Source organism: Microbacterium sp. CBA3102, assembly GCF_007954505.1.
Lineage (GTDB): Bacteria > Actinomycetota > Actinomycetes > Actinomycetales > Microbacteriaceae > Microbacterium > Microbacterium aurugineum.
The window spans coordinates 2042946-2099664 of sequence record NZ_CP042412.1 but is presented as its reverse complement, the minus strand read 5'-3'; the positions used below and the strand labels follow the sequence as shown (position 1 = coordinate 2099664).

Below are 56719 nucleotides of genomic sequence, written 5' to 3'. Positions count from 1 at the left end.
CGCGACCCGGAGCGAGGTCGAGCGCGGGTCGATGCCCTGCGCGACCATCGCGTCCGCGATCGTCAGGAGATAGCTCGGCGTGCAGAGGATCGCGTCCGGCTCGAAGTCGCGGATGAGCTGCACCTGTCGCGCGGTCTGGCCGCCGGACATCGGGATGACCGTGGCTCCGAGCGCTTCGATTCCTGCGTGCGCACCGAGCCCACCGGTGAAGAGGCCGTAGCCGTAGGCGTTGTGCACCTTCATCCCCCGGCGGATGCCGCTGGCGCGCAGTGACCGGGCGACCAGCGATCCCCAGCGATCGAGATCGCCGCGGGTGTAGCCCACGACGGTCGGACGCCCCGTGGTGCCACTGGACGCGTGGATGCGAGCGACGTCCTCCATCGGCACGGCGAACATGCCGAACGGGTAGGTCTCGCGCAGATCGTCCTTCGTCGTGAACGGCAGCCGCTCGACATCGGCGAGGGTGCGGATGTCGTCGGGGTGTACTCCGGCGTCATCGAACTTGCGCGTGTACAGGGGCACGTTCGCGTAGGCGTGGCGCACGGTCTGCTGCAGGCGGGTGAGCTGAAGCCGCTCGATCTCCGCTCGGCTCATGCGTTCCTCGGCGTCGAGCTCGTCGGCCGAGGGCGGGTGGATGCGGGTGGACGCGGCGGTCGTCATCGACACGGGAGACTCCATCGGATCGGGGGGGGGTCAGAAGGTCTGGGTGGTGGTGCGCGAACGGCCACGGAACTCCGCGACCGTGTCGCCGAGCTCATCGACCACGGTCACGTCATAGATGCCGGAGCGGCCGGTGCGGGTGCGGCGGACGGCCGTCGCGGTCAGCGTCTGCCCGGCGACCGTGGACTTCAGGAACGAGATATCGGCGCCCGCGGCGACCGTGACCCTGTCGTCCTCGTTGCAGGCGATCGCGAACGCGGTGTCGGCCAAGGCGAACACGAAGCCCCCGTGCGTGATGTGGAACCCGTTCGTCATGTCGTCACGCACGCGCATCGAGACCACGGCGTGACCGGGGTCGTCGCGCTCGACGACGAGTCCGAGTGCGGCCGAGGCCTGATCGCGCTCCATCATCGCGCGGTTCGCCCGCACCGCATCCGTGGTGCGCGTCATCGCTTCCGTCATCGTCGACCTCCTCGTCGCGTGGTGCCGCGGCAGCGGTGCCCCGACGGGCCCATACTAACTGAACGATCGGTTAGTAATGAAGCCCGATGCGAAGATCGGTCTGCGAGAAGGCGTCAGCCGAAGATCAGCGCGTTGCGCAGGGTGGCATCCTCCAGCGTGATCCCGGTGATCACGGCACCGTCGTCGCCGACCGAGTCACGGTCGAGACGGAAGCGCAGCGTCACACCCTCTCGGGTCGACCACTCGTAGAAGTACTCCCCCGAGGAGACGATACGAAGGTCCGTGCCTTCCGGGAATGCGGCGACGGCGACGGAGACGGCATCCCCGACCTTCACGCCGTCTGCGGACGGAAGCGCCGCTCCGTCATCCGACCGATCGCCGACGGTGTTCGCGATCCCCACGGTGAGGGCCGAGACCAACGTCCCGCCTTCCTGCGTTTCGAGCAGCAGCGACGCGGAATCATCCGCGGCGATCAGTCGCGTCGGTCCCCCTTCCCACTCGGGTTCCTGGATGCGGGCTCCGGGCGCCGCCGCGATCGCCTCGTCGAGCTCGACGCCCAGCTGCACCGGCCCGACGCCCACCGGAGTGATCTGCCAGGCGCTCCACGGCGCGGCCGGGTCGGCTGCCGCGGGCGTGTCGACGGGCGCAGGAGGGTTCGCCGTCAGCTCGTCGATCAACATCCGCCGAGCCTCCTCCGCGCGATCGCGCAGCAGCGCTGCGGCGGCCTCGGCGTCGAACGCCGGCTCACCGGTGAACGGCTGCCACACCTCGACGATCACGTTCCCGACCGAGACGTAGCTCTTGTAGAGGCTGTGGCCACCACCGGTCGAGTAGGTGATGATCAGCGAGCCGGCAAGGGCTCGGATGCCGCCGTCGCCTTCTGCTGTCGAAGACGCGAAAGTGGCCGGTCCGCCGAACTCGAATTCGACGCACTGCGCCGCCGCATCGACATACTGATCCATTCGGGCCTTCGCGGCCTCTTCGTCGGCGAACTGGAGCACGTGGAGCCACCCGTCACTCCCGTCCTCCGCCGTCGTCCAGGTGACGGAGCGCGCACCGATCGACCCCAACGAGGTCTCGGCCGCGAGCGCGCTGCAGATCGCGGGAACAGGCTCGGGGCCACCTCCATCGGAGACCTGGATCAGGGAGGAGACCGCCGGGCTGACCTCTCCGACATCGGGGAGCATGGCCGCGATCTCGTCGGCACTCAGGAGGAACCAGTCCAGCTCGTCTCCGACGAAGGCGATCGGCCCCGCATAGGGATCGGGCGTCGGAGCGACCGGAGCGGTGCTGGGCTCCGGCGTCGATTGCGGAGTGGGCGCGCAGCCGGCGAGCGCCACCAGGACACCCACCGCCAGAGCACCGATCACGCTCTTTCGTACCGACAGCTTCTGCGACATGTGTCCCTCCGACTCCTCTTCGGCGTCCGATCCGACACCCGTTTCCGACGAGCCTAGGGCGAGGCTGCCGACCGGCGACGAGCGCCCAGGATGTCGATATCGGAATGAGACGGTGAACATTCCCCGCCGGGCATGAATCCGGGGTCAGAGAAACTCGGCGTGGGCCTCCCCCGTCCTCGCCACCGCCCTCGCCTCGTCGACGGTGCGTGCGCCGAGCACCGCTTCGGCAGCCCGGCGGCAGTCCTCCTCGCTCACCACGGAGAGGGCCTCGGCGACGCGGCCGAGCGACCGCGGAGTCATCGACAGCGAGGTCGCACCCAGGCCCACGAGAACCGGGGCGAGTGCGGGATCGCTCGCGGCTTCCCCGCACACTCCGACGGACTTCCCGGCCGCCCTCCCCGCCTCGCCGACGATGCCGATCAGGCGCAGGACGGCCGGCTGCCACGGGTCGTTCAAGTCGCCGAGATCACTCAGGAGGCGGTCGGCCGCGAGCGTGTACTGGGCCAGGTCGTTCGTTCCCAGACTCACGAAGTCGACCACCTCGAACAGCTCCGCGGCGAGCAACGCGGCCGAGGGAGTCTCGATCATGATGCCCGCGCGTTCGATCCCCGCAGCACGAGCCCGCTCGGCGAACTCCCGCGCTTCTTCGACCGTCGCGACCATCGGAGCCATCACCTCGACCTGCGCCGACTCCGCTTCTGCGGCCCGGGCGAGCGCCCGCAACTGATCGTCGAGGAGCTGCGGACGACGACGCGCGATCCTCAGACCGCGGACCCCCAGGGCCGGGTTGTCCTCGTGATCCGCATTCGCGAACGGGAGAGGCTTGTCACTTCCGGCATCCAGCGTCCGAACGACCACCTTGCGGCCGGGGAAGGCAGCGAGCACGCCGCGGTATGCGGCGGTCTGTTCCTCGACCGACGGGGCGTCCGCCCTGTCCAGGAAGCAGAACTCCGTCCGGAACAGCCCCACGCCCTCCGCGCGCGCTGCCGCCGCGTTCACGGCGTCCGCGGCCCCTCCGACGTTCGCGAGCAGCGCCACGCGGTGTCCGTCTGCGAGACGCCCGGTCCCGTCGAACTCCACCGCGGTCGCCGCTGCCGCCGCTTCCGCGACCCGTGACTCCGGCGGGTCGACCTCGACCGTGCCGCGGCCGCCGTCGACGAGAAGCGTCGCCCCGACAGGAATGCCGACGGCGCCGGCCACACCGACCACCGCGGGAAGCCCGAGCGAGCGAGCGATGATCGCCGTATGGGAGGTCGGACCTCCCTGCTCTGTCACGAGGCCGACGCACCGCCCCTCGCCGAGCGTCGCCGTGTCGGCAGGCGACAGGTCGGTCGCGACGAGCACGAACGGTTCCTCACGCTCCGGCACCCCCGGCATGTCGACTTGGAGGATCTCGGCGATGATCCTGTCGCGCACGTCACGGATGTCCGCCGCGCGCTCCGCCATGCGACCGCCCAGTGCGGTGAGGCCCTTCTCGTGCGCCAGGCCGGTCTCCCACACGGCACGGGCGGCACTGCGCCCCTTCGCACGGACCAGCGCGGTCGCCTCGGAGACCAGCTCGGGATCGGAGGCGAGCAGCCGCGACGCATCGAGGATCGCCCGCGCCTCCCCCGTGGCCTGGGCAGTGCGCGTCCGCAGCTGGTCCGCCACCGCCACGGCCGCCCATTCGATCGCCGACACTTCGGCATCGCGTTCCTCCACCGCGATGACGGTGTCCGCATCGGGTTCAGCAACGGCCGGCGCGAGGTGCACGACGGGGGCCGCGACCCGACCGGGGCTCACCCCGCGCCCGCGCAGCACAGCGCCGGACGCGATCGTGACCGGGGCGCCCTCGACAGCGGCGGGGCCTTCGGTGGGGGCAGCCGGGGCGGGGGCGGGCACTGCCGCGTCGGTTCCCTCACCGAACCCGTCGTCGAACAGCACGGACAGCCGCTCCGACACGGTGGCGGCCTGCGCCCCTCTCACCGTCAGTTCGATCTCATCGCCCTGCCGCGCACCGAGGACGAGGAGACGCGAGAGGCTCGCCGCCGACGCATCGGGTCCGTCGGGAAGTCGTCGCAGCCGCACCTCCGCCCCTGCGGACGCCTCGGCGATCAGGGCGGCGGGGCGTGCGTGGAGCCCTTGCGGATTGCGCACCCGCACACGACGCACGAGCGCCTCGCCTGCGTCTTCGACCGCGGAGGACGACGCAGCATCCGATGAATCCGCCGCTGAATCGGGTGCGGGCGTGGCGTCGTCCGGGACCCCGAGCTGCCCGGTCTTCGCCCCGAGCGCGGAGGTCGCCTCGGACGCCACCGCATCCAGGTCGCTCCCCGCCGCGGCCGAGACGACGGCGGCGAGCAGCCCCTCCACGAACGGCGCGGGAGCGAGCCGGACCGGCACGTCGCTCGCGCGCAGTTCGAGCGCGAGTTCCGCACTCAGCACCGCCGACCCGAGGTCCATCAGGACCAGGACTCCCTCGCAGTCCGCAGCCAGCTCATCGATCGCCGCGGCCACCGCCACGGCGTCCGTTCCGAGGACCGGCACGCCGTCGCCGTCCACGCCAGCGCCCGCGGCCACCCGCACGCGCACAGCGGGCCCCTGGACCATCTGCAGGGCAAGCTCCAGTGCCGCCTCCCCGAGCCGTGCGCTGTGGGAGACGGCGACGATACCGATCATCAGGCGCTGCCCGCGACCGCCGCGGCGAGCGTGTCGAAGAGGATCGCCGTGGACGCCGCCCCGGGGTCGAGGTGACCGGCGCTGCGCTCGCCGAGATAGCTCGCCCGTCCCTTGCGTGCGACCAGCGGCAACGTGGCGTCTCGGCCCTTCTCGGCGGCATCGGCCGCGGCGGTGACGGCATCCGCGACGGTCGAGCCCTCAGCGAGCGCGGCGTCCATCGCGTCGACGGCCGGTGCCATCGCATCGAACATCGTCTTGTCCCCCGCTTCGGCCTTGCCCCGCGCGACGATGCCGTCGAGCCCCGCACGCAGCGCGGTCGCGAGGGCAGGGCCGTCGAGCTCGGACACCGCGCCCGCAGCCATCCCCATCCGCAGGAAGAAGGTGCCGTAGAGCGGTCCGCTGGCCCCACCGACGGAACTCACCAGGGTCATGCCGACCGTCTTCAGCAGCTCGTCGATCGTTCCGGGTGCGCCCCCTGCGAGCTTCTCGCCGACGGCACTCATCCCTCGGGCCATGTTCGCACCGTGATCGGCGTCGCCGATGGCCGAGTCGAGTTCCGTGAGCCAGTCACGCTTCTCGGTGACGGCCGTGCCGAACCGCGAGACCCAGTCGGCGAGGACGGCGGTGTCGACAGCAGCCATCAGGCGCCCCACCGCAGACCGGGGGTGTTGACCGGCGCGTCCCACAGACGCAGCAGCTCGTCGTCCGCCTTGAGCACGGTGACCGAGCATCCCGCCATGTCGAGCGAGGTGATGTAGTTGCCCACGAGGTTCCTAGCGATCTGGACCCCGGACTTCTCGAGGATCGCCGCCACCTCGCCGTACATCAGGTAGAGCTCGATGAGGGGTGTCGCGCCCATGCCGTTGAGCATCACGATCGAGGGGCCGGTGGCGTCGAGGTCGGCGAGAATCGGCTCGACGAGCTGCCGCGCGATGTCCGCCGCGGGAGCCAGCGGTTCACGGTGACGGCCCGGCTCGCCGTGGATGCCGATGCCGATCTCCATCTGGTCGTCCGGCAGATCGAAGGTGGGCTTCCCTGCCGCGGGCACGGTGCAGCTGGTGAGCGCCATGCCCATCGAGCGGCCCTGCCCGTTGATCTTCTCGGCCAGCGCGACGACGGCGGCGAGATCGCGGCCCTCCTCCGCAGCGGCTCCGACGAGCTTCTCGAGCAGCACGGTCAGACCGACACCGCGACGCCCCGCCGTGTACAGGGAGTCCTGCACCGCGACGTCGTCGTCCACGGTGATGCTGCCGACCTCGATCCCCTCCATCGAGGCGAGCTCGGCGGCCATCTCGAAGTTCAGCACGTCGCCCGTGTAGTTCTTCACGATGTGGAGCACACCGGCCCCGCGATCCACGGCCTTGGTGGCCACCTGCACGCGGTCCGGCGTCGGGGAGGTGAACACCTCTCCGGCGACCGCGGCATCCAGCATCCCGGTTCCGACGAAGCCGCCGTGCAGCGGCTCGTGACCGGAGCCGCCCCCGGAGACGATCGCGACCTTGCCCTGTGCCTTCGGCGTCGCGCGAGTGATCACGTGGTTCTCGAGGTCGACGGAGAGCTCGGGATGAGCGAGCGCGACCCCTCTCAGAGATTCGACGAGAACATCTTGCGGGGCGTTGATGAGCTTCTTCATCATTCGATCTCCTTTGATCCTTCGTGGTCTCTTTCGCAAAATCCGAAAGGAATTCGTTAATGTCGAATATGCTCGGAGCCAGCCGGGTTGTCAAGATCATTCTTGAAGCCCGGCTCCACTGACACCGGCTCGACGACGCACCGGAAGGAGGGCTCCCCGTGATCCAGGCGATCGACCGCGCGGCGAAGATCCTCGAACTGCTCCAAGGAGCACGCCATCTCGGCATCACCGACCTCGCCGCAGCGCTCAGCCTGCCGCCGTCGACCGTGCACGGGATCGTCAAGTCGTTGCGCGCGCACGGGCTCGTCGCGAAGGAACGCGGGGGCCAGCGCTACATGCTCGGGCCGACGCTCCTGCGCCTGAGCAACGTGTACCTCGACACCCTCGATGTGCGCGCGCGGGCGATGCGATGGACGCAGGAACTCGCACGGCGCACGAACCTCTCGGTGCGGCTGGGTGCCCCGCACTTCACCGATGTGCTCGTGATCCACCACAACCTGCGCCCCGACGACAGCCAGCAGATGCTGGAGACCGGGGTCGCGATTCCCGCGCACGCCTCGGCGATGGGCAAGGTCCTGCTCGCCTACGACCAGGGCTTCCAGCAGAGCGTCTTCGAACAACCGCTGCGCAGCCTCACCGGCGACACGATCACCGATGTCGCACGGTTGACCCTGGAGCTGCCGTCGATCGCCGAGCGCGGGACCGCCGGTGAGTTCGACGAAGCCGTGCTCGGGGAATCCTCGCTCGCCGCACCGGTCGCCGATGCCTCGAACGACATCGTCGCGGCCGTCGCCGTGGTGCTGCCCACCTCGCAGACCCCGGCCTCGGACGCGATCCTCAACGCCCTCCGCGAGACGGCCCGCAACATCTCACGCGAACTCGGTGCCACCACCTGGCCGCCGCGCGTCGCACCCGCCGACGACTGACCGCCGCCGACTGACCGCCGCCGACAGGCCCGCGTCATCCGCGCAGCGCCAGCGCGAAGGGCAGAACCTCGGTCGCCCCGGCCTGTCGGAGCACGCGGGCCGCGACCGTCATCGTCCACCGGCTGTCCACCAGATCATCCACGAGCAGCACGGGCCCCGACGGCACCTCGAGGTGCTGAGCGCTCAAGCGATCCCAGAGTCCGGCGAGACGGAAGACGCTGTTCCCGCCCGGTCCGCCGGAGGGACCGCCGCCGAGGGGCTCGAGCGCGCCGAGGTACGGCAGGCGCCCGACCTCGGCGAGACCGCGGGCGAGCGAATCGACCATCACGGGGTGCGAGCGCGACGGCAGAGCGACGACGGCGACCGGCCGCTCGGCCCACTCCCACCCCGCGAGCACGCGGATGCACGCCTGGAGCAGTTGAGGAGTGACCTCGGTGTCGGGGGCGCCCGCGGCGAAGATCTCGCGCAGAGCCCCTCCCCAACCCAGATCGGTGAGGCGCGCCAGCGCCCGCCCCTCGCTCGCCTGCTCGTCGGCGGGGATCCTCCCCTTGACCGGCACCTCGAGCCGGTCGGCGCCGGTCGGCCAGGCACGACGGGGCTCGATCGGGACACCCACCCGGTCGAGGGACTCCGCGGCCTGCGAGCTCGCGGACTCCCCGACCTCCTTCGGGAACCATCCGCCTGCACAGTTGTCGCACCGCCCGCACGGCGCAGCCGTGTCATCGTCCAGCGCCCGCTGCAGGAACTCCATGCGGCACCCGTCGGTCTGCTCGTACTCGATCATGTGCTGCTGCTCGGCGAGACGCTCGGCGGCGATCCGTTCGTAGCGCTCCGCGTCATAGCTCCATGGTTCGCCGGTGGACACCCACCCGCCCTGCACGCGCCGGACCGCTCCGTCGACGTCGAGCACCTTGAGCAGCAGTTCGAGAGGCGTGCGGCGGATGTCGACCATCGCCTCGAGCGCCGGTGTCGAGATCGGGGTGTCACCGAGGGCGCCGATGACCCGCTCCGCGCGCTCACGGTCGGGCATCGAGGCCGTCGCGAAGTAGTGCCAGATGTCGCGGTCTTCGACGCCGGGCAGCAGCAGCACGTCGGCGCTCTCGCTCGCACGACCGGCACGGCCGACCTGCTGGTAGTACGCCACGGGTGACGACGGAGCACCGAGGTGCAGCACGAAACCCAGATCGGGTTTGTCGAACCCCATCCCCAGGGCACTCGTGGCCACCAGCGCTTTGACCTCGTTGCGCTTGAGCAGCCCTTCGGATTCGGCGCGTTCCTCGGTGTCGGTCTGCCCGGTGTAGGCGCGCACGTCGTGACCGTGGTCGCGCAGCAGGCGGGCGGTGTCGACGGCGGCCGCGACGGTCAGCGTGTAGATGATGCCGGAGCCGGGGAGGTCGTCGAGGTGGCTCAGCAGCCAGGCGAGGCGGCTCGTCGAATCGCGCAGGCGAAGCACACCCAACCGCAGCGATGTGCGCGCGAGCGGTCCGCGGATCGTGAGCACAGCTTCGGCGGCCGCTTCGCCCGGGGGCTGGAGGGCGCCGAGCTGCTCGGCGACGTCGGCGACGACGCGGCTGTTCGCCGTGGCGGTGGTCGCGAGCACCGGCACGTCGGCGGGCATCTGCGCGATGAGGTCACGCAGGCGTCGGTAGTCGGGACGGAAGTCGTGCCCCCAGTCGCTGATGCAGTGCGCCTCGTCGACCACGAGCATGCCGATGCGACGCACCAGCGCGGGGAGCTGCTGCTCGCGGAACGCGGGATTGTTGAGCCGCTCGGGTGAGACAAGCAGCACGTCGACCTCGTCGCGGTCGAGCTGCGCGAGCACGTCGGTCCATTCATGGGCGTTCGTGGAGTTGATCGCGACGGCCCGGACGCCGGCCCGTTCGGCGGCGGCGATCTGGTCGCGCATGAGTGCCAGCAGCGGCGAGACGAGCACCGTCGGTCCGGCCCCCTGCCTGCGCAGCAGAAGCGTCGCGACGAAGTACACCGCCGACTTCCCCCACCCCGTGCGCTGGACCACGAGCGCCCGGCGGCGCGCCTCGACCAAGGCCTCGATCGCCTCGTACTGGCCGTCGTGGAAATCGGCGTCGGGGCGGCCGACCAGTTCGCGCAGGGCGGCGAGTGCGGGCTCGCGGGTGTCGGCGGAGACGGAGGAGGTCATGTCCCCACTCTGCCCCACGCCGCCGACACGGTCGGCGGTCCCGTCGTCTAGCGTGGGGAGATGATCACACGCGAGCTCGCCGTCGCCCTGCGAGAGGCCGGGCTCGTCTGGCATCCCGCCGAGGGCGACCGCTTCCAGCTCGATCTGCCGGACGAGGTCGAACTCGAGGCCGAGGCCGACGTCTTCACGGTCAGCGAGATGACGATCGAGGCCCGACAGACGCCGAGTGGCACGGATCTGGCGTTCAACGGCACGACGGAGTGGGCGCTCGATGCGGTCACGCTGGCGGACGCCGTGTGGCTGCCGAGGGAGGACCAGCTGCGCGAGCTGCTGCGTGGCACGTTCCGCGCGCTGGTGCGCCTCGACGACGCTTTCCGCGTCGACATCGAGATCGCCGACGCCGCGCTCTCGTTCGAGCATCCGGATCCGGCCGAGGCGTACGGGCGCGCACTGCTCGCGTTGATCTCGCGCTCGCACTGAGCACCGTCTTGAATCCGATGCTCCTCTGTGTCAGAATTACCTAACGATCGGTCAGTAAAGATGACCGGATGTTGAGGAGTCGACGATGACCAGTCCCGCAGACCTGTCCCTGGTGGGCGACCTCTCGGATGAGGAGCGTCTTTTCGACGACCTCATCGCGAACGAACAGCGCATCGAACCGCGCGACTGGATGCCGGACGCTTACCGCAAGACCCTCGTCCGTCAGATCTCGCAGCACGCGCACTCCGAGATCATCGGCATGCAGCCCGAGGGCAACTGGATCACCCGCGCCCCGAGTCTGAAGCGCAAGGCGATCCTGATGGCGAAGGTCCAGGACGAAGCCGGCCACGGTCTCTACCTGTACTCCGCCGCCCAGACCCTGGGTACCACCCGCGACGAGATGATGGATCAGCTCATCAGCGGCAAGGCCAAGTACTCCTCGATCTTCAACTACCCCACTCCGACCTGGGCCGACATGGGCGCGATCGGCTGGCTGGTCGACGGTGCCGCGATCTGCAACCAGGTGCCGCTGTGCCGCGCATCGTACGGCCCCTACGGCCGTGCGATGGTGCGCGTGTGCAAGGAGGAGTCCTTCCACCAGCGGCAGGGCTTCGAGATCCTGCTCACCCTGATGCAGGGGTCCGAGGAGCAGCGCGAGATGGCCCAGGACGCCGTGAACCGGTGGTACTGGCCGAGTCTCGCGATGTTCGGACCGCCCGACGACCAGTCCCCCAACTCGGCCCAGTCGATGAAGTGGAAGATCAAGCGGTTCTCGAACGACGAGCTGCGCCAGCGCTTCGTCGGAATGCTCGTGCCTCAGGCCGAGATCCTCGGAGTGACCCTGCCCGATCCTGACCTGCGCTTCGACGAGGAGAGCGGCCAGTACGTGATCGGCGAGATCGACTGGGACGAGTTCTTCGAGGTCGTGCGCGGCAACGGCCCGTGCAATGCCGAGCGCCTCGAACGCCGACGCACGGCACACGAAGAGGGCGCATGGGTCCGTGAGGCCGCGGCGGAGTACGCACGCAAGCAGTCCCTGAAGACCAAGGCGGTGGCGTGATGGCGACGCCGGGAGCGGACGAGCGGGAGCCGTGGCCGCTGTGGGAGGTGTTCGTCCGCGCGAACCGCGGGCTGAGCCACGTGCACGTCGGATCGCTCCATGCGCCGGATGCCGAGATGGCGATCCGCAACGCGCGCGACCTGTACACGCGCCGCGGGGAGGGCGTCTCGATCTGGGTCGCACCGGCGGAAGCGATCACCACGAGCGACCCCGACGCCAAGGGCGCCTACTTCGAGAGCCCGGCCGGCAAGAACTACCGGCACGCCGTGTACTACACGGCTTCAGAGGGAGTGCCGCACCTGTGAGCGCCCCGCACCCGGAAACCGCGCACGAGGACATCGACGTCCACGGCGACGTCTCGGTCGACGAGCTCCGCCTCTCGCAGGAGCTCTCGGGCACCGGGGCGATCGCCGCCTCCGCCGACATCGCCGAGTACGCGCTCCGCCTCGGCGACGACGCGCTCATCCTGTCGCAGCAGCTCGGCGCCTGGATCTCCCGGGCACCGGAGCTGGAGGAGGATGTCGCGCTGGGCAACATCGCCCTCGACCTCCTCGGCCACGCGCGGTCTTTCCTCCACTACGCGGGGTCGTACGACGGCCGCAGCGAAGACGAGCTCGCTTTCTTCCGCGATGAGCCCGAGTTCCGCTGTGCGTGGATCGTGCAGCAGCCCAACGGTGACTTCGCCCAGACGATCGCCCGGCAGTTCGTCGTCGCCACCTTCATGTTCGAGCTCTACTCCGCACTGCGCGCCAGCAGTGACGAGACCTTCGCGGCGATCGCCGAGAAGTCCCTCAAAGAGGTCGACTACCATCGCGATCACGCCGTCCAGTGGGTCCTGCGCCTCGCCGGCGGCACCGAGGAGTCGCGCGCCAGGATCATCCGGGCACTCGGGGATGTCTGGCCGTATGTCGACGAGCTGTTCCGCGACGACGACCTGATCGACCGGCTCGGCGCTGCGGCCGTTCGTCCGTCGAGTCTCCGTGCCGGTTTCGACGGCGTGGTCGACACCGTCTTCGCCGAGGCGGAGCTGTCGGTCCCTGCCGTCATGCCGTCCTCGGCCGGCGGGAGGCACGGCGCCCACGCCACCCCTCTCGGTCACATCCTCGCCGAGATGCAGGTGCTCGCGCGACGGCATCCGGGGGCGACATGGTGACGCTCACTCCGACGCAGGCTGCCTGGCGCATCGCTGCCGCCGTCCCCGACCCCGAGGTGCCCGTCCTCACGATCGAGGACCTCGGCGTGCTCCGTGCGGTCGAGGTCGACGGCACGCGGGTCCACGTCGACATCACCCCGACCTACAGCGGGTGCCCTGCGATGGACACGATCCGCGACGACGTGGTGCTCGCCCTCACCGCGGCCGGCTTCGACGAGGTCGAGGTGCGGCTCGTCCTCTCCCCCGCCTGGACGACGGACTGGATGACGGATGCCGGCAAGACCAAGCTCGCGGAATACGGCATCGCGCCGCCCTCCGGCCGCGCCGCCGTGTCGACCGGCCCCATCCGCGTCTCGCTGAGCGTGCGCTGCCCCCGGTGCGGCTCGCTCGATACCCGTGAGGTCTCGCATTTCGGCTCCACCTCGTGCAAGGCGCTGTTCGAGTGCCGTGCCTGCCTCGAGCCCTTCGACCATTTCAAGGTGCACTGACATGTCGCTCTTCACCTCCGCTCCGCCGCCCGTTCCGCGCGCAGCTGCGCCTCGCGCCGCCGCACCGCGAACGCGCGCCCGGTTCCACACGCTCGTCGTCGAAGACGTGCGTCCGCTCACCGACGACTCGGTCGAGGTGACCTTCACCGTGCCGGCGGCCCTCGCCGACGAGTACGACCACCTTCCCGGTCAGTACGTGGCGCTGCGCACGACCCTCGACGGCACCGAGGTGCGGCGCTCCTACTCGCTGTGCCGCGCCCCGGAGCACCGTGACGACGGACAGGACACCCGGCTGAGCGTCGCCGTGAAGCGTGACGAGGGCGGGCTCTTCTCCACCTGGGCCCAGACCGGCCTGCACGCCGGATTCGAGATCGACGTGATGAGCCCCCAGGGCACCTTCACCTCGGCGCTCGACGACCTCGATGACCGTCACGTGGTGGGGATCGCCGCCGGTTCCGGCATCACGCCGCTGATGGCGCTCGCGCACACGGTGCTGAACCGGTCCGACTCGTCGCGGTTCACCCTGCTGTACACGAACCGGGCGACGCTCGACGTGATGTTCTTGGAAGACCTCGCCGACCTCAAGGACCGCTACCCGACCCGGCTCGTGCTGCACCATGTGCTGTCCCGTGAGCAGCGCGCGGCGCCGGTGCTCTCCGGGCGGATCGACGAAGAGAAGCTCCGCACGATCCTCGGTACGCTCATCCCGCCGTCGACCGTCGACGAGTGGTTCCTGTGCGGGCCGCTCGCCCTGGTCGATCTCTGTCGCGAGGTGCTCGCCGACGTCGGAGTCGATCGCTCCCACATCCGGTTCGAACTGTTCACGACCGGTGACGAACCGGCACGTGCGGCCCGGCCGGTGCAGGTGCGTGCGGGCGAGAAGACCGTACGCATCGAAGTCACCCTCGACGGCGTCTCCTCGACGGTGGAGAGTCCGGTGGATGCGCATGAGTCGGTGCTCAACGCGGCGTTGCGCGTGCGCCCCGATGCCCCGTTCGCCTGCGCGGGCGGCGTCTGCGGGACCTGCCGCGCCCGGGTGCTCGAGGGCAGCGTCACCATGACCGAGAACTACGCCTTGGAGCCCGACGAACTCGAGCGCGGATTCGTGCTCACCTGCCAGTCCCATCCGACCAGCGACCGCGTGGTCGTGGACTACGACGTCTGACCCGGAGGCCCCCATGATCGACCTCGCCATCGCCGACGACGTCGCGACGATCGTGCTGAACGCGCCGTCGAAGCTGAATGCGCTCGACGAGCGGGCCCTCGCCGAACTGGAATCCGCATACATCGAGGCGGAAGGCGCAGGGGTGCGGGCGCTCGTGCTCCGCGGAGAGGGGCGCGCCTTCTGCGCCGGCCGTGACATCTCCGGGGTCGACCCCCGGGACGACGATGTGCTCGGTTACCTCGGCGGCCTCGTGACGCCGCTGCTGCAGCGCATGTCCCGGTTCCCCGCCCCGACGTTCGCGGTCGCCCACGGCGCCTGCCTCGGCGTGGGGCTCGGTCTCCTGATCGCAACCGATGTCGTGTACGTGGCCGAGTCGGCGAAGGTCGGTTCCCCGTTCGCGGCGCTCGGTGCGACGCTCGACTCCGGCGGCCACGCACTCTTCCTCGACCGGCTCGGCGCGCACAAGACGCTCGACCTGATCTACACGGGGCGCCTGATGAGCGGGGCCGAGGCCGTGGCGTCCGGCCTCTTCTCGCGCGCCTTCCCCGACGACGAGGTCGTGCAAGCGACGACCGCTGCCGCTGCCGCCGCCGCGCGCGGAGCCACCGCAGCCTTCCTCGCGAGCAAGGAGCTGGTCGCCCGCATCCGAGACGAGCGGCTCACGCTGTGGGATGCGGTCGGCATCGAGAACGCCGCGCAGGCCGCCCTCTGCGACACCTCCGACTACCGCGAAGGGTTCGCCGCCTTCCAGGAGAAGCGGAAGCCGGAGTTCCGCGGGCACTGAGCGCGCCGGTCAGCGCGGACTCGGAACGTCGTGACCGACCGGCACCGATGTCGGACGCCGGTGCGAGAATGCCCAGATGATGCTCGCAGAGCTGGTCACCACAGCCGATCGCGTCGGAGCCACGTCGTCCCGGCTCGCCAAGATCGACGCCCTGGCCGACCTTCTCGCGCGCGCGGAACCATCCGAGCTCCCCGCGTTGATCGGTCTCCTGCTCGCCTCGCCGCGGCAGGGCCGGCTCGGCGTCGGATGGCGCGGACTCACGGCTCTCGACATCACGCATGCCGACGATCCCTCGCTGAGCGTCGGCGACGTCGATGCCGCGCTCGACGTGCTGGCCGCGACCTCCGGTTCCGGTTCGGCCGCCGCCCGCACCGGCATCCTCGTCGATCTGGCTGCGCGCGCCACCGCCGCCGAGTGGGACTTCCTGGTTCGCGCGATGCTCGGCGAGCTGCGCACCGGGGCCCTGTCGGGAGTGCTGCTCGATGCGATCGCGCGGGCCTCCGACCGTCCGGCCGCCGTCGTGCGCCGCGCGGCGATGTTGTCGGGCGACCTCGGTGAGACCGCCCGCATCGCCCTCACGGGAAGCGCAGAAGACCTCGAGTCCGTCGGACTGCAGGTCGGGCGCCCCGTGCTCCCGATGCTCGCGGCGACCGCGGCGACGACGACTGCTGCGCTCGAGATCACGGGTGAGGCGTCGGTCGAGTACAAGCTCGACGGCGCCCGCATCCAAGTGCACCGTCAGGGAGACGACGTCGGCGTCTACACCCGGAGTCTGGCCGACATCACGCACCGTGTGCCGGAGCTCGTCGAGATCGTGCGTGCGCTTCCGGTGAACGATGTCATCCTCGACGGTGAGACGCTCTCGCTCGATGAAGACGGAGGGCCGCGCCCGTTCCAGGAGACGATGTCGCGGTTCGGGGCCGAGGTGTCGAGAGACCTCGTGCTGCGGCCGTGGTTCTTCGACGTGCTGCACGTGGATGGGCGCGACCTGCTCGACGAGCCGCTCTCCGTGCGGCTGGCAGAGCTGGAACGCGTGGCCGGCGACTGGCGGATGCCCGGGCTCGTCACCGCCGATCCGGAGGCCGCCGAGCGTCTCTCGCGCGACGCCCTCGCCGCGGGCCATGAGGGAGTCGTGGTCAAGGCGATCGACGCCCCCTACGCGGCCGGTCGCCGAGGCAAGTCCTGGGTCAAGGTCAAACCCGTGCTGACCTTCGATCTGGTGGTCCTCGGCGCGGAGTGGGGTTCCGGGCGCCGTCGCGGTTGGCTGTCGAACCTGCACCTGGGCGCCCGCGACCCGGAAGGCGAGTTCGGCCACCCCGGCGGGTTCGTCATGGTCGGCAAGACGTTCAAGGGCCTCACCGATGAGCTGCTGAAGTGGCAGACCGAGCACTTCCCCGAGCATGAATCGCACCGCACGGCGTCGACCGTGTTCCTGCGCCCGGAGATCGTCGTGGAGATCGCGATCGACGGCGTGCAGCGCTCCCCGCGCTATCCGGGGGGTCTCGCCCTGCGCTTCGCGCGGGTCAAGGGGTACCGGGACGACAAGTCGCCGGGTGAGGCCGACACGATCCAGGCGCTTCGGGCGCTGCTGCGCGGGTGACGCGCGATCAGGCCGAGGGCGCCAGCCCGAGATCCTCTTCGCGCACGGTGCCGCGGAAAGACCACGGGAAGTTGATCCAGAGGTCGGTGTCCTTCCAGGCGAAGTCGGGCTGGATGATGGTCGACGGCTTGGTGTAGATCGTGACGGACCGCACGTCGGCACCCTTGTCCTTCAGCAGTTGCACGGCGAGCGCGAGCGTACGCCCGGAGTCGGCGACGTCGTCCACGAGCAGCACCCGGCGTCCGTCGAGGTACGCCATGTCGAGCTCCGGCGGAAGCACCTCGGGCGCATCGAGCACCGTGCCGATCCCGGTGTAGAACTCGACGTTGATCGCACCACAGTTCTTCGCACCGAGACCGTAGGCGATGGCACCGGCCGGAAGCAGACCGCCCCGCGCGATGGCCACGACCACCTCCGGCTCGAAGCCGCTGGCGAGGATGTCCCGTGCCAGATCACGCGTCGCCGCTCCGAAGCCATCCCAGGTGAGCGTCTCGCGCTCGATCGATGCATCTGTCATCTGAGCATTCTCCCGCATCGGCCGGCACCCCTCCGCCGGTAGAATGGGCGGGTCCGGCCACGCCGGTGCCTGAAAAAGAGGCACGAAGCACTCCACGACGACGCGGAGGCGAGACACATACGGATCCCGCAGTTCCTCCGTCCCTGTCTCGAAAGGCTTTCGCATGCCCACCGTGTCCGCGCACGTCGCCCTCACCCTCGCCCAGCACATCGACGCCGTCTTCGGGGTGATGGGAAACGGCAACGCCTACTTCCTCGATGCGCTCGAGAAGCAGACGGAGGCCACGTTCACCGCCGTCCGCCACGAGCAGGGCGCCGTGGTCGCCGCCGATGCCCACTTCCGCGCATCCGGGCGGATCGCCGCGGGTACCTCGACGTATGGCGCCGGCTTCACCAACACGCTCACCGCCCTCGCCGAGTCCGTGCAGGCGCACGTGCCGCTCGTGCTCGTGGTCGGCGATGAACCCACCTCGGGCCCCCGTCCGTGGGACGTCGATCAGATCGCGCTCGCGTCGGCCGTCGGTGCGCGCACGTATACCGTCGGTCGTGCGGACGCCGCGGCCACCACCGTCATCGCGATCGAGCACGCCCTCACGTATCGGGTTCCCGTCGTGCTGGCGATCCCCTATGACGTGGCCTCTCTCGAAGCCGGGGAGGTGCCCGCTGCTCCGTCGCCGCGCGTTCCAGCGCCGCTCGCCCCGCGCGGGGAGTTCGCCGAGGGGATGCTCGACCAGATCACCGCCGCCCTGGCCGGCGCCGAACGCCCGTTCCTGCTCGCCGGCCGCGGCGCCTGGCTCTCCAGCGCGAGCACGGCCCTGGGCGAGCTCGCCAAGGCCACCGGCGCGCTGACCGCGTCGTCCGCCCTCGGTCGTGGAGTGTTCCCCGAGACGAAGTACGACCTGGGTGTGACCGGCGGCTTCGGTGCGGACGGCGCGATGGAACTGATTCACACTGCCGACGTCGCCGTCGTGTTCGGCGCGTCACTGAACCAGTTCACGATGCGATTCGGAGAGCTGTTCGCGCCGGGCACGACGGTGTTCCAGATCGACATCGCACCCGCGGCGACGCACGCACACGTCGGCGGCTTCGTCCGCGCGGACGCGCGACTCGCTGCCGAAGCACTCGTGGACCGCATCGGCACGACCACGATCGCCGCCCCCTGGCGGGAGAGCGTCGATGTCGCCTCCGCCCGCGCCTACGACGACGGGGACGACCTCGCCCCCGACGGGCGCCTCGACCCGCGCTCCGCGGCGCGGCGCATCGCCGAGATGCTCCCCGAAGATCGGATCGTGGTCTCCGACGGCGGGCACTTCATCGGATGGGCGAACATGTACTGGCCGGTCGCCGCGCCCGATCGCATGATGATGGTCGGCACCGCATTCCAGTCGATCGGTCAAGGCTGGCCGAGCGTCGTCGGTGCCGCCCTGGCACGGCGCGAGTCGACCATCGTCCTCACCTCCGGGGACGGCGGCGGACTGATGGCGATCGCCGACCTGGAATCCGCGGTCCGCGCAGCCGGCGGCCGGGGGATGGCCGTCGTGTGGAACGATGCGGCGTACGGTGCCGAGGTGAACCTGTACGGCCTCAAGGGGCTGGCAGAGGCCCCGATGCGCATCCCGGAGGTCGACTTCGCGGCTTTCGGTGCCGCCGTCGGCGCAGAAGGTGTCGTCGTGCGCACCCTCGCCGACCTCGATCGACTCGAGGCATGGACCGCCGAAGACCCCTCGTCGCGTCGGTTCCTGCTGCTCGACCTGCGCATCTCCGGGGATGTCATCGCCCCGTACCAGCAGGAGATCATCCGCGTGAACTCCTGACCACGGCGGTCCAGTAGGCTCCTCGCCATGCCCGATCACACGCAGGTTCTGCGATACAGCGCCTTCGCGGCCACGCCCGGCGGCGGCAACCCCGCCGGAGTCGTCCTCGACGCATCCGCCCTCGACGACGACACGATGCAGCGGATCGCCGCGGACGTCGGGTTCTCCGAGACGGCGTTCCTGGTGGGCACCGACTCACACGACGGCGCACCTCGGGTTCGGGTGCGGTACTGGTCCCCGGCTGCAGAGGTGCCCTTCTGCGGTCATGCGACCGTGGCGACCGCGGTTGCTCTCGCTGAACGGGATGGGCCGGGAACCGTGGTCTTCGACACCGCGGCGGGGAGGGTGACGCTGCAGTCGGAGACGGATGCGAACGGAACCGTCACCGTGTCGTTCACGAGCGTGGAGCCGGAGGTGCGTGATCTCGAAGTGGGCGTGCGCGACCGGCTGCTGGCGCTGCTCGGGCTCCTCCCCTCCGACCTGGATCCGCGATTCCCGGTGCAGGAGGCGTTCGCGGGCAACTGGCATCCGATCGTCTTCCTGGCGGACCGGGAGCTGTTCCATCAGTTCCGCTTCGCCCCGGCCGACGTCGCCGCCCTCATGCGGGATCAGGGCTGGCTCGGGACAGTGACGGTGCTCCATGCCGACGACCCCGCCGAGATCGAGGCGAGGAACCTGTTCCCGGTCGGACGCATCACCGAGGATCCGGCTACCGGTTCCGCGGCCGCAGCGACGGGAGCGTATCTGAGGCACCGAGGTGTCCCCCTGTCCACGACACGCATCCGCCAGGGCGCGCACGTCGGGCGCCCCAGCGAACTCCTGGTCACGATCCCGGAGCGGGGCGGCATCGTCGTCTCCGGAGGCGCCACCCGCATCGAGTGACGCGGTCACTCTGACAGACTCGGAAGATGCCGGGACTCCATCACGTCGAGCTGTGGATCGCCGACCTCGATGCCGTTCGATCAGAGTGGGGCTGGATCCTCTCCAGGCTCGGTTTCACGAGGGCAGACGCGTGGACCGAGGGGGAAACCTGGACCGGTGGTGGCGCCTACCTCACCCTCACGACCTCGCCGAACCTCTCCGATGCGGTGCACGACCGCCGACGCGCGGGACTCAACCACCTCGCGTTCCAGGGTGGTGCCCGGAGCGATGTGGACGCGATCATGGCTGAGGCAGCCGACCGGGGTTGGCGCCCGCTCTACGCAGACCGCTACCCTCACGCGGGCGGAGACCAGCACTACGCCGGATGGCTCGAGAACGCCTCCGGCTTCAAGATCGAGGTGGTCGCAGAACGCTAGGCGCCGTAGTCGGGCAGCTCCTGCAACGTCCAGGAGTTGCCGTCGGGATCGTCGAAGGACACGAAACGCCCCCACGCGAGTTCGTCGACCCCTCGCGCCTCGACGCCGAGCCCCTTGAGGTGAGCAAGAGCCTCGTCCGCATCCGGGATCACGACTTGGATCGTGTTCTGCTTTCCAGGCTCGAGGTCGATGCCCAGCCCCGTGCCGAAAGCGATCGAGCACGCCGATCCGGGCGGCGTCATCTGCACGAAGCGGAGTCCTTCGACCGGAGTCTGGTCCCAGTCCGCGTGGAAGCCGACCTTTTCGTAGAAGGCCTTCGACCGGTCCACATCGGTCACCGGGACGAAGATGAGTTCGATCTTCCAGTCCATCACACCCTCCTCTCGGGCGCCTTCGCCCGTCGGCATCCACGGTACGCGCGGGCACCGACATCGCCGCAGAGCGGGGTCCGGATCGTCAGATCCATCCCTTGTCGAGTGCGATCCGCACCGCCTGGGCCCGGTTGCCCGCCCCGGTCTTCCCGATCGCCGCAGACAGGTGGTTGCGCACGGTGCCCGCGGAGAGGAACACCTCGGCGGCGATCGCCGCCGCTGAGCGTCCGTCCGCCGCGAGGCGGAGCACCTGCTGCTCCCGATCGCTCAGCGGGTTGGCTCCCTCGAACAGGCTGTCCGCCGCGAGCACGGGATCGAGCACGCGAAGCCCGGCATGCACCCGACGCACGGCCTCCGCGAGCTGTTCTGCCGGGGTGTCCTTCACGATGAAGCCGCTCGCCCCGGCGTCCAACGCCGAGCGCAGGTAGCCCGGTCGGGCGAAGGTCGTGACGACGAGCACCCGCGTCCCGGCACTCGCCTCGCGGATGCGGCGTGTGGCCTCCACACCGTCCATCCCCGGCATCTGGATGTCCATCAGGCACACATCCGGTCGCAGCTCCGTCGCGAGCCGCACCGCCTCTGCTCCCTCCGAGGCCATGCCGATCACGTCGAGGTCGGGCTCCAGATCCAGCAAGGCTCCGAGCGCCCCGCGCACCAGCGCCTGATCGTCGGCGATCAGCAGACGGATCGCGCCGCCGTCCTGCGACATGCTCACCACGTCACCTCCACCCGTGTGCCGGAGCCTCCGGAGGCATCCGCCGGCCCGATGACGAATCCGGCGCCCGCGGCCGCCGCGCGCTCGCGCATTCCGTGGATGCCGTTCCCTTCGCTCCCGCTGATGCCCACCCCGTCGTCCTCCACGATCATGCGTCCGGGCGCGAGTCGTACGAGCACCGTGCGCGCCCGCGAATGGCGGAGCGTGTTGGTGGTCGCCTCGCGCAGGATCCAACTCGCGGTGAGCGCCTGGGCGGGAGACAGCGCGCCGGGCTCACCGTCGACCCGCACCTCGATATCGGCCGCGCGGAAGGAATCCTGCGACGACGCGAGCTGCTCCACGAGCGTCGTCGCACGCGCTCCCGCCACCGTCGAGCGCACACCCGCGATCGCCTCGGCGGTGAGTCGCTCGATGTCGGCGAGCTCGACCTTCGCCCGCTCCGGATCGGAGTCCATCAGGCGCCGCACCAGCTGCGCCTTGAGCCCGACGACGGTCAGCGAATGGCCGATCAGGTCGTGCACATCGCGGGCGACGGCTTCGCGTCCTTCGCTGGTCGCCAGTTCGAGGCCGAGTCGCTCCGCCTCCGCGGAACGGATGATGAGCCAGGTCGACACGGTGTTCACGACACCGAGCAGGACCACGATGGCGAGCACGGAGAGGTAGGTGAAGCCGCCGGGGATGAGGAAGACGCAGGCCACGGTGACCACGACGGCGCCGATCATCGTGATCCAGTGCCAGACACGGGTCAGGCCATAGGAGGCGAACGACATGATGAACGGCAGGAAGCTCAGGGCCGATCCACCCTCAGCCGGGACCGAGATCAGCGCGCAACCGATCAGCGCGGCGAAGGTGGTCCACTGCCGCCTCGACGGTGGGCGTCCCAGTCCCCGCCCCCGCGCATGCCGTGGATGAAGCCGGTGATGTAGAGGACGACGAAGACGAACAGAGCGATCCAGCCGACGACGACCCAGGCCGGTGCCGCCTCGGAGTGCACCAGCGCGATCACCGGGTACACGAGGAACACGAGCCAGATCACGGCCATCAGCCAGCCGAACCGCGCCCACGGGTCCTTCCCGGTGGCGCGGCGTGCGCCGGGAGCCGACCAGGCCGCCGGGGCCGCACCCGCCGCCGCGAAGGTCGCGGCTTCGTGGGAGGGCCCCGGTGACTCCGGGCGATCCGGATTCGTGTGCTGCGTCATCCGTCCAACCTACTGTCGGTGCGTGCCGCTACTGGCGCGCCCGCGAGCGCTTGATTCCCATCGTCACCAGCAGGACGAACAGCGCGAGCCACACGGCGACGTTGAGGAACAGCATCCACAGTTCATCGGTCTGCCCCGTGGTGAGCACGCCCTCCGTGAGCGGCCAGCGACTCAGCGCGACGAAACCGTACAGAGGGGTGAACCGAGCGATGTCGAGCATCACACCGTCGAGCGGCATGAAGACGTTGCCGAAGAACGCGAAGAACGTCATCGAGATGGAGGCGAGCGCCGCCGCAGAGTCCGAGCTGAAGAAGAGCCCGACACCGAGGCCGAACAGTCCGTAGATCAAGCCGATCCCGAGGATGATGCCGGCGGTCGCGACCCAGCGCCAGGCATCCTCGACCTGTGCACCCGTCATCATGCCTGCGGTGAAGACCGCCAGCAGGGCCAGCGTCGCGAAGGAGACGGCGGTCAGCAGCTTGGTCACCGCGTAGCCGGCGGTGGTGAGCGGGGTCATCGCCAGCTGGCGCCCCCACCCCTGCTTCGCCTCGGTCGCGGCGAGGGAGGTGAGGGAGCTCATCGCCACGGCGGTGCCGTAGGCGGCCATCGACGTCATCACGTAGAACGAGACGTTGCCGTTGCCGGCCGACAGGGAGCCGTAGCCCATCCCGGCACCGAACAGCAGGTACATCGCGACCGGCATGGCCAGAGTGAACGCGAGCGTGTAGGGATTGCGCAGCTGGCGGACGCCTTCGATGCGCAGCATGGTGGGTGAGACGAGCATGTCAGTTCTCCGTCAGCGCCGTGAAGGCGGTTTCGAGGGTGGGAGCGGCGATCTCGAGATCGTGAGCGCCGTGGTCGAGGAGGAGGCGGGCGACGGCATCGGAGTCCGCGGCCCGCAGGCTCACCCGGTCACCGTCCAGGTGCACGTCCGCGATGCCCTCCGTGGCCACCAACGTGGCGACGAGGGCCGTCGAGGTCTCGGCGACGGTCGCCGACACGGTGCGCTCTCCGAGGCTTGCACGCAGCAGCGCGGTGGGAGCGTCTGCGACGACCGTGCCGCGGTGCATCACCACGGTGCGGCGTGCGAACTGCTCTGCCTCTTCGAGGTAATGGGTGGCGAAGATGATCGTGCGACCGGCATCCGCATCCGCCCGCATCACGTCCCAGAAGTGACGACGCGCGGTGACGTCCATGCCCGCCGTGGGCTCGTCGAGCACGAGGATGTCCGGGTCGGAGACCATCGCGAGCGCGAACTTCACCCGCTGCTGCTCGCCGCCGGAGCACTTCGCGACGCGGCGACGGGAGAGGTGATCCAGATCGGCGCGAGCCATCACCTCGGGAACCCGTCCCAGCGCGTCGGATCCGTGCAAGGAGGCGATGAGTCGCACGGTCTCCCCCACGGTCAGGTCGCCGAGCAGGCCGCCGGTCTGCAGCACGGCCCCGATCGCCCCACTCGACGTCGCGCGTTCGGGCGTGACACCGAGCACCCGCACGGTACCGCTGCTGGGTTCGGTGAGTCCGAGCAGCATGTCGAGTGTGGTCGTCTTGCCCGCGCCGTTGGGGCCGAGCAGCGCGACCACCTCACCGCGTCGGATCGACAGGTCCACGCCGTCGACCGCTTGCACGCGGCGGTCGCCCACGCCGAAGTGTCGCTTCACGGCGCGCAGTTCGAGCACCACGGGATCATCGTTCGGGACCTCGGATGCCGGTCGCGCGGTGACCCGCGTCGCCGACTCGTCCACGGAGGAGTTGTTCATGCCTCCAGCCTCGCCCGTCGCGGCAACCGAGTCCGGAGGGCAGTGTCATCTCCTGGACATGACACGTGTCATGTCCACGCCTCCGTCCCTGCCCCCGCTCGCCGTCCCCCCGGAATCAAGGAGAACTCACGACATGAAGGAGCAGATGGCCTGAACGCTCCTTCTTTTCGTGTGTTCTCCTTCAGTTCGTGAACGCTCCTTCTTTTCGTGTGTTCTCCTTCAGGAGGAGCGGCCCGCCCTGCCGCTGGAGCCTGCCGCTGGAGGCGGAGAGGGAGGCGGAGAGGGAAACGGAGCGCAGGGCTCCGGCGCCTCACCCCGCGGGAAGGAACGCGCCGTCGAGGAAGTCCGCCAACGCAGCCGTGTCATCGAGCGGGAAGATCGCCGCGACGTACTGGTCGGGTCGCACGACGACCACCACTCCGTCGCGCGACAGCTCACGCGCCGCGAAGATGTCGGTCTCGCACCACTTGCTGGGGCCCGCTGCGTAGACCTTCTCCCAGTCGGTGAGCCCGAGGGGGCCGGTCTTCGGCTGGAACAGCGCGGGAGCCGAAGTCACTTCCACCTCTTCGAACGGCTGCTGGTAGACCGCCTTGACGTCGAAGAGTGCATCCACGTCGGCATCGGCCGGGGTGAAGCGGGCGAACAGCGGCTCGGCCTTCTCCGCCCAGGCGGCGAGCGCGTCACCGGTCCGGTCGCCGAACGCATAGACACGCCAGCGTCCGTCGGCCTTCGCGTGATGGCCCAGGTGGATGACGTTGCCGTCGCCGACGCGCACGACCTCGGCCGACTTGAAGCGCTTGCCGAGCGGATAGCCGGTCGCGAGCGCCTGATGGGCGTCTGTTCCGGTGATCATGGACGAGGTGTACTGCGTCATGAACCCGGAGGGGAACTCGGCGGTGGCGAGGTAGTAGGTCGCCAGCTCGTTGGGGTCGGAGATCTCCTCCGGCTTGCGCGCCATCAGCGTCGACCACTCCCGATCGAAGTCGATGAGCTGCTGTGCCACCGGTCGCCGTTCCGCCCCGTACGTCGCCAGCAGCGTCTCGGGGGCGCGCCCCGTGAGGACCGAGCCGAGCTTCCAGCCGAGGTTGAAGCCGTCCTGCATCGAGACGTTCATGCCCTGGCCTGCCTTGGCGCTGTGGGTGTGGCAGGCGTCACCGGTCAGGAACACCCGCGGGGTGCGTCCCGATTCGTCGATCACGTCGTCGAAGCCGTCGGTGACCCGGTGACCGACCTCGTACACGCTGTGCCAGGCGACCTCGCGTACGTCGAGCGTGTACGGGTGCAGGATCTCGTTGGCCCGGCGGATGATCTCCTCGATGGGCGTCTGCCGCACCCGGTGGTCATCGTCGTCGGCGACTTCACCCAGATCGATGTACATGCGCGAGAGGTACCCGCCCTCACGCGGGATGTGGAGGATGTTGCCCGCTTCGGAGTTGATCGCACACTTGGTGCGCCAGTCCGGGAAGTCGGTGTTGACGAGGACGTCCATCACGCCCCATGCGTGCGCCGAGGACGCTCCCACGTGCGTCCGCCCGATCGCCTGTCGCACACCGCTGCGCGCGCCGTCGCAGCCGACGACGAACCGGGCACGGATGGTCCGCTCCTCGCCGACGCGCTCCCCCGCGACGTAGCGGATCCCCACCTCGACCGGGTACGCGCCGTCGTCGTGGACGGTGAGGCCCGTGAACTCCACGCCGTAGTCGGGGACGATCCTGCCGGGGCCGTGCGCAGCGGACTCGGCGAAGTAGTCGAGGACGCGCGCCTGGTTGACGATCAGGTGCGGGAACTCGCAGATGTCGTAGGCGTAGTCGGACGTGCGGGAGGTGCGGACGATCTCGTCGCGCTTGTCAGGATTCGGGCCCCAGAAGTTCATCCAGCCGATGTTGTACGCCTCGGCGATGATCCGCTCGGCAAATCCGAACGCCTGGAACGTCTCGACGCTGCGTGGCTGGATGCCGTCCGCCTGACCGAGCGGGAGACGTCCGCCGCGCTTCTCGATGATCCGGGTGGAGATGCCGGGGTACTGCGACATCTGAGCGGCGAGCAACATGCCTGCGGGTCCGGAGCCGACGATGAGCACGTCGATCTCGTCGGGGATGTCGGCGGGCCGGTCTGCACCGATTCCGGCGGCGTCCTGCACGCGCGGGTCAGCGGAGACATAGCCGTGGTGGTGGAACTGCATCGTCGTCGATTCCTTCCGGACTTCTTCGTCGGTCTTGCCTGCGGGTCTTGCTTTCGTCGAACACCGTGTTCTATATTCGAACATACTGTTCTACTATTGAACACAGCGTAGCCCGCGGCGCCGCACATCGCAAGGGAGCACCCGCATGCCCGAGAACACGAAGACCTCCCCCGCCTCGCAGACCCTGAGCCGCGGCATCCGCATCCTCGAAGTCCTGGCCGACGCGCGCGGGGCGCTCACGATCGACGAGATCTCCGCCTGCCTCGGGGTGCACCGCTCGATCGCCTACCGCCTGGTGCGCACACTCGAAGACCACCGCCTGGTGACGCGCGATGCCGCGGGGGCCGTGGGTCTCGGCGCCCGGATGGCGGCGCTCGCGGCCGGTGTCGCCCATGACCTCCAGGCCGAAGCACTCCCCGAGCTCACCGCGATCGCCAACGAGCTGGGCATGACCTGCTTCCTCGCCGTGCTCGACGGCGGGGAGTGCATCACGCTGGCGAGTGTCGAGCCCCGCCATGCGGTCGCCAGTGTCGCGCAGCGCCCCGGCGCCCGGCATCCCGTCACCGTCGGCGCACCGGGCAAGGCCATCCTGGCGCAGCTCCCGCCTGCCGAGTGGCCGGCGGGCGCCCCCTCCTCCCTCCCCGCAGACGTCGAGACGACGAAGGACCGCGGCTTCGCGACCAGCCACGACGAGGTCATCCCCACCGTGCAGTCGGTGGCGGTACCGCTCGCGCTCCGGGGTCAGCGCCCGGCCGCGATCGCCGTCGTGCACGTGGCGACCGCGCTCGATGATGCCGCGATCGCCGCGCGCCTCCAGCGTTCGGCCGAGGCCATCCGCGACTCCCTCGCCGGCTGACCCGGCCACAACAGCGCGTGCGGGATCAAAAACGCGCGCCTACGAGTGAGTAGACGCGCGTTTTCGATCCCGCAACGGGGCGAAGAGCGAGACGGGGCGAAGAGCGAGACCGGAGCGGGTCAGGCCTTCGCGAGTCCGTGGATCGGGCTGACGGACTGCTCCGCCTCGTGGTCCGGTCCGAGCGGAATGCCGGAGCGATCGCGCAGCAGCAGCGTGGCGATCAGTCCGAGAACCGTCATCCCGGCGAGGTACCACGTGACGGCGTCCGTCGAGCCGGTTGCGCTCACGATAGCCGTGGCGATCGTCGGTGCGAACGCCCCTCCGGCGATCGCACCGATCGCGTAGGAGATGGACACCCCCGAGAAGCGGATGCTCGCAGGGAACAGTTCGGCGTACAGCGCCGCCTGCGGGCCGTAGGTGAAGCCGAGACCGATGGTCAGGATCGCGAGACCGGCGAACAGCAGACCGATCTCGCCGGTGTTCACGAGCGGGAACAGGGTGAACACACCGATCAGCTGCAACACCCATCCGATGACGTACGTCGTACGACGGCCGATGCGGTCGGACAGCCATCCGGCGAGAAGGGTCGTGAGCAGCCAGGTGACGGCAGAACCCGCGACAGCCCAGAGGACCGGTCCACGCTCGAGGCCGATCGACCCCTCGGGGTTGGTCGCGTAGCCCTGGATGTATCCGCCGGTGGTCATGTAGCCGACGGCGTTGTTGCCGGCGAACACCAGCGCCGCGATGATGACGAGCAGCAGGTGCTTGCGGAACAGCTGCGCAATCGGCATCTGCGCCTTCTCCTTGCGCGCGGCGAGTTCGGTGAAGACCGGGCTCTCCTCGACCTTGCGACGCACGTAGTAGCCGACGAGGATCAGCACCACGCTGAGCAGGAACGGCACCCGCCAGCCCCAGGCCATGAACTGCTCGCCCGGAGCGATCACGGTCATCAGCGCCATCACGCCCGAGGCGAGGAGCAGGCCGAGGGGAACACCGATCTGCGGCGACGCGCCGAAGATGCCGCGCTTCTTGCGCGGAGCGTGCTCGACGGCCATCAGCACCGCGCCGCCCCACTCACCACCGGCGGAGATGCCCTGGATAATGCGGAGCAGCACCAGCAGGATCGGCGCCGTGATCCCGATCGTCTCGTACGTGGGCAGGATTCCGATGAGCGCGGTCGCGGCGCCCATCAGGATGAGCGTCCACATGAGCACGGCCTTGCGCCCGAGCTTGTCGCCGTAGTGCCCCGCGAGGAAGGCGCCGAGCGGGCGGAAGAGGAAGCTGACGCCGACCGTCGCGAAGGCGACCAGCGCACTGTTCGCACCCAGGGGCTCGAAGAACAGCTGCCCGAACACGAGTCCGACCGCTGTGGCGTAGATGAAGAAGTCGTACCACTCGACGGTGGTTCCGACGACGGTTGCGAAGACGACGCGGCGCCGATCGGCCGATGTCGCGATGGTTCCGGTGGGCGTGAACCCATCCTGTGACTGCCCGCTCATGGGGTGTCTCCTTCTGGTTTGTGACCGCATTGTCACGGCGCGCAGCGGAACGGATCCAAATGCTTGCCGAGGGGTGAACCGATGATATATGATTTCGAATACGACGCACAAGGCGTCGCAGACGAGCGCGAGGAGGCGCCCCGTGACGGAGACCATCAGCCGCCCCGGCAAGATCATCGCGATCCATCTGAGCTACGCGTCCCGTGCTGATCAGCGCGGCAGGCGCCCCGCCTCCCCCTCCTACTTCTTCAAGCCGGCGAGTTCCGTCGCCGCCTCGGGAGGCACGGTCGAACGCCCTGCCGGCACCGAGCTGCTCGCCTTCGAAGGGGAGATCGCCCTCGTGATCGGCACGGCGGCGCGTCGGGTCCCGCTCGCCGAGGCCTGGTCGCACGTCAGCGGGGTCACCGCATCGAACGACCTCGGCCTGTACGACCTCCGCGCGAACGACAAGGGCTCGAACGTCCGCTCCAAGGGCGGCGACGGCTACACACCGCTCGGCCCGGACGTCATCGACGCCCGCTCGGTCGACCCCGAAGCCCTCCGCGTGCGCACCTGGGTCAACGGCGAACTCCGCCAGGACGACACCACGGCGGGCCTCATCTTCCCCCTCGCGCAGCTCGTGGCCGACCTCTCCCAGCACTTCACGCTCGAACCCGGCGACGTGATCCTCACCGGCACCCCCGCCGGCTCCTCCGTCATCGTCCCCGGCGACGTCGTCGAGGTCGAGGTGGACGCCCCGACCGCTCCCGGCGCCCCGACCTCGGGCCGACTCATCACCACCGTGACGCAGGGCGATGTCCCGTTCGACGGCGACCTCGGCTCACTCCCCGCCGTGGACGATCTGCAGCGCACCGAGGCCTGGGGTTCGCGCGAGGAAGCCGGCCTCCCCCCTGTCGAGAAGGCTCCCACGCTCTCGCCCGAGCTGCGGACGCTGCTCCTCGAAGCCCCGACCGCCGGGCTCTCGGCGCAGCTCCGCAAGCGTGGCCACCACTCCTGCTTCATCGACGGGGTGTCGGTCAACATCCCGGGTCGCAAGATCGTCGGCACCGCGAAGACGCTGCGGTTCGTGCCGTTCCGCGAAGATCTCTTCACGACCCACGGCGGCGGGTACAACGCCCAGAAGCGCGCCTTCGACGCGGTCGACGAAGATGAGGTCATCGTCATCGAGGCACGGGGCGACGCCACCACGGGCACCCTCGGCGACATCCTCGCGCTTCGGGCGAAGACCCGCGGGGCGGCCGGTGTGGTCACCGATGGCGGGGTCCGCGACTTCGATGCCGTGGCCGAGATCGGTCTGCCGGTGTTCTCCCAGGGCGCGCACCCGTCGGTCCTCGGACGCAAACACGTGCCGTGGGACGTGGATGTCACGATCTCCTGCGGCGGGGCGACCGTGCAGCCCGGCGACATCATCGTCGGCGACAGCGACGGCGTGATCGTCATCCCTCCCGGACTGGCGGAAGAGGTCGCCGCCGATGCGGTCGCCCAGGAGATCGAGGACGCCTGGATCGCCGAGCAGGTCGCCGCCGGGCATCCGGTCGACGGACTGTTCCCCCTCAACGCGGAGTGGCGCGCCCGCTACGAGGCCGCCACGTCCGACCGGGGACAGCGATGACCACGGTCGCCAGCACCAGCAAGTCGGAGCAGGCGTATACCTGGATACGCTCCCGCATCGCTGCACACGTCTTCGGCCCGGGATACCGCCTGGTGCTCGGCGCGATCGCCGAGGAGCTCGACATGAGCGTGGTTCCGGTCCGGGAAGCGATCCGCCGTCTCGAAGCCGAAGGTCTCGTCACGTTCGAACGCAACGTCGGTGCGAGAGTGACGCTCGTGGACGAGAGCGAGTACGCGCACACCATGCAGACCCTGGGGCTCGTCGAAGGCGCCGCCACCGCGCTCTCCGCTCCGCTGCTCGACGCCGACGCCCTCGCCGAGGCCGCGGAGGTGAACGAGCGCATGACGCGACTGCTCGACCACTTCGACGCACACAGCTTCACGGAGTTGAACCGTCAGTTCCACTCCGTGCTGTTCGCCCCGTGCCCGAACCCGCATCTGCTCGACCTCGTCCATCGCGGCTGGGCCCGGCTCTCCGGCATCCGCGACACCACGTTCGCGTACGTCCCGGGGCGCGCCCACCACTCGGTCGACGAGCACACGCAGATCCTCGAACTCATCCGCGAAGGGGCGGACCCGCTCGAGATCGAGCTCGCCGCCCGCAACCACCGTTGGCGCACGAGGGACGCGTTCCTCGATGCGCTGCACACCCGTACCGCTCACGCCACAGGAGAACCGTCATGACTGATTCGCGCATCCCCGCCGACCTTCCCGACCACATCCAGCACTACATCGACGGCGCGTTCGTCGACTCCGTCGACGGCGACACGTTCGATGTCCTCGACCCGGTCACCAACCAGGCCTACACGACCGCCGCCGCCGGGAAGAAGGCCGACATCGACCTCGCGGTCGCCGCCGCGAGGCGTGCATTCGACGAGGGCCCCTGGCCGCGGATGCTCCCCCGCGAGCGGTCGCGCGTGCTGCACCGGATCGCGGACATCGTCGAGTCGCGCGACGCCCGCCTGGCCGAGCTCGAGTCCTACGACTCCGGCCTCCCGATCACTCAGGCTCTGGGTCAGGCCCGTCGCGCCGCCGAGAACTTCCGCTTCTTCGCGGACCTCATCGTGGCGCAGTCGGACGATGCGTTCAAGGTTCCCGGCCGCCAGATGAACTACGTCAACCGCAAGCCGATCGGCGTCGCGGGCCTCATCACGCCCTGGAACACGCCCTTCATGCTCGAGTCGTGGAAGCTCGGCCCCGCGCTCGCGACCGGCAACACGGTCGTGCTCAAGCCCGCCGAGTTCACCCCGCTGTCCGCCTCGCTGTGGGCGGGCATCTTCGAGGAGGCCGGTCTTCCGCAGGGTGTCTTCAACCTGGTGAACGGCCTGGGCGAAGACGCGGGCGACGCGCTGGTCAAGCACCCCGACGTGCCGCTCATCTCCTTCACGGGCGAGAGCCGCACCGGACAGATCATCTTCGGCAACGCGGCCCCGTTCCTCAAGGGCCTGTCGATGGAGCTCGGTGGAAAGTCGCCGGCCGTGGTCTTCGCCGACGCCGACCTGGAAGCGGCCGTCGACGCCACGATCTTCGGCGTGTTCTCCCTCAACGGCGAGCGCTGCACGGCAGGATCCCGCATCCTCGTCGAGCGCTCGATCTACGAGGAGTTCGTGGAGCGCTACGCGGCGCAGGCGAAGCGCGTGAAGGTCGGCTACCCCCACGATCCGGCCACCGAGGTCGGCGCGCTCGTCCACCCCGAGCACTACGACAAGGTGATGAGCTACGTCGAGATCGGCAAGACGGAGGGGCGCCTGGTCGCCGGTGGCGGTCGTCCGGAAGGCTTCGAGGAGGGCAACTTCGTCGCCCCCACCGTGTTCGCCGACGTGTCCCCCGACGCCCGCATCTTCCAGGAGGAGATCTTCGGGCCGGTCGTCGCGATCACGCCGTTCGACTCCGACGAGGAGGCACTGTCGCTCGCGAACAACACGAAGTACGGGCTCGCCGCCTACATCTGGACCAACGACCTCAAGCGCGCACACAACTTCGCGCAGTCCGTCGAGGCCGGCATGGTCTGGCTGAACAGCAACAACGTGCGCGACCTCCGCACCCCGTTCGGCGGTGTGAAGGCCTCGGGCCTCGGCCATGAGGGCGGCTACCGCTCGATCGACTTCTACACCGACCAGCAGAGCGTGCACATCACGCTCGCGGCCCACTCGCACAACCCGACCTTCGGCAAGAACTGACCCTCTCCCCACGCTCCGGTCGCGATATGTCACCCTATTCGGCTCAGAACGCTGACATATCGCGACCGGAACCCCCAAAGCAAGGACGCTGACATGACCGACAAGACCGCAAAGACCCTGACCTCCTCGGGCTACTACGTGAGCCAGGAGGCACCGATCCAATCGGACAACCCTGTCACGACCCCGAAGAGCACGCCACCGGACATCCTGCGGTGCGCGTACATGGAGATCGTGGTCACCGACCTGGCCGCCTCGCGACAGTTCTACGTCGACATCCTCGGCCTGTACGTGACCGAGGAGGACGAGCAGGCGATCTACCTGCGCTCGACCGAGGAGTTCATCCACCACAACCTGATCCTGCGTCAGGGGCCGATCGCCGCCGTGGCCGCGTTCTCCTACCGGGTGCGCACGCCCGAAGACCTCGACCGCGCCGTCGAGTTCTACACCGAACTGGGCTGCGACGTCCGCCGCAACGAGAACGGCTTCGTCAAGGGCATCGGCGACTCCGTGCGTGTCGTCGACCCGCTCGGCTTCCCCTATGAGTTCTTCTACGCCACGGATCACGTCGAGCGTCTGTCGTGGCGCTACGACCTGCACACCCCCGGTGAGCTCGTGCGTCTGGATCACTTCAACCAGGTCACCCCCGATGTGCCGCGCGCGGTGCGGCACTACCAGGACCTGGGCTTCCGGGTCACCGAGGATATCCAGGACGACGAAGGCACCGTCTACGCCGCCTGGCTGCGCCGCAAGCCGACCGTCCACGACACCGCGACCACCGGAGGCGACGGTCCGCGCATGCACCATGTGGCCTTCGCCACGCACGAGAAGCACAACATCCTCGCGATCTGCGACAAGCTCGGTGCTCTGCGCCGGTCGGACGCGATCGAGCGAGGCCCGGGTCGTCACGGCGTCTCGAACGCGTTCTACCTGTACCTGCGCGACCCCGACGGCCACCGTGTCGAGATCTACACGCAGGACTACTACACGGGCGACCCCGACAACCCGGTCGTGACGTGGGATGTGCATGACAACCAGCGCCGCGACTGGTGGGGCACCCCGGTCGTGCCCTCCTGGTACACCGACGCCTCGCTCGTGCTCGACCTCGATGGCAACCCGCAGCCCGTGACCGCGCGAACCGACTCCAGCGAGATGGCGGTGACCATCGGCGCCGACGGCTTCTCGTACACGCGTGCCGACGAAGGCGAGAAGTCGATGCCCGAGTACAAGCAGGGCGAGTACAAGCTGGGCCACCAGCTCTAGGAGGCACGGATGCTGTCAGAGGAGACGATCGCGCAGATCGCCGCAGAACTCGCGGAAGCCGATCGCACGCACGCGGTGATCCCGCGGATCACGGCGCGATACCCGGAGGCCACGGTCGAGGATTCGTACGCGATCCAGGGCGTCTGGCGCGACACCCAGATCGCCGCGGGGCGCCGCCTCGTCGGGCGCAAGATCGGTCTGACGTCGAAGGCGATGCAGCAGGCGACGGGTATCACCGAGCCGGACTACGGGGTGATGTTCGACGACACCGTCCACGAGTCGGGCGCAGAGATCCCGGTCGACCATTTCTCGAACGTGCGCATCGAGGTCGAGCTGGCGTTCGTGCTGAAGAAGCCGCTCGAGGGGCCGGACTGCACCCTCGAGGATGCCCTGGAGGCGATCGACTACGCCGTCCCGGCACTCGAGGTGCTGAACTCCCACATCGAGCTCGAGGGGCGCACGATCGTCGACACGATCAGCGACAACGCCGCCTACGGCGCGATGGTTCTCGGAACGGTCCACCGTCGTCCGGACGAGATCGATCTGCGATGGGTGCCGGGGGTCCTCTCCCGCAACGGCGAGATCGAGGAGACGGGGGTCGCCGCCGGAGTGCTCGGCCACCCGGCCACCGGAGTGGCGTGGCTCGCCAACAAGTTCCATCAGCACGGCGCGCGTCTCGAGGCGGGCGAGATCATCCTGGCAGGATCGTTCACGCGCCCGATGTGGGTGTCGCGCGGCGATGACGTGCTGTGCGACTACGGACCGATGGGAACTGTCGCATGTCGCTTCGTCTAGATCCGTCGTTCCGAGAGCAGCTCGCCGCCACCGATCGTCCGTCCGTGGGGATGTGGGTCTGCTCGGGCAGCCCGCTCCTCGCCGAGGTCGCCGCAGGCTCAGGACTCGACTGGCTGCTGATTGACATGGAGCACTCGGCGAACACCCTCGACACGGTGCTCCTGCAGCTCCAGGCGGTCGCCGCGTACCCGATCACCCCGGTCGTGCGCGTCCCCTCCAACGACACCGTCGCGATCAAACAGGTCCTCGATCTCGGGGCGCAGAACCTGATCGTCCCGATGGTGTCATCCGCCCCGGAGGCACGCGCCGCGGTCGCCGCCACCCGCTATCCCCCGGCCGGCGTCCGCGGGGTGGGCAGTGCGCTCGCACGCAGTGCCCGGTGGAACCGCGTCGACGACTACCTTCAGGAGTCCGCGCAGCACACCTCCCTCACGGTCCAGATCGAGACGACCGCCGGGGTCGACGCCGCTGCCGAGATCGCCGCGGTCGACGGTGTCGATGCGGTGTTCGTCGGTCCGTCCGACCTCTCCGCCTCGATGGGCCTGCTCGGTCAGCAGACCCATCCCGACGTCACGGCTGCGGTCAAGACCGTGTTCGATGCCGTCACGGCCGCCGGGAAACCGGTGGGTGTCAACGCCTTCGACCCCGCCACGGCGGACGCCTACCTCGCCGCCGGTGCCGACTTCGTGGCGGTCGGCGCGGACGTCGCACTGCTCGCCCGTGCCTCCGAGGCCCTCGCCGCACGCTTCATCCGTGCGGACGGGACCGCACGCGCCAGCTACTGACCCTTCGCATCGCGCAACCGGCTGCCTCGGCGGCCTGGAGGGGAGCATGTGCGCGATTCGAAGGTGCCCGCCGTGGCAAGATGATCGGATGCGCACGAGCGAGTCCAGGAGATGATCCGCGGCCTCGCCGCGATGCAGGACCGGAACTTCCGCTGGTTCTTCCTGGCACGCGCGATCACCATGATCACCGGCTCGATGTCGTCGATCGCACTCGCGTTCGCCGTGCTGGAGATCGACAACGACGCGCGTTCGCTGTCCTTCGTCCTCACCGCGTTCACCGTCAGCAACATCGTGTTCGTGCTGTTCGGCGGCGTCATCGCCGACCGTCTGCCGCGCGCTCTGATCATCCAGGCCTGCTACGTGGTGGACATCCTGTCCATCGGCGCGATCGCGGCCCTCCTGTTCACCGGCAATGCGACGATTCCGCTGCTCGTGCTGCTCTCGATCGTCAACGGTGCTTCGACCGCCTTCGTGCTCCCCGCGATGCAGGGCATCATCCCGCAGCTCACGACCCCCGAGCATCTGCAACAGGCCAACGCGATGCTGTCGTTCGTCCGTTCCGCCGTCACGATCGGCGGTCCGGTCCTGGCCGGGATCCTCGTGGCCACGGCCGGCCCCGCGTGGGCGATGGTGGTCCAGGCCGCGGGCTGGGCGGTCGCGATCCCGGTGCTCGCGCTCGTGAAGCTGCCGCCGCCCTCGCATGCCGGCGGCACCACGATGTTCCATGACCTGCGGATCGGGTGGCGGGAGTTCTGGAGCCGCTCCTGGTTGTGGACGGTCGTGCTGGCCTTCATGGTCATGAACGCGATCCACATCGGTGCCTGGGGCGTGGTCGGCCCCTACATCGCGAAGAACAACGACCTCCTCGGGATCACGGGGTGGGGATGGGTGCTCAGCGCCGAGGGTGCCGGCGTGCTGCTGATGACACTGCTGCTGATGTGGTTCCCGCTGCGGAGACCGCTGCGCTACGGCATGATCGGCATCGCCGCGTTCGCGATCCCGGTGACGATACTGGGCGTCCATCCCGCCGTGGTCCTCCTCGCGATGGCCGCCTTCATCGCGGGTGCCGGCGCCGAGGTCTTCAGCACCGGATGGAACCTCGCGATGATGGAGAACATCCCCGGCGAGAAACTCTCCCGGGTCGCGAGCTACGACATGCTCGGCAGCTTCGTCGTGATGCCGATCGGCACGCTGATCTACGGCTGGCTGATCACGCACGCGGATCCTGCGACCGTGCTCGTGACCTCGGGCGTCGTCTACGCGTCGATCGCACTGGTCACCCTGATGGTGCCGAGTGTCTGGCGGATGGGTCGACCGGAAGCGGTCACGAAGACCCCGGCCGAACTAGCGGATTCATAGCATCTCCGGGGAGACTGTCGGCATGACCTACGCCGCGCTCCAGCCCCTCGCCGACCGTGCCGCTCTGTTCGTCGCGCTCCGCCAGGACGCCCTCTCCGCCGCCGCCGATGCCCTCGGCGAGCACCGCTGGGACGCGGACATGGCGCAGGGAACGCTCACCTTCACCGCGAACGACGACCCGTCGCGCCAGCTCGTCACACGCGCGCACCTGATCGCCACGATCGCACCGGGGCCGCGCTCGCTGCTCTGGGCCTGGGCTCATCCCAGTGGAGACCCGCAGGGCATCGCGACGCAGCTGCACACCTACGGCACCGCGCACGGCATCACCGAACTGACCACGCCGGAGGTGCCGTTCCCCGCCGAAGCCTCGGGCGACGACGAGTGGATCGCGCAGGCCGCGCACACGGTCGGCGGCGCAGCGGTCGAGCTCACCGGACGCTCGCCCTACTACTCGGCCCCCGTCGGCAACGGCACCCGGGCGGTGTTCCTGCTCGACGCTCCGCTCGCGCCGCTCACCGTCGCGGTGGCCGTCGTCGCGCTGCCCCGCGTGCTCTCGGGAATGGATCTCTCCGACGCCCGCACGGCGGTGTGGGACCTCGCGCGGCTCGCAGGCTGGACCCTCACCTGGACCGACGAGTCCTTCTCGGGCGCGATCGTCACGGATGCCTCCGGGACGGCGACGTTCCGCTTCGACGAGCAGGCCCGCATCAGCGGCATCGAGAGCACCCTCACCGCACAGGGGTGAGTCCGCGAAGGCGGATGTGGGATTCTGGTCGCATGAAGAACGGAATCGTGCGATTCGTCGCGCTCGCGGTGTTCAACGTCGCCGTGCTGCTGCTGATCGGCGTGCTGCTGCCCGGTGTCTCGGTGGGCCTGAACGCCCTGTGGGCGTCGGTCGTCCTGACCCTCGCCGCTCTCTTCGTGAAACCTCTGCTGGCAGGTGCGTTCCGCAAGTCGGCGGCGAAGTCCGCCGCCGAGCGCACGAAGGCCGGCGAGAAGGTCGTGCAGTACGTGCTCGTGTACGTCGTCGAGCTCATCATCTGGGTGCTCACGGTGTGGCTGAGCGGCGTCCGCGCCTCGGGATTCTGGGGCTTCGTGCTCCCGCCGGTCGCTCTGCTCCTCGGCTGGGTGATCTACGACCGGATCGATGACAGGATGCGGGCCAAGACCGCGGAGATCTATGACTCCGTGCAGGCGAAGGTGAGGGGCGGCAGCCGGTCGAAGCCCGCCCCCGCCACGAACACCGCGGCGTCGGAGTCGCCGGAGACGGCGGCTGCCCGCGAAGAGCTCCGCGACGGCCTGACCCCCGAACAGCGTCGGATGCTCGACGAACTCGGCTGACCGTCGTCCGGAGGGATGCGCCACGCGGGCACCCCTCCGGAAGCGATCAGGCGAGCCGCTCTGCGGCCTCCACGACGTTCGTCATGAGCAGGGCGACGGTCATCGGGCCGACGCCACCCGGGTTCGGGGAAAGGTACCCGGCGATGTCCGCGACGCCGGGCGCCACATCGCCGAACACCAGGTTCTTGCCGGTCTCCGGGTCGGTCTCCCGGGTCACACCGACGTCGAGCACTGCTGCCCCCGGCTTGACGTCTTCGGGACGGATGAGGTGCTTGACGCCCGCGGCCGCGACGATGACGTCGGCCTCCCGCAGGTAGCGAGGCATGTCGACCGTGCCCGTGTGGGTCAGCGTGACCGTGGCGTTCAGGTCGCGACGGGTGAGCAGGAGCCCGATCGAACGGCCGATCGTGACCCCGCGGCCGACCACGACCACGTGCTTGCCCCTGAGGTCGTAGTCGTTGCGCAGCAGCAGCTCGATCACGCCGCGCGGTGTGCAGGGCAACGGCGTGTGGATCGGACCGTTGACGTTGAGCACCAGGCGGCCGAGGTTGGTCGGGTGCAGACCGTCGGCGTCCTTCGCCGGGTCGATCCGCTCGAGGATGGCGTCCGTGTCGAGGTGCTTCGGAAGAGGCAGCTGCACGATGTACCCGTGGCACGCGGGATCGGCGTTGAGCTCGTCGATCAGCGCCTCGACCTCGGCCTGCGTGGCGTCCGCCGGGAGCTCCCGCTGGATCGAGTTCATCCCGATGCTCTCGGACTGCCGGTGCTTCATGCCCACGTAGAGCTGCGAGGCGGGGTCGGCGCCGACGAGCACCGTCGCGATGCCCGGGGTGATCCCCTTCGCCTTCAGCGCGGCTACCCGCTCGGTGAGCTCCGCACGGATCGCGGCCGATGCGGCCTTCCCGTCCAGGATCTTCGCGGTCACTGCTGCAGGTCCGGGTAGAGCGGGAACGCGGCGGCCAGGGCGTCGACGCGGGCACGCAGCGACTCCACGTCCGCACCGGGGAGCAGTGCGAGCGCGATGATGTCGGCGACCTCGGTGAACTCGGCGTCCCCGAAACCGCGGGTCGCGAGTGCGGGCGTGCCGATGCGCAGACCCGAGGTGACCATCGGCGGGCGCGGGTCGTTCGGGACCGCGTTGCGGTTCACGGTGATGTGGATGTCGTGCAGGAGGTCTTCTGCCTGCTTGCCGTCGATCTCGGCATCACGCAGGTCGACCAGCACCAGGTGCACATCGGTGCCGCCCGAGCGCACGGCGATACCGGCATCCTTCAGGTCCTGCATCGACAGACGCTCGGCGATGAGCGCGGCACCGCGCAGCACGCGCTCCTGGCGCTCCTTGAACTCGGGCGTGCCTGCGAGCTTGAACGCGGTCGCCTTGGCGGCGATCACGTGCATGAGCGGCCCGCCCTGCTGGCCCGGGAACACGGCGGAGTTGATCTTCTTGGCGATGTCGGCGTCGTTGGTGAGGATGAAGCCCGAGCGCGGCCCGCCGATCGTCTTGTGCACGGTCGACGAGACGACGTGGGCGTGGGGCACCGGGTTCGGGTGCAGGCCCGCGGCCACCAGACCCGCGAAGTGCGCCATGTCGACCCAGAGCAGAGCCCCGACCTCGTCGGCGATCTCGCGGAACGCCGCGAAGTCCATCGTGCGCGGGTAGGCCGACCAGCCGGCGATGATGACCTTGGGTCGGTGCTCGATCGCGAGACGGCGCACCTCCGCCATGTCGATCGTCGAGGTCTCGGGGTCGACACCGTACGCGACGATGTCGTACAGACGACCCGAGAAGTTGATCTTCATGCCGTGCGTCAGGTGACCACCCTGGTCGAGGGAGAGGCCGAGCAGGGTGTCGCCGGGGCGGGCGATGGCATGGAGGACCGCGGCGTTGGCGGAGGCACCGGAGTGCGGCTGCACGTTCGCGAACTCGGCACCGAACAGGCTCTTCGCCCGCTCGATCGCGAGGGACTCGGCGACGTCGACCTCTTCACAGCCGCCGTAGTACCGACGCCCGGGGTAGCCCTCGGCGTACTTGTTCGTGAGCACCGAGCCCTGCGACTGCAGCACCGAGACGGGAACGAAGTTCTCGGAGGCGATCATCTCTAGGAAGGTCTGCTGACGCTTCAGCTCACGGTCGAGGACCTGAGCGATCTCCGGATCGACTTCGGCGAGCGGGGCGTTGAAGTAACGGTCGGTCATGATGACGTGCTCCTTTGACAACGGATTCGAAAGGGGTGTTCCTATCGGCCCAGGCGCGCGGTCGAATTCCGTGGTCAGTCGCTCCCCGGTGGTAGTCCACCCAGACGCCAGTCGCGACGGTTACGAGCATAGCCGATGCCGGAGCCGTCGCACGCGGTCGCGACGACGACGGCGCAGAATCGTTTCGATTCCCCCATTCCCTCCTGCCACGACGACCGGTAGGTTTTGTTCATGGTCCTTCCTCATCCTCTTCCGCTCGTCCCTGCGCCCGTGTCCGCCGTCGCACGGGAGGAACGGATGCCGCTCACCGCGACGACGCGCGTGCTCGGCTCCTCCCCGGCCGCCGCACAGCTGGTCGACGCGATCGAACGCCGCACCGGAATCCGCCTCGCCCTCGTCGATGAGGCCGACGCCGAGATCGAGCTCCTCGTCGACCCCGCCTCCTCCGCACCCGAGGGCTACACGCTCGAGATCGGAGAGCGGGCGATCCTCGTCGGCGCCGACGAGGCCGGGCTCTTCTACGGCGTCCAGACCTTGCTGCAGCTGCTGCGCCAGGAGGACTCCGGCTGGGCGCTGCTCGGTGCCGACGTCGCCGACTCCCCGCGCTTCGCCCGACGAGGTGTCATGCTCGATGTGGCTCGGCACTTCTTCGGCGTCGACGACGTGAAGAAGTTCATCGACAGCACCAGCGCCCTGAAGTTCAACCACCTGCACCTGCACCTGACCGACGACCAGGGATGGCGCGTGCACATCGACTCCTGGCCGTTGCTCACCGAGCGGGCGGCCGGCACCTCCGCGAACGGAGACCCGGGTGGCTTCTACACGAAGGACGACTACCGCGAGATCGTGGCCTACGCCGCCTCGCGTCACATGATCGTGATCCCCGAGATCGATCTGCCCGGCCACACCCACGCGATCGGCGTCGCCTACCCCGAGCTCGTCGAGGCACCCGTGCTGAACGACAACCTGATCGCGGACTCCGCTCGCCTCGGCCAGCCGCTGCCCGTCGCCGGCGAGACGTACCTCGGCTGGGGCGTCGGTCACTCGAGCGTCCGCATCCACGACGAGCGCACCTACGCGTTCGTGCGCGACGTCGTCCGCGAGCTCGCCGAGATGACCCCGGGACCGTACATCCACGTGGGAGGCGACGAATCGCTCGGCACCCCGCAGGCCGACTTCGACCTGTTCGCCGAGCGCGCCACCGCGATCGTCGTCGAGGCCGGCAAGACGCCGGTCGCCTGGCACGAGATGGGCTCGGCCGCAGACATCGCCGAGGGCACCGTCGGCCAGTACTGGGGCAAGACCACCCCCGAGGGCACGCACGCCGAGGAGGCCGCCCACTTCGTCGAGCGCGGCGGCGCGCTGATCATGTCGGCGGCGAACGTCACCTACCTCGACATGAAGTACTCCGAGGACTTCCCCCTCGGCCTCACCTGGGCGGCCATCATCGACGTCCGCTCCGCGTATGAGTGGGAACCGACCTCCGTCCTCGACGTGCCGGACGCCGCGATCCTCGGCGTGGAGGCTCCGCTCTGGTCCGAGACCACCCGGACCCTCGCCGAGGTCGAACAGCTGGTCTTCCCCCGGGCGGCAGCGCAGGCCGAAGTGGCCTGGTCGCCGCAGGGAGGCCCGGAACGCACCTGGGAGTCCTTCCGCGTCCGGGTCGGGGCGCTCGCGCCGCTGTGGAAAGCTGAGGGGGTCGACTTCCACCCCGCAGAAGAAATCCCCTGGAGCGAACGTTGAGCACCCACTCCTCCGCGACCGGCTCGCTGGTCATCCATTCGGCACGCATCGTCGACGGCGGCGCGATCACCGAAGACGCCTGGGTCCGGATCGAGGAGGGCACCGTCGCAGCCCGCGGCACCGGTTCGGACTGGACATCGGCGGATGCAGTCGTCGATGCCACGTCCGTCGCCGGAGCGGGCGCCCTGCTCACCCCCGGCTTCGTGGACATCCACGGGCACGGCGGAGCCGGAGCGTCGTTCGACGACGGCGTCGACGCCATCCGCATCGGTCGCGACCTGCATCGCGCCCACGGCACCACGCGCGCCGTCGTTTCCCTGGTGACCGCATCGGTGGATTCGCTCGCACGGAACGTCGCCCTGATCGCCGACCTGACCGAGACGGACGCCGACATCCTCGGCTCCCACCTCGAGGGCCCGTTCCTCGACCCCGGCCATCACGGCGCTCATGAGCCGTCGCTGCTGCGCCATCCGGTCGCCGCGGACGTCGCACGACTGCTGGATGCCGGGCGAGGCACGGTCCGCCAGGTGACGATCGCACCGGAGCTCCCCGGCGCGCTCGACGCGATCAGGCAGATCGTGGCCGCAGGCTCGGCGGCCGCAGTGGGTCACACCGACGCGGATGCCGCGACGGCTGTCGCCGCTTTCGAGGCCGGTGCTTCGATCCTCACCCACGCCTTCAACGCGATGCCGGGCATCCACCATCGTGCGCCGGGCCCGGTGCTGGCCGCTGCGGCGGATCACCGGGTCGTGCTCGAGGCGATCGCCGACGACGTGCACCTCGATCCGCACGTCGTCAAGCTCGTGTTCGACGCGGCACCCGGTCGGGTCGCGCTCGTCACCGATGCGATGGCCGCGGCGGGAAGCGCCGACGGCCACTACGACCTCGGCGCGGTCAGCGTCACGGTGAAGAACGGCGTGGCCAGGGCGGATGACACCGGCTCGATCGCCGGCTCGACGCTCACCCAGGACGTCGCACTGCAGCGCGCGGTCGCTGCCGGCGTGACCCTCGAAGAGGCCGTGCGGGCGCTCACCGAGACCCCGGCACGGGCGATCGGACGCGGCGCTGTGCTCGGTGGCCTGCGCCCCGGCATGCTCGGCGACGTCGTGCTGCTGGATGCGGAACTGCGCGTCGCGCGTGTCTGGTCAGGACCCCGACTCGCCTAGGTCCTGCGTCGCGCGCGACGCACAGCTCTGCGCTCTCCGGTCGTGCGTGCACAGGGCGGGGGGCCGCCGTTCCCCAGATCGGCGGCCCGTCCCCTGCAGAGACGGGCGGCCGGGAACTCCTCCCCCGAGGCTCCCGACCGACCCACCGGCGCATTCACCCCTCGCACCAGTGCCTGAACCCGCCCCCCGGAGGAGTTCTTCGTGGCTGTCTCTCTGTGATGAGACGACGGTCTCATCGATTCATTACGCGACTTCGTGAAAAATCTTCGAGAAGTTCTTTCCGTCGCTCACCCGGTGTGGGCGGGAGGCCGCCGTTCCCCCGAACGGCGGCCTCGCTCCCCCTCCTGAGACGGACGGGCGGGGTACCTCCCCCGAGGCCCCGACCGCCCTACCGAAGCGAATACCGCTCGCACCGGCGCCTGGACTCCGCCCCCGGAGTCCGATTCGGCTGTCCTAACGATGAGACGGTCGCACCACGGATTCACTACGCGACTTCGCGAAATTCTTCGAGAAACAGCGTTTCCATGCTCGGACGCGGACCGGATCCGCCGACGCGCGCCCCCGGAAGTCTGCGTACTTCGTGGGAAAGAGTGGCTTCCCTGGGAGATTCGCGAGAGACTGGAAAAGTCGCGTGATGAGCGGCGCCTCCACGCGTCTCACCCTGTAGAGGCGCAACCGCGCCCAGCGACAGATGGATGATTGTGCACGAAGAGAACTCGAGTCACGACGAACTGATCGGTGATGCCGACCTGATCCTCCGCGCCCGTTCGGGCGACACGGGGGCCTTCGGCGAACTCTGGCGACGCCACTACCCCTCGGGAATCACGGTCGCCCGATCCATCACGTCATCGATCGACCCGGATGACCTGGTGCAGGAGGCGTACACACGCATCTACCAGGCGATCATCAAGGGCGGCGGACCGAACGGGTCGTTCCGCGCCTACCTGTTCACGAGCATCCGCAACACCGCGGCAGGCTGGGGACGCGCCCGTCGCGAGACCGCGATCGACGAACTCGACACCGTCGCCGACCCCGAGACCACCGACCAGGCGGCGAACGAGGCGCTCGACCGGAGCCTCACCGCGCAGGCGTTCCGCAGTCTTCCCACCCGCTGGCAGGAAGTGCTGTGGTACACCGAGATCGAGCAGATGAAGCCGCAGGAGGTCGGTCACCTCCTCGGGATGAAGTCCGGTGCCGTGTCGCAACTGGCATTCCGTGCACGTGAGGGTCTCCGCGAAGCGTGGATCCAGGCGCATCTGCGCAGCGCCGAAGACGGCTCCGAATGCCAGTGGACCATCGAGCATCTGGGCGCCTACTCGCGGGGCAACCTCAGCACGCGCGACCACAAGCGACTCGAACTGCATCTCGACGACTGCGCGCGCTGCATGATCGTCGCTGCCGAGGCCAAGGATGTCTCGCAGCGTCTCGCCCTCGTTCTGCTTCCTCTCGTGCTGGGTGTCGCCGGCGCCTCGGGCTACCTCGCGATCCTGCAAGGCGCAGGCGCCCCGATCGTCGCTCTCGCGGCCATGCCGTCCAGCATTCCCGGTGCCGTCTTCGGCGGCGACGGAGGAGCCGGGGCCGTCGCCGCAGGCACGGCCGCCTCCGGCGCGGGCGCGGGTTCCGGCGGCGGCGCAGGTTCGGGCGGCGCCGCAGGTGGCGGTGCCGGTGGCGCGGGTGCCTCCGGCGGAGTCTTCACCGGGATCGGCGCACTCGTGGGAGCGGGATCCGCGGCTCTGGTCGTGGCCGGCGTCGTCGCTGCGGCGACGATCCTCCCCGGACTCGCCGGAGCGAACCCGGAGACGTCGCTGCCCAGTGCCGGCGACACCGACCCGTCGTCGATCACCTCGGACGTCGGACCCGATGAGTCGATAACGCTCGACGAACCTGTCGTGATCGACGGGCCGGTCACCCCTCCGCCTGCGCCGGTCCCTCCTGTGGAGGAGACCAGGACGCCCGCCGCGGACGCGGCCCCACCGGTCGAGACCCCTCCGGTCGCCCCGGTGACCCCGGTGGCCCCGGTGGCTCCGGTCGCGCCTCCCGAGCCGGTCGACCCCGTGCCTCCCGTCGATCCCCCGGACCCCGAGGTCGCGGAGTATCCCGTGATCATCTTCGGTGCGCCGGGCGCGACCGTCGAGGGACTGCTCGACGACAGCCCGGACGGCGGCGACACCATCGTCCTCGATGAGTTCGGCCAGGGGACGCTCGTCTTCTCGCCGAGCGTCGCTCAGAACGCCGCGCCCGAGGCGACGAAGGTCACCGTCACCCACACGCCCCCCGTGGGACAACAGGCGTTGATCCACCTGCCGCTGCGGGACTTCACTCCTGAGGGCGGCGTCATCGGGATCCGGTTCCTGGGCGACTGGGAGATTCCGCCGACGGAGGAGCCGGACACCGAGGACCCCGCGACCGAGGAACCGAACCCCGAGGACCCCCCGGCAGAGGAGCCCCCGGCAGAAGAGACGCCGGTCGACGAGTCCACGAACGACACGACGCCGACGGACGACACGACACCTGCCGACGAGACCCCCGTGGACCACGCACCTGCAGACGAGGAGCCCACGGAGGCTACCCCGCAGGAGACGGACCCCGCCGCGGTCGAGCCTGCCGCGTCCACGGCTCCCGAATCCGCTGCGCCCGGCACCGGAGCAGCGGATGACTCCACGGCCCCGACCGAGGACGCTCCCGCCGACGAATAGACTGGATCCATGCCCTCGGATTCCGCCCCCGTCCCCGGTGTCGACCGCCCGGCCTTCTCCGTCCTCGACATCGTCCGCGCCGTCGTCCTGGTCGTCGCCGTGGCCTCGCTCGCGCTGTGGGGCTTCGCCCGCTGGGACCTCCCGTGGAACATCATCGTCGGCATCGGGGCACCCGTCATCGTGGTCGTGATCTGGGCGCTGTTCCTCTCGCCACGGGCGGTGCTCCGTGTGCACCCGTTCCTTCGCGCCGCGGTCGAGCTGCTCATCTACGTCGGTGTGACCATCGCGTGGTGGTCGATGGGACAGGCCCTGATCGGCACGGCTTTCGCGCTCGTGGCCGTGGTGTCCGGGGTGCTCAGCGGTCGGCGCGCGCTGTCGTGAGTGCCCTGTCGTGAGTGCCCTGTCGTGACTGTTCTGACGCTTCTGCGCGAGTCGCTCGGCGCGCTCATCGACACCGACGAGGCCTCGCTCGAGGAGGCCAGAGCCGATCGATCGGGTCACGCGGCACCCGGACGCCCTCTCGCCGTCGTGCATGCGGAATGCGTCGAAGACGTCCAGAAGACGATGCGCATCGCCACCGAGACCCGTACGCCGGTCGTCGTCCGCGGTGCCGGGACCGGTCTGGCCGGCGCGGCGAACGCCGGCAGCGGCGAGATCGTGCTGTCCCTGCGGCGCATGACCAAGATCCACGAGGTGCGTCCCGACGATCTGCTCGCCGTCGTCGAGCCGGGCATCCTCAACGCCGACCTCAACACCGAACTCGCACGGCACGGGCTCTGGTGGGCGCCCGACCCCGCGAGCCGCGACATCTCCACGGTCGGCGGCAATATCGCCACCGGCGCGGGCGGACTGCTGTGCGCTAAGTACGGTGTCGTGCGCGATGCCGTGCTCGGCGTCGACCTCGTCCTCGCCGACGGCAGGCTGCTGCATCTCGGGCATCGCAGCGTCAAGGGCGTGACGGGCCTCGACCTCACCGCGCTGGTCGTGGGCTCCGAGGGCACTCTGGGCGTGATGGTCGGAGCGACGCTGAAACTGCGCAGGCTCGTCCCGGGCGAGACCTGCACGATCACCGCCACCTTCCCCGGCGTCCGCGCCGCTGCGGCGGCCTCCGCCGCGGTGACCGCCGCAGGCGTGCAACCGGCGATCATGGAGCTGATGGACGCGGCCAGCCTCGCGGCCGTGCACGCGTTGCTCTCGCTCCCCGCCCCCACGTCAGGGGCGGCCCAGCTGACCATCCAGACCGATGGCCCCGCGGCCGTCGCCGAAGCCGCCACGATCGCCGAGATCCTCCGCGCCCACGAGGGGGTCACGGTCGTCTCGCGCGACCGCGCCGAAGGGGAACGGCTGCTCGCGATCCGCCGGTCCATGCACGCCGCGATGGCGTCGCTCGGCACCACACTCATCGAGGACGTCTCGGTGCCGCGCAGTGCGATGCCCGCGATGTTCGACGAGATCGCGCGCATCGAGCAGGAGTACGCGCTGACGATCCCGACCGTGGCGCACGCCGGCGACGGAAACCTGCACCCGAACTTCCTCTTCGACGGTCCTGAGGCACCGCCGGAGGTCTGGGCCGCGGCCGACGAGTTGTTCCGCGCAGCGATCCGGCTGGGCGGGACCCTGACCGGTGAGCACGGCATCGGGGTCCTCAAGCGCCGCTGGCTCGCCGACGAGCTGGGCGAGGACCAGTGGCAGCTGCAGCGTCAGATCGCCGCGGTGTTCGACCCGCTCGGCATCCTCAACCCCGGGAAGGTCTTCAGCCCCGATGCCTGACATCCACGTGAGCGCGGCCGTGATCGCGGATGACGAGGGCCGGGTCCTGGTCGTGCGCAAACAGGGGACGACCCGGTTCATGCAGCCGGGCGGCAAACCCGAGCAGGGTGAGACCGCTGCGCAGACCCTGATCCGCGAGCTGCACGAGGAACTGGGGGTGCTGCTCGACGAGTCCGACCTCCGCCCCCTCGGCACCTTCATCTCCGCGGCCGCGAACGAGCCGGGTCACCGTGTCGTGGCCGAGGCTTTCGCCGCCTCGCTCGATCCCAGGTCCGTGACGGTCCAGGCGGAGCTGGCCGAGCTGCGGTGGATCACCCCGAGCGATGTCGCGACACTTCCGCTGGCGCCCCTGAGCATCGAGCACCTGCTGCCGATCGCCTGGCCCCCGCTCGCGGACTGACCGCGTCCTCCGGCGTCAGATGCCCTGCCAGGCCGGCTTGTTCGCGAAGGTGTAGCGGTAGTAGTCGGCCAGGGCGAGGCGAGACGCCGCGGCCTCGTCGACGACGACCGTGGCGTGCGGGTGCAGCTGGATCGCAGAACCCGGGAGGAGCGCGGTGAGCGGCCCTTCGACCGCGCGGGCGACGGCGTCGGCCTTCCCTTCGCCGAACGCGAGCAGCACGAGGTGGCGCGCCTTCAGGATGGTGCCGAGCCCCTGCGTGATGCAGTGCATCGGCACGTCGTCGATCGAGTCGAAGAAACGGGCGTTGTCTTCGCGGGTCTGCTCGGTGAGGGTCTTGACACGGGTGCGCGAGGCGAACGAGGACCCCGGCTCGTTGAAGCCGATGTGCCCGTCGGTGCCGATCCCGAGGATCTGCAGGTCGACACCGCCGGCGGCGTCGATCGCGGCCTCGTAGTCGTCACCCGCGTGCTGGATGGTCGCGAGCGCACCGTTGGGCACATGGATCCGCTCCGGATCGAGGCCGAGCGGCTCCACGACCTCGCGCGAGATGACCGACCGGTAGCTCTCCGGGTGCGCGGGATCGATGCCGACGTACTCGTCCAGGGCGAAGCCTCGCAGCTGCGAGAGATCACGACCGGCGAGCTGGGCGCGCAGAGCCTGATACACGGGCAGCGGAGTCGATCCCGTTGCGAGGCCGAGGACGGCGTCGGCACGACGCTCGATCAGCTCCACGATCTCGGTGGCGACCAATGCGCCGGCGGCCTCGGCATTCTCGACGATGACGACCTCAGCCATGCGGGACGATCTCCTTCTCGGTGATGGATGCGCCGACGAGTGCGGCGCCGAAAGCGGCAGCGGGAGATCCCGCGGGGAGCAGTTCGATTCTCTCATCCAACCGGAGCGACCGCATGAACGGTGACGCCTCCGCCCCCGCATGCAGCGCCGCGCGGACACCGTTCTCGAGACGGTCACCGAGCGCGGTGAGCCCGCCCCCGATGATGACGGTCTCGACATCCGCCGAGAGCACGAGCACCCGCACCGCGGCCGCAGCGCCGTGGTACAGATCATCGCGAAGGGCGGACGCCAGGGGATCGCCGGCGTCGGCGGCATCGAAGATGTCCCTGATCGGCAGCGCCCCCGGCCGCCCCCAGGCCTTGGCGAGTGCTCCCCCACCGCAGAAGGTCTCGACACAGCCGCGCTGCCCGCAGCCGCAGAGCCGTCCGTGCGGATCGACCGAGATGTGCCCGACCTCACCGGCCGTCCCGCGGGCGCCGCGCCAGATGCGTCCGTCGAGCACGATCCCGGCCGCGACGCCGGTACCGAGATTCAGATATGCCATCGACCCGGTGACCCCGCTGAGCACGGCCGCCCCGAGGGCCGCCGCCTTCACGTCGTTCTCGACGCGGAAGGGTACTCCGAGGGCGCGCTCGGCTCGATCCGCGAGATCGAGTGACTCCACGCCGAGATTGACCGCGTGGACGACGCGCCCCGCTTCGGCGTCGACCAACCCCGGGATGCCGATGCCGACGGAGCCGATGCGCGAGATCGGAAGGCCGGCCTCGTCGGCGAGCGCGGCGACCGACGCCACGATGCTCTCGACGACCGCCTCCTCGCCCCATCCGGTCGGTCGGCGGTGGCGACCGATGATCTCGCCGGTGACGTCGACGGCGACCGCGTCGATCTTGGTGCCGCCGACGTCCAGGCCCACTCGAATCTGCCGACCGGCTCGGTCGGCGGCTCCTGCACCCTTCATCGGATGCGGCTCCCCGTGGTGTCGGCGTCGGTGCAGGCGGACGTCACGACACTCCCAGCTGTCCGGAGAGCACCATCACCGCAGCACCGCGCAGGACGATGTCGTCCTGGTGCGTCAGGCGCACGATGACGTCTTCGAACACGCCCTCGAGGGTCCGTGCGTGGAGCGTCTCGATGGCGGCGTCGATCAGGATGCCGTCGAGCAGGTCGGCCGGTCCGGACAGGACGACCTCGGACAGGTCCAGCGCGGCGACGATGGGGGCGATGGCGATCGCCATGCGGGTCCCGGCGTCACGGAGGATGTCGTCGCGGGAGTCGGGGTCGGCAGCGATCGCGGCACCCAGGCGGCTGACGCTCAGCCAGGCCTCGAGGCAGCCGTCCTTGCCGCAGGCGCATCGCGGTCCGCCGTCGGTGCCGACGACGACGTGTCCGATCTCCCCCGCGGCGAAGCGGCTCCCGAGCAGCGGCTGGCTTCCGGTGATGAGACCGGCACCGACGCCGCGTCCGATCTTGATGAGCATGAAGTCGGCTTTGGCTTCGCCGAAGGTGTACTCGGCCAACACGGCGGCGTTGGCGTCGTTCCTGGCGAGCACGGGAAGGTCGAGATCGACCCCGAGCTTCGCTTCGAGCGGGAAGTTCGTCCATCCGAGGTTCGGTGAGCTCAGCACGACCCCGTCCGGCCGCACCACACCGGGCGTGCCGATCCCGACGCCCAGCAACGGCTGGGTGGAGGCGGCGATGAGCGTCTGCGCGAGCTCGCGCAGCGCGGCATAGGCGGCTTCGCCGTCGGGCGACTCCGGGCGCGGCACCTCACGACGTTCGAGCACGTCGCCGTCGAGGCTCAGGACGGCACCGGTGAAGGCGCTGGGGCCGGAGAGATCGAGACCGAGGATCTGGTGACCGACGCGGTCGATGTCGATGAGGATCGGCGGCTTGCCGGGACCGACGGCCTCGCGGACGCCCATCTCGATGACGATGCCGTCTGCGATGAACTCGGCGACCAGGTCGGAGATGGTCACCCGGGTCAGCCCCGTCTCGCGGGACAGGTCAGCGCGGCTCATGGCTCCCGCGTGGTACAGCGTCTGCAGGACCAGGGCGCGATTGTGTCCGCGCGCGTGCTCCGGAAGCACTTTCGAGCGGGACCGCAGGTGGCGCCCCGGGCCGAAGGCATGCGTGTTCACGCCGAGGTACTCCACCGGCGAGGCGGGACGCTGTTCATCCGAAACGGACATGTTTGTTAGTAGACCTTACGAACAAAATTTGTGCAACCTCTCCCCGCAGACCCGCGAGGAGGGTTACCGAAACGTTACATTACTTTCGATGCTCGACGGGAGTGCTCTCCGAGCGCTCCCTGAGACGGGCGACCAGGCCGGCGACGATCCCCTCCCTGGCCTCGATCGTGAGGGGCTTGCCGGGCACTCCCGGACGACGCTGATCGGGCGTGGGCCCATCCAAGGGACGATACCGCACACCCGCGGCGCGCAGACGGCGCAGATGGGTCGGAAGGCGCCGAGCGAAGTCGGCGTACGGTGCCGGCTCGCCGCCCTCCCAGAGCCGTTCGGCGATCGCCGCGAGCCGCGGGAACATCGCGAAGTCGACACGGTCACGGGTGGGCAGATGCTCGCTCCAGACGTTGGCCTGACCGCCCACCGCGCCCTCCTCGACGCGAAGCGAGTACGCGCGCTCGATCGTCAACGGCGGCCCCACCCTGATCGGCTCCTCCGCCGACTCCGATTGCGGGTAGTCGAGATAGGCCTCGAGGTCGGGACAGGCCACGACGGGGATCCCGCGCGACAGGGCGGCCCGCATCGCCACCGGCCCCCGCCAGGCGAGGATCCGCACTCCTTCCGGCACCTCGCCCTCGAGCACCTCGTCCCACGCGAGCGCCGTGCGCCCTCTGGCCCGGACGTGCGCGACGAAGTGCGCCGTGAACCACGGCTGCACGTCGTACGGGGTGGCGAGTCCGAGTTCCGTCATCCGCGCGGCGGCCGCCGGGCTCTCCGCCCACTCGGTCACGGGGACCTCATCGCCGCCAATCCCGATCCACTCCGAGGAGAACACCTCGCACAGGGCATCGATCGCCGCGCGCCCGAACGCCAGCGCGGCCTCGGTCGGCGCGAGGGTGCGGGGATTGACCCCGAAGCGCTCCCACGCGGAGACAGCCGGGTCGGCGACATCGACGTTGCCGAGCTGCGGGTAGGCGGCGAGCGCGGCCTGGACATGGCCGGGCAGCTCGACCTCCGGCACGAGCGTCACGAAGCGATCGGCCGCGTAGGCGACGAGCTCGCGCAGCTCCGCGGTGGTGTAATACCCCTCATGCACGCCCGGCTCGACGGTGGCGAGCGGACCATGACCGCGCTGCGTCGCTTCTCGGCGCGAGCCGACCTCGGTGAGCAGCGGGTAGCCGGGAACCTCGAAGCGCCACCCCTGGTCATCGGTGAGGTGCAGATGCAGGACGTTGAGGTGGTGCTCGGCGAGGAGGTCGATCACCCGACGCACCTCGTCGACCGGCCGGAAGTGCCGCGCCACATCGAGCATGACCCCGCGCCAGCCGTATGCGGGCGCCCCCTCCCACGCACCGGCCGGGACCAGCGCCGACTCCGCATCCGGATCGCGCAGCTGTCTCAGCACCGTGGCGCCCCGGAACACCCCGGCCGCACTCGCGCCCCGGACCTCGATGCCGTCGGCGTCCACGCGCACGCGGAAGGCCTCGTCGGCGATGCGGCCGTTCGACGCCGCCGCGGCGCCGAGGTCACCGTCGATGAGCAGCCGGATGGGTGCGGCGGCGGCATCGTGCCCTCCACCGCCCAGCCGCGCAATCGCGGCGGCGACCTCCGGTGACCCGGCGATCGGTGTCCCGCTCGTCCAGACGAAGCCGGGCTCCGCAGCATCGATGTGCGCCCGGACGCGGGGTACCGTCGACCGATGTGCCGCCGGTGGCATCCTCAGCGCCCGTCCCGGCGCGGCCCCCGTGGGTTCGCCGTCGGAGACCACGGCCACGCCGTCGACCAGCACCTCGACGATGCCCTGCGGAGCGGTGAAGGGGCTGTCGAAGGTGGCGCCCGCGGCGATCGTCTCCGGATCGAACAGCACCAGGTCGGCGATCGCTCCCTGCCGGATGACGCCGCGCGGGGCGTCTCCGCGGTCGAGGCCCAAGCGACGCGCCGGCGTCGCGGAAAGGTGCTGGACAGCTTCCTCCAGCGTGAGGACTCCGAGCTCGCGCACGTAGTGTCCGAGGTACCGGGGGAAGGTGCCACGGCCCCGCGGGTGCGGTCGGGCACCAATCAGGATCCCGTCGCTTCCTCCCGAGTGCTGCGGATGGCGCATGATCGCGCGCACGTTCTCCTCATCGCCGATGTGCATCAGGATCCCGGTCGCACCGGCATCGGCGAGCACCGTGTCGAGCACGACGTCGACGGCCCGTCGTCCGGTCGTCTCGGCGATCTCCGCCACCGTGCGACCGACGAGATCGGCGAGTGCGGGGTTGGCGGTGCCGGAGATCTGGATCTGCGTCCAGTCCGCCGTCTCGCCGTGGAACCCGTCGCAGCCGATGTCCTCGAGCTCTACGCGCACGGCTTCGCGGCCGGCGGCGTCGAGGTCCGAGATGACACGCAGCAGGTCACCCGTCGCTGCCAGCCTGCTCGGCAGCAGAGCCGCGAGCGTCGTCGCACCAGGCAGGTAGGGGTAGGTGTCCAGGGTCACGTCGACACCGTCGGCGATGGCCCCATCGATCACTGCCAGCAGTTCCCCGGCGCGTCCCCTGTTCGGAGCGAAGTTCATGGTGGCGTGCGTGAGATGCACGGGGCAGCCCGTGCGGCGACCGATGTCGAGCGCCTCCCGGTAGGCCTCGAGCGCTCCCCCGCCGTAGCTGCGGGTGTGCGGCGCCCAGTATCCGCCGCGCTCGGCGACGACCCGGCACAGCGCCTCGAGTTCGGCCACGTCGGCATACATCCCGGGCGTGTAGGTGAGGCCGCTCGACATCCCGAAGGCGCCGGCGTCGAGAGCAGCGCCCAGCAGCTCCGCCATCGCGGTGATCTCCTCGGCGGTCGCCGGACGGTTCTCGTGACCGACCACCATCATCCGGAGGTTGCCCTGGGGCACGAGGACAGCGGCGTTCGCGACCGTCGCCGCGTCGATCGCGGAGAGGAGGTCGTCCATGGTGCGCCAGGGCGTGTCGGCGGGCATCCCGTTCCATCCGGCGATCTGGCCCGGGATGACCGCGGCGGTGGCGTCGTCGAGCGGCGCATAGCCGAGACCGTCCTGGCCGAGGACCTCGGTCGTCACGCCCTGCCGGATCTTCGCGTCGTGGGCGGTGCCGCTCAGCACCGCGAGCTCGCTGTGGGCGTGCATGTCGATGAATCCGGGGGCGAGCACGAGACCGCGCGCGTCGATCTCGATCGCCCCGTCCGGAAGGTCGAGGACATCGTCCGGCTCGGCGACCGGCAGGACCGCGACGACCCGGGCCCCTTCGACCGCCACGTCGGCAATGAAGCGGGCGGCACCCGTCCCATCGACGACCGTCGCTGAGCGATACACCCGCACCAGCCCGACCGCAGCCTTCTCCGCGCTCAGAAGCATGTCGCGACCGCTCCGATCACGCGAGGATCAGCGGCGTCGGGATCGTCGATGACCGCGACCACCCGCCACTTGTCGAACGCCGTGCACGGGTGTGAGAGACCGAGACGCACGACGTCGCCGACGGCCACCGCCGCGCCGTCCGCGAGATGGAGGAAGGCGTGCTGGTCGTTCAGGGCGGTGATCTCCCCCTCGACGGACTGCGGCACGGGCAGGTCGAGATCGAACGGCACATCCCGCCGACCCGCATCAAGCAGGGCGAGTCCGTCCTCCGGCTGCGACACGACGCGGGACCAGGCGTGCATCGCGGAGCGAAGCGGCGCGGTGCCGGTCACGGGGCCGAACGGGGACATCCGCGAATAGAAGCCGTCGTCGTGGATCTGGAACGCGCCCGAGCGGAGGACGACATCCGCCCCGGCCCCCGCGAAGGAAAGCACAGCCGCCGCGCGGTCGGGAAACGCGCTGCCGCCGGCACTGAGCACGGGCCGGACACCTTCGGGGTACTCCACCCTCGTATGCAGCGCGACCAGGGTCCGGAGGTAGGCGTCGACAGCCTCGATGGACGCGTCACTGCGATCCGGTCCGAACGGTCCCTCGTAACCCGTGACACCGGCGAGCCGGAGACCGGGGGCGTCCGAGATCGCCTGAGCGATCCGCTCCCCCTCCACCACGGTCCGCGCGCCCGTACGGCCGTGGGCGCCGCCCAGCTCGACGAGGACATCGAGCGGTCGTGCCGCATCACCCATCCCCGCCGCCAGGATCTCGACCCCGGCGATCGAGTCCGCCCCGCACAGGACGCGCAGATCCTCGTCGGCGGCGAGCAGCTCACCGAGTCGACGCACGGCGGCGCGGTCGGTGACGGCGTTGGCGATCAGGACGGTCGGGACGCCCGCGTCGATCGCCACCTCGGCCTGCCACGGTGTGGCGACCGAGATGCCCCATGCCCCCGCGTCGAGGAGCCGCTGCCAGAGCGCCGGCGCCATCGTGGTCTTGCCGTGCGGGGCGAGCAGCACCCCCTGCTCCTTCGCCCAGGCGAACACGGTCTCCTCGTTGTGCCCCAGCGCCTCCTCGTGCACCGTGAGCACCGGGGTGACCAGATCGGAGAGGCGCAGTCCGGCATCGGGCACCTCCGAGAGACGGAGTCCCGCGGCGCGCGCCGGGAAGCCCTTCGTCCAGGCGCCGAGAACGGGATCCGGAATTTGTAGAGGCATCTAACAAGGCTACTAGGCTGGCGGCATGACCGCGAAGATCCGAGTTTCCACCGACGCCGCCCCCGCCCCCGCTCACACCTTCTCCCAGGGGATCCGCAAGGGTCCGTTCGTGCAGGTCTCCGGGCAGGGCCCCGTCGACCCGCAGACGAACGAATACCTCCACCCGGGGGACGTCGCCGCGCAGACCACTCGCACCCTCGAGAACGTCAAGGCGATCGTGGAGGCATCGGGCGCGACCTTCGATGACGTCGTGATGCTGCGCGTCTACCTCACCAAGCGCGAGGACTTCCCGATCATGAACGACGCCTACGGTGCGTTCGTCACGGCACACACCACGAGCGGCGTGCTCCCCTCGCGCACCACCGTGTTCACCGGCCTGCCGCGGGAGGAGATGCTCGTCGAGATCGACGGCATCGCCATCATCGACTGACACCCGGAGCGCGGGGGGGGTGACGATACCACGGACCGTTGCCTCCCCGTTACCTCCCATCCCGTACCATTGATCCCCAGGACACGTTTGAGAACCGGGGGGTGAAGTTCGTGACCGATCTGATTTCTGCGCCGGGCGCAGCCGAGGCGCACGGCGACGACTCCGCCCCGACGGCCGTGCTCACGCCGGCAGACGCGCCGACCGACACGGTGCCGCCCACCACCGGCGAGCAGCCGCTGGCCTGGGCTCCGATCGAACCGGCCCCCAAGAAGCGGCACCTCGGCCTCTGGATCGGGATCGGTCTCGGCGCCGTCGCTCTGGGCGCAGGCGCCGCATCCCTGGTCCTCATCGCACCGGGCACCACCGTCGCCGGAGTGCCGGTCGGCTGGATGACGCCGGGCGCTGCCGCCGAGGCCGTCAGCACGCAGATCGCTCAGACCGAGGTCACCCTGACGGGTGCGGGAGAAGACACCGTGCTCACCGGCGCAGACCTCGGCGCCACGGTCGACGCCACCGCGCTCGCCGATACCGCTTTCGCAGAGCGTCCGCTCTGGAATCTCGGCATGTGGATGGGCGATCCCGTCCCGGGCGAGATCACCCTCGATGCCGACAC

General features: G+C 69.7%; 53 protein-coding genes, 1 pseudogene and 1 riboswitch (2 of these 55 only partly in view). Of the genes and pseudogenes, 30 read left to right on the top strand and 24 right to left on the bottom strand.

Annotated features, from left to right (window positions below):
* The 7 genes and pseudogenes from paaK to dhaK all read right to left on the bottom strand — a co-directional run.
* On the bottom strand, positions 1–666 hold the 5' portion of the coding sequence (gene paaK / locus FGL91_RS10040; protein WP_407665261.1) for a phenylacetate--CoA ligase PaaK. Its footprint begins 660 nt before the window's first position; the window shows 666 of its 1326 coding nt (coding positions 1–666); its start codon is at positions 664–666; its stop codon lies beyond the left edge, outside the window.
* A gap of 27 nt (positions 667–693) precedes the next feature.
* Positions 694–1122, bottom strand: coding sequence for a hydroxyphenylacetyl-CoA thioesterase PaaI (gene paaI, locus FGL91_RS10035; RefSeq protein ID WP_131494530.1), 429 nt, complete (start codon positions 1120–1122; stop codon positions 694–696).
* 113 nt (positions 1123–1235) lie between these two features.
* Complete coding sequence (locus tag FGL91_RS10030; RefSeq protein WP_153243739.1) at positions 1236–2522, bottom strand: sensor domain-containing protein; 1287 nt, start codon at positions 2520–2522, stop codon at positions 1236–1238.
* 144 nt (positions 2523–2666) lie between these two features.
* Positions 2667–4337 (bottom strand): phosphoenolpyruvate--protein phosphotransferase, encoded by a 1671-nt coding sequence (gene ptsP / locus FGL91_RS10025; protein ID WP_416202666.1) that lies wholly within the window; start codon positions 4335–4337, stop codon positions 2667–2669.
* A gap of 111 nt (positions 4338–4448) precedes the next feature.
* Positions 4449–5180 (bottom strand): annotated as a pseudogene (locus FGL91_RS19400) (HPr family phosphocarrier protein); the annotation flags it as partial.
* Positions 5180–5821 (bottom strand): dihydroxyacetone kinase subunit DhaL, encoded by a 642-nt coding sequence (gene dhaL, locus FGL91_RS10020; protein WP_131494420.1) that lies wholly within the window; start codon positions 5819–5821, stop codon positions 5180–5182. The gene dhaL and the pseudogene FGL91_RS19400, both read right to left, overlap by 1 nt.
* Positions 5821–6813 carry a dihydroxyacetone kinase subunit DhaK gene (gene dhaK / locus FGL91_RS10015; RefSeq protein WP_047522754.1) on the bottom strand — a complete coding sequence of 331 codons (993 nt, stop codon included), beginning with the start codon at positions 6811–6813 and terminating at the stop codon, positions 5821–5823. Before dhaK ends, dhaL begins: the two co-directional genes overlap by 1 nt.
* A 158-nt stretch (positions 6814–6971) precedes the next feature.
* Here dhaK and FGL91_RS10010 point away from each other — a divergent pair, with 158 nt between their 5' ends.
* Entirely contained in the window at positions 6972–7739 is a 768-nt protein-coding gene (locus FGL91_RS10010; RefSeq protein WP_047522738.1) for an IclR family transcriptional regulator, read from the top strand.
* Between the two features lie 34 nt (positions 7740–7773).
* On the opposite strand, the gene FGL91_RS10005 is transcribed toward FGL91_RS10010, so the two are convergent.
* Entirely contained in the window at positions 7774–9897 is a 2124-nt protein-coding gene (locus tag FGL91_RS10005; RefSeq protein WP_153243737.1) for a RecQ family ATP-dependent DNA helicase, read from the bottom strand.
* Between the two features lie 60 nt (positions 9898–9957).
* On the opposite strand from FGL91_RS10005, the gene FGL91_RS10000 reads away from it, so the two are divergent.
* From FGL91_RS10000 to FGL91_RS09965, 8 genes are all read left to right on the top strand, one after another.
* On the top strand, positions 9958–10377 hold the full coding sequence (locus tag FGL91_RS10000; RefSeq protein WP_153243736.1) for a pilus assembly protein CpaE: 420 nt from the start codon (positions 9958–9960) through the stop codon (positions 10375–10377).
* 85 nt (positions 10378–10462) lie between these two features.
* Positions 10463–11437 (top strand): 1,2-phenylacetyl-CoA epoxidase subunit PaaA, encoded by a 975-nt coding sequence (paaA, locus tag FGL91_RS09995; RefSeq protein ID WP_131494423.1) that lies wholly within the window; start codon positions 10463–10465, stop codon positions 11435–11437.
* Positions 11437–11742 carry a 1,2-phenylacetyl-CoA epoxidase subunit PaaB gene (gene paaB, locus FGL91_RS09990; protein WP_029262355.1) on the top strand — a complete coding sequence of 102 codons (306 nt, stop codon included), beginning with the start codon at positions 11437–11439 and terminating at the stop codon, positions 11740–11742. The genes paaA and paaB overlap by 1 nt, the downstream gene beginning before the upstream one ends.
* Positions 11739–12590, top strand: a complete 852-nt coding sequence (gene paaC / locus FGL91_RS09985; RefSeq protein ID WP_153243735.1) for a 1,2-phenylacetyl-CoA epoxidase subunit PaaC — start codon at positions 11739–11741, stop codon at positions 12588–12590. The genes paaB and paaC overlap by 4 nt, the downstream gene beginning before the upstream one ends.
* Positions 12584–13078 (top strand): 1,2-phenylacetyl-CoA epoxidase subunit PaaD, encoded by a 495-nt coding sequence (gene paaD, locus FGL91_RS09980; RefSeq protein WP_047522724.1) that lies wholly within the window; start codon positions 12584–12586, stop codon positions 13076–13078. Before paaC ends, paaD begins: the two co-directional genes overlap by 7 nt.
* 1 nt (position 13079) lies before the next feature.
* A complete protein-coding gene (gene paaE / locus FGL91_RS09975) occupies positions 13080–14243 on the top strand; it encodes a 1,2-phenylacetyl-CoA epoxidase subunit PaaE (RefSeq protein WP_047522723.1) in 1164 nt (387 codons plus the stop codon).
* Positions 14244–14256: 13 nt separating this feature from the next.
* Positions 14257–15027, top strand: coding sequence for an enoyl-CoA hydratase/isomerase family protein (locus FGL91_RS09970; RefSeq protein WP_153243734.1), 771 nt, complete (start codon positions 14257–14259; stop codon positions 15025–15027).
* Positions 15028–15103: 76 nt separating this feature from the next.
* The gene (locus FGL91_RS09965) at positions 15104–16627 is read left to right on the top strand and encodes an ATP-dependent DNA ligase (RefSeq protein ID WP_153243733.1); all 1524 of its coding nucleotides are present in this window, start codon (positions 15104–15106) and stop codon (positions 16625–16627) included.
* A 7-nt stretch (positions 16628–16634) separates the two neighbouring features.
* Here the strand turns inward: FGL91_RS09965 and FGL91_RS09960 are convergent, their stop codons facing one another.
* A complete protein-coding gene (locus FGL91_RS09960; protein ID WP_047522748.1) occupies positions 16635–17144 on the bottom strand; it encodes a phosphoribosyltransferase in 510 nt (169 codons plus the stop codon).
* Positions 17145–17307: 163 nt separating this feature from the next.
* On the opposite strand from FGL91_RS09960, the gene FGL91_RS09955 reads away from it, so the two are divergent.
* Genes FGL91_RS09955 through FGL91_RS09945 form a run of 3 tightly spaced genes read left to right on the top strand, consistent with a single transcriptional unit; the run spans position 17308 to position 20255 of the window.
* On the top strand, positions 17308–18957 hold the full coding sequence (locus tag FGL91_RS09955; protein WP_131494428.1) for a thiamine pyrophosphate-binding protein: 1650 nt from the start codon (positions 17308–17310) through the stop codon (positions 18955–18957).
* A 27-nt stretch (positions 18958–18984) separates the two neighbouring features.
* Positions 18985–19839 (top strand): PhzF family phenazine biosynthesis protein, encoded by an 855-nt coding sequence (locus tag FGL91_RS09950; protein WP_131494429.1) that lies wholly within the window; start codon positions 18985–18987, stop codon positions 19837–19839.
* Positions 19840–19865: 26 nt separating this feature from the next.
* The gene (locus FGL91_RS09945; RefSeq protein WP_131494430.1) at positions 19866–20255 is read left to right on the top strand and encodes a VOC family protein; all 390 of its coding nucleotides are present in this window, start codon (positions 19866–19868) and stop codon (positions 20253–20255) included.
* Here FGL91_RS09945 and FGL91_RS09940 read toward each other — a convergent pair.
* The 7 genes from FGL91_RS09940 to FGL91_RS09915 all read right to left on the bottom strand — a co-directional run bounded on the left by FGL91_RS09940 (position 20252) and on the right by FGL91_RS09915 (position 26481).
* The gene (locus FGL91_RS09940; RefSeq protein WP_047522708.1) at positions 20252–20626 is read right to left on the bottom strand and encodes a VOC family protein; all 375 of its coding nucleotides are present in this window, start codon (positions 20624–20626) and stop codon (positions 20252–20254) included. The genes FGL91_RS09945 and FGL91_RS09940 overlap by 4 nt on opposite strands.
* A gap of 85 nt (positions 20627–20711) precedes the next feature.
* The gene (locus FGL91_RS09935) at positions 20712–21335 is read right to left on the bottom strand and encodes a response regulator transcription factor (RefSeq protein ID WP_153244718.1); all 624 of its coding nucleotides are present in this window, start codon (positions 21333–21335) and stop codon (positions 20712–20714) included.
* A gap of 2 nt (positions 21336–21337) precedes the next feature.
* Positions 21338–22111, bottom strand: coding sequence for a sensor histidine kinase (locus FGL91_RS19090; RefSeq protein ID WP_227991450.1), 774 nt, complete (start codon positions 22109–22111; stop codon positions 21338–21340).
* Between the two features lie 65 nt (positions 22112–22176).
* Positions 22177–22539 carry a hypothetical protein gene (locus tag FGL91_RS19085; protein ID WP_227991444.1) on the bottom strand — a complete coding sequence of 121 codons (363 nt, stop codon included), beginning with the start codon at positions 22537–22539 and terminating at the stop codon, positions 22177–22179.
* 28 nt (positions 22540–22567) lie between these two features.
* Complete coding sequence (locus FGL91_RS09925; protein WP_047522701.1) at positions 22568–23323, bottom strand: ABC transporter permease; 756 nt, start codon at positions 23321–23323, stop codon at positions 22568–22570.
* Between the two features lies 1 nt (position 23324).
* A complete protein-coding gene (locus tag FGL91_RS09920) occupies positions 23325–24299 on the bottom strand; it encodes an ABC transporter ATP-binding protein (RefSeq protein WP_153243732.1) in 975 nt (324 codons plus the stop codon).
* Positions 24300–24609: 310 nt separating this feature from the next.
* A complete protein-coding gene (locus tag FGL91_RS09915; protein ID WP_153243731.1) occupies positions 24610–26481 on the bottom strand; it encodes an FAD-dependent monooxygenase in 1872 nt (623 codons plus the stop codon).
* Between the two features lie 145 nt (positions 26482–26626).
* Here FGL91_RS09915 and FGL91_RS09910 point away from each other — a divergent pair, with 145 nt between their 5' ends.
* On the top strand, positions 26627–27337 hold the full coding sequence (locus FGL91_RS09910) for an IclR family transcriptional regulator (protein WP_131492442.1): 711 nt from the start codon (positions 26627–26629) through the stop codon (positions 27335–27337).
* A 119-nt stretch (positions 27338–27456) separates the two neighbouring features.
* On the opposite strand, the gene FGL91_RS09905 is transcribed toward FGL91_RS09910, so the two are convergent.
* Positions 27457–28836 (bottom strand): MFS transporter, encoded by a 1380-nt coding sequence (locus FGL91_RS09905; RefSeq protein ID WP_131492443.1) that lies wholly within the window; start codon positions 28834–28836, stop codon positions 27457–27459.
* An 88-nt stretch (positions 28837–28924) separates the two neighbouring features.
* On the opposite strand from FGL91_RS09905, the gene FGL91_RS09900 reads away from it, so the two are divergent.
* From FGL91_RS09900 to FGL91_RS09860, 9 genes are all read left to right on the top strand, one after another.
* Positions 28925–30448 carry a fumarylacetoacetate hydrolase family protein gene (locus FGL91_RS09900; RefSeq protein ID WP_153243730.1) on the top strand — a complete coding sequence of 508 codons (1524 nt, stop codon included), beginning with the start codon at positions 28925–28927 and terminating at the stop codon, positions 30446–30448.
* The gene (locus FGL91_RS09895; protein ID WP_131492447.1) at positions 30445–31131 is read left to right on the top strand and encodes a GntR family transcriptional regulator; all 687 of its coding nucleotides are present in this window, start codon (positions 30445–30447) and stop codon (positions 31129–31131) included. The genes FGL91_RS09900 and FGL91_RS09895 overlap by 4 nt, the downstream gene beginning before the upstream one ends.
* Positions 31128–32627, top strand: coding sequence for a 5-carboxymethyl-2-hydroxymuconate semialdehyde dehydrogenase (gene hpaE / locus FGL91_RS09890; RefSeq protein WP_131492449.1), 1500 nt, complete (start codon positions 31128–31130; stop codon positions 32625–32627). Before FGL91_RS09895 ends, hpaE begins: the two co-directional genes overlap by 4 nt.
* A 93-nt stretch (positions 32628–32720) precedes the next feature.
* A complete protein-coding gene (hpaD, locus tag FGL91_RS09885) occupies positions 32721–33887 on the top strand; it encodes a 3,4-dihydroxyphenylacetate 2,3-dioxygenase (protein WP_047522686.1) in 1167 nt (388 codons plus the stop codon).
* Between the two features lie 9 nt (positions 33888–33896).
* The gene (locus FGL91_RS09880) at positions 33897–34682 is read left to right on the top strand and encodes a fumarylacetoacetate hydrolase family protein (protein ID WP_047522684.1); all 786 of its coding nucleotides are present in this window, start codon (positions 33897–33899) and stop codon (positions 34680–34682) included.
* Positions 34667–35467 (top strand): HpcH/HpaI aldolase family protein, encoded by an 801-nt coding sequence (locus tag FGL91_RS09875; protein ID WP_153243729.1) that lies wholly within the window; start codon positions 34667–34669, stop codon positions 35465–35467. The genes FGL91_RS09880 and FGL91_RS09875 overlap by 16 nt, the downstream gene beginning before the upstream one ends.
* A gap of 111 nt (positions 35468–35578) precedes the next feature.
* The gene (locus FGL91_RS09870; RefSeq protein WP_134353203.1) at positions 35579–36826 is read left to right on the top strand and encodes an MFS transporter; all 1248 of its coding nucleotides are present in this window, start codon (positions 35579–35581) and stop codon (positions 36824–36826) included.
* A gap of 22 nt (positions 36827–36848) precedes the next feature.
* A complete protein-coding gene (locus tag FGL91_RS09865) occupies positions 36849–37571 on the top strand; it encodes a DUF6882 domain-containing protein (RefSeq protein WP_047522678.1) in 723 nt (240 codons plus the stop codon).
* 32 nt (positions 37572–37603) lie between these two features.
* Positions 37604–38167: a phage holin family protein gene (locus tag FGL91_RS09860; RefSeq protein ID WP_153243728.1), complete on the top strand. Its 564-nt coding sequence runs from the start codon at positions 37604–37606 to the stop codon at positions 38165–38167.
* 46 nt (positions 38168–38213) lie between these two features.
* Here the strand turns inward: FGL91_RS09860 and FGL91_RS09855 are convergent, their stop codons facing one another.
* Positions 38214–39092 carry a bifunctional methylenetetrahydrofolate dehydrogenase/methenyltetrahydrofolate cyclohydrolase gene (locus FGL91_RS09855; RefSeq protein WP_153243727.1) on the bottom strand — a complete coding sequence of 293 codons (879 nt, stop codon included), beginning with the start codon at positions 39090–39092 and terminating at the stop codon, positions 38214–38216.
* Positions 39089–40363, bottom strand: a complete 1275-nt coding sequence (gene glyA, locus FGL91_RS09850; protein WP_153243726.1) for a serine hydroxymethyltransferase — start codon at positions 40361–40363, stop codon at positions 39089–39091. Before glyA ends, FGL91_RS09855 begins: the two co-directional genes overlap by 4 nt.
* A gap of 40 nt (positions 40364–40403) precedes the next feature.
* Positions 40404–40488: riboswitch (ZMP/ZTP riboswitch) on the bottom strand.
* A gap of 106 nt (positions 40489–40594) precedes the next feature.
* On the opposite strand from glyA, the gene FGL91_RS09845 reads away from it, so the two are divergent.
* The 6 genes from FGL91_RS09845 to FGL91_RS09820 all read left to right on the top strand — a co-directional run bounded on the left by FGL91_RS09845 (position 40595) and on the right by FGL91_RS09820 (position 48138).
* Positions 40595–42106, top strand: a complete 1512-nt coding sequence (locus tag FGL91_RS09845; protein WP_153243725.1) for a family 20 glycosylhydrolase — start codon at positions 40595–40597, stop codon at positions 42104–42106.
* Entirely contained in the window at positions 42103–43272 is a 1170-nt protein-coding gene (locus FGL91_RS09840) for an N-acetylglucosamine-6-phosphate deacetylase (RefSeq protein WP_131492465.1), read from the top strand. Before FGL91_RS09845 ends, FGL91_RS09840 begins: the two co-directional genes overlap by 4 nt.
* A 695-nt stretch (positions 43273–43967) precedes the next feature.
* A complete protein-coding gene (locus tag FGL91_RS19260) occupies positions 43968–45968 on the top strand; it encodes a sigma-70 family RNA polymerase sigma factor (RefSeq protein ID WP_153243724.1) in 2001 nt (666 codons plus the stop codon).
* A 9-nt stretch (positions 45969–45977) separates the two neighbouring features.
* Positions 45978–46349, top strand: a complete 372-nt coding sequence (locus FGL91_RS09830) for a YrdB family protein (RefSeq protein ID WP_153243723.1) — start codon at positions 45978–45980, stop codon at positions 46347–46349.
* Between the two features lie 24 nt (positions 46350–46373).
* Positions 46374–47738, top strand: a complete 1365-nt coding sequence (locus FGL91_RS09825) for an FAD-binding oxidoreductase (protein ID WP_153243722.1) — start codon at positions 46374–46376, stop codon at positions 47736–47738.
* Complete coding sequence (locus FGL91_RS09820) at positions 47731–48138, top strand: NUDIX hydrolase (protein ID WP_153243721.1); 408 nt, start codon at positions 47731–47733, stop codon at positions 48136–48138. The genes FGL91_RS09825 and FGL91_RS09820 overlap by 8 nt, the downstream gene beginning before the upstream one ends.
* Before the next feature lie 15 nt (positions 48139–48153).
* Here the strand turns inward: FGL91_RS09820 and nagB are convergent, their stop codons facing one another.
* From nagB to FGL91_RS09795, 5 genes are all read right to left on the bottom strand, one after another.
* On the bottom strand, positions 48154–48933 hold the full coding sequence (gene nagB / locus FGL91_RS09815; protein ID WP_047519835.1) for a glucosamine-6-phosphate deaminase: 780 nt from the start codon (positions 48931–48933) through the stop codon (positions 48154–48156).
* Positions 48926–49891: an ROK family protein gene (locus tag FGL91_RS09810; RefSeq protein WP_194239189.1), complete on the bottom strand. Its 966-nt coding sequence runs from the start codon at positions 49889–49891 to the stop codon at positions 48926–48928. Before FGL91_RS09810 ends, nagB begins: the two co-directional genes overlap by 8 nt.
* Before the next feature lie 43 nt (positions 49892–49934).
* The gene (locus tag FGL91_RS09805; RefSeq protein ID WP_131492472.1) at positions 49935–51122 is read right to left on the bottom strand and encodes an ROK family transcriptional regulator; all 1188 of its coding nucleotides are present in this window, start codon (positions 51120–51122) and stop codon (positions 49935–49937) included.
* Positions 51123–51201: 79 nt separating this feature from the next.
* Positions 51202–54468, bottom strand: a complete 3267-nt coding sequence (locus FGL91_RS09800; RefSeq protein ID WP_153243720.1) for a family 20 glycosylhydrolase — start codon at positions 54466–54468, stop codon at positions 51202–51204.
* Positions 54459–55676, bottom strand: a complete 1218-nt coding sequence (locus FGL91_RS09795; RefSeq protein ID WP_227991442.1) for an alanine racemase — start codon at positions 55674–55676, stop codon at positions 54459–54461. The genes FGL91_RS09800 and FGL91_RS09795 overlap by 10 nt, the downstream gene beginning before the upstream one ends.
* Positions 55677–55701: 25 nt before the next feature.
* Here FGL91_RS09795 and FGL91_RS09790 point away from each other — a divergent pair, with 25 nt between their 5' ends.
* Both FGL91_RS09790 and FGL91_RS09785 read left to right on the top strand, forming a co-directional pair.
* Positions 55702–56106, top strand: a complete 405-nt coding sequence (locus FGL91_RS09790) for a RidA family protein (protein ID WP_047519842.1) — start codon at positions 55702–55704, stop codon at positions 56104–56106.
* 101 nt (positions 56107–56207) lie between these two features.
* Positions 56208–56719, top strand: partial view of a L,D-transpeptidase family protein gene (locus FGL91_RS09785; RefSeq protein ID WP_153243719.1) — the beginning only. Its footprint extends 985 nt past the window's final position; the window shows 512 of its 1497 coding nt (coding positions 1–512); its start codon is at positions 56208–56210; its stop codon lies beyond the right edge, outside the window.

Coding starts and splice junctions, on each gene's coding strand:
- paaI (WP_131494530.1), bottom strand. CDS start 1,122: ATGACGGAAGCGATGACGCGCACCACGGATGCGGTGCGGGCGAACCGC.
- FGL91_RS10030 (WP_153243739.1), bottom strand. CDS start 2,522: ATGTCGCAGAAGCTGTCGGTACGAAAGAGCGTGATCGGTGCTCTGGCG.
- dhaL (WP_131494420.1), bottom strand. CDS start 5,821: ATGGCTGCTGTCGACACCGCCGTCCTCGCCGACTGGGTCTCGCGGTTC.
- dhaK (WP_047522754.1), bottom strand. CDS start 6,813: ATGAAGAAGCTCATCAACGCCCCGCAAGATGTTCTCGTCGAATCTCTG.
- FGL91_RS10005 (WP_153243737.1), bottom strand. CDS start 9,897: ATGACCTCCTCCGTCTCCGCCGACACCCGCGAGCCCGCACTCGCCGCC.
- FGL91_RS10000 (WP_153243736.1), top strand. CDS start 9,958: ATGATCACACGCGAGCTCGCCGTCGCCCTGCGAGAGGCCGGGCTCGTC.
- paaA (WP_131494423.1), top strand. CDS start 10,463: ATGACCAGTCCCGCAGACCTGTCCCTGGTGGGCGACCTCTCGGATGAG.
- paaB (WP_029262355.1), top strand. CDS start 11,437: ATGGCGACGCCGGGAGCGGACGAGCGGGAGCCGTGGCCGCTGTGGGAG.
- paaD (WP_047522724.1), top strand. CDS start 12,584: ATGGTGACGCTCACTCCGACGCAGGCTGCCTGGCGCATCGCTGCCGCC.
- paaE (WP_047522723.1), top strand. CDS start 13,080: ATGTCGCTCTTCACCTCCGCTCCGCCGCCCGTTCCGCGCGCAGCTGCG.
- FGL91_RS09970 (WP_153243734.1), top strand. CDS start 14,257: ATGATCGACCTCGCCATCGCCGACGACGTCGCGACGATCGTGCTGAAC.
- FGL91_RS09965 (WP_153243733.1), top strand. CDS start 15,104: ATGATGCTCGCAGAGCTGGTCACCACAGCCGATCGCGTCGGAGCCACG.
- FGL91_RS09960 (WP_047522748.1), bottom strand. CDS start 17,144: ATGACAGATGCATCGATCGAGCGCGAGACGCTCACCTGGGATGGCTTC.
- FGL91_RS09955 (WP_131494428.1), top strand. CDS start 17,308: ATGCCCACCGTGTCCGCGCACGTCGCCCTCACCCTCGCCCAGCACATC.
- FGL91_RS09950 (WP_131494429.1), top strand. CDS start 18,985: ATGCCCGATCACACGCAGGTTCTGCGATACAGCGCCTTCGCGGCCACG.
- FGL91_RS09945 (WP_131494430.1), top strand. CDS start 19,866: ATGCCGGGACTCCATCACGTCGAGCTGTGGATCGCCGACCTCGATGCC.
- FGL91_RS09940 (WP_047522708.1), bottom strand. CDS start 20,626: ATGGACTGGAAGATCGAACTCATCTTCGTCCCGGTGACCGATGTGGAC.
- FGL91_RS09935 (WP_153244718.1), bottom strand. CDS start 21,335: ATGTCGCAGGACGGCGGCGCGATCCGTCTGCTGATCGCCGACGATCAG.
- FGL91_RS19090 (WP_227991450.1), bottom strand. CDS start 22,111: ATGTCGTTCGCCTCCTATGGCCTGACCCGTGTCTGGCACTGGATCACG.
- FGL91_RS19085 (WP_227991444.1), bottom strand. CDS start 22,539: ATGACGCAGCACACGAATCCGGATCGCCCGGAGTCACCGGGGCCCTCC.
- FGL91_RS09925 (WP_047522701.1), bottom strand. CDS start 23,323: ATGCTCGTCTCACCCACCATGCTGCGCATCGAAGGCGTCCGCCAGCTG.
- FGL91_RS09920 (WP_153243732.1), bottom strand. CDS start 24,299: ATGAACAACTCCTCCGTGGACGAGTCGGCGACGCGGGTCACCGCGCGA.
- FGL91_RS09915 (WP_153243731.1), bottom strand. CDS start 26,481: ATGCAGTTCCACCACCACGGCTATGTCTCCGCTGACCCGCGCGTGCAG.
- FGL91_RS09910 (WP_131492442.1), top strand. CDS start 26,627: ATGCCCGAGAACACGAAGACCTCCCCCGCCTCGCAGACCCTGAGCCGC.
- FGL91_RS09905 (WP_131492443.1), bottom strand. CDS start 28,836: ATGAGCGGGCAGTCACAGGATGGGTTCACGCCCACCGGAACCATCGCG.
- FGL91_RS09900 (WP_153243730.1), top strand. CDS start 28,925: ATGATTTCGAATACGACGCACAAGGCGTCGCAGACGAGCGCGAGGAGG.
- FGL91_RS09895 (WP_131492447.1), top strand. CDS start 30,445: ATGACCACGGTCGCCAGCACCAGCAAGTCGGAGCAGGCGTATACCTGG.
- hpaE (WP_131492449.1), top strand. CDS start 31,128: ATGACTGATTCGCGCATCCCCGCCGACCTTCCCGACCACATCCAGCAC.
- hpaD (WP_047522686.1), top strand. CDS start 32,721: ATGACCGACAAGACCGCAAAGACCCTGACCTCCTCGGGCTACTACGTG.
- FGL91_RS09880 (WP_047522684.1), top strand. CDS start 33,897: ATGCTGTCAGAGGAGACGATCGCGCAGATCGCCGCAGAACTCGCGGAA.
- FGL91_RS09875 (WP_153243729.1), top strand. CDS start 34,667: ATGTCGCTTCGTCTAGATCCGTCGTTCCGAGAGCAGCTCGCCGCCACC.
- FGL91_RS09870 (WP_134353203.1), top strand. CDS start 35,579: ATGATCCGCGGCCTCGCCGCGATGCAGGACCGGAACTTCCGCTGGTTC.
- FGL91_RS09865 (WP_047522678.1), top strand. CDS start 36,849: ATGACCTACGCCGCGCTCCAGCCCCTCGCCGACCGTGCCGCTCTGTTC.
- FGL91_RS09860 (WP_153243728.1), top strand. CDS start 37,604: ATGAAGAACGGAATCGTGCGATTCGTCGCGCTCGCGGTGTTCAACGTC.
- glyA (WP_153243726.1), bottom strand. CDS start 40,363: ATGACCGACCGTTACTTCAACGCCCCGCTCGCCGAAGTCGATCCGGAG.
- FGL91_RS09845 (WP_153243725.1), top strand. CDS start 40,595: ATGGTCCTTCCTCATCCTCTTCCGCTCGTCCCTGCGCCCGTGTCCGCC.
- FGL91_RS19260 (WP_153243724.1), top strand. CDS start 43,968: ATGATTGTGCACGAAGAGAACTCGAGTCACGACGAACTGATCGGTGAT.
- FGL91_RS09830 (WP_153243723.1), top strand. CDS start 45,978: ATGCCCTCGGATTCCGCCCCCGTCCCCGGTGTCGACCGCCCGGCCTTC.
- FGL91_RS09820 (WP_153243721.1), top strand. CDS start 47,731: ATGCCTGACATCCACGTGAGCGCGGCCGTGATCGCGGATGACGAGGGC.
- nagB (WP_047519835.1), bottom strand. CDS start 48,933: ATGGCTGAGGTCGTCATCGTCGAGAATGCCGAGGCCGCCGGCGCATTG.
- FGL91_RS09810 (WP_194239189.1), bottom strand. CDS start 49,891: ATGAAGGGTGCAGGAGCCGCCGACCGAGCCGGTCGGCAGATTCGAGTG.
- FGL91_RS09805 (WP_131492472.1), bottom strand. CDS start 51,122: ATGTCCGTTTCGGATGAACAGCGTCCCGCCTCGCCGGTGGAGTACCTC.
- FGL91_RS09800 (WP_153243720.1), bottom strand. CDS start 54,468: ATGCTTCTGAGCGCGGAGAAGGCTGCGGTCGGGCTGGTGCGGGTGTAT.
- FGL91_RS09795 (WP_227991442.1), bottom strand. CDS start 55,676: ATGCCTCTACAAATTCCGGATCCCGTTCTCGGCGCCTGGACGAAGGGC.
- FGL91_RS09790 (WP_047519842.1), top strand. CDS start 55,702: ATGACCGCGAAGATCCGAGTTTCCACCGACGCCGCCCCCGCCCCCGCT.